Here is a 54,746-nt window from a genome sequence, read left to right as displayed (position 1 = left end):
GGAGCGCTGTACCGTATGTTACGTATTTTGCCTCATTGCGTCCCTACGGATGATTTCATACAGTTTGGCCGGCTTTGTCAAACGCGATTTCGATAATGCGGTAACGGCCCGGCCAGGGTGGGGAAAAACATGGTTTCCAGCATTGCCGAACTGATCTCCGACCGCATCGGCACCATGCCGGCCGGCGAGCGGCGCGCAGCGCAAACGCTGATCGCCAGCTATCCGCTGATCGGGCTGAAGACGGTCGCCGAATTCTCGGCTGCCGCCGGCGTATCGTCGCCGACGATCCTGCGTTTCGTCGCCCGGCTCGGCTTCCAGAACTATCCGGAATTCCAGTCGGCGCTGCAAGACGAACTGGCGGCGCAATTGCAGTCGCCGGCCTCGCGCACGCTCAATCCGCCATCGCCGGGCAGCAGCGCCGTGTCGCCGATGCTGGAAGCGACGCTCGACAATATGCGCGAGACCTTCCGGCACCTTTCGGATAAGCAGCTTGCCGACATCGTCGCCAAGCTGGCCGACCGGCGCGGCAAGACATTCCTGATCGGTGGCCGCTTCACCGACCCGCTGGCGCGCTACATGGCCGCCCACCTCGCCATCATCCAGCCCAACGTTTTTCACCTCGGCGGGCAGGAAAGCGTCTGGCGCGACCGGCTGATCGACATGGGTAAACGCGACGTGCTGGTGATCTTCGACATCAGGCGCTACCAGGACAGCCTTGTCCGCTTCGCCGAGACGGCCAACCAGCGTGGCGTGCAGATCGTGCTGTTTACCGACCAGTGGCTGTCGCCGATCGCCCGCTTCGCCCGCCACGTCATCGCCGGGCGCACCGCCGTGCCTTCGGCCTGGGACTCATCCGCCGCACTTTTCGTCGTCGTCGAAACGCTGATCGGCGCCGTCACAAGGCAGCTCGAGGCCGACGGCACCAAACGCATCCGCGAGTTGGAAAGCCTACGGTAGAGCGGCCCTTCGGGCGAACGGTCTTCGTTGGGGTCTAGTCAACCAAAAGGCTGACCATCTGCAGGATCAGGATCAGCAAAAAGACGCCAAAGACAGACGCAAAGACCGCTGCCAACAGGACGATGCGTTGTTTCGTACCCACAGCTCCCTCGGGAAGGCATAGCTCCCCCACGATCACGAACGTCAGTCCTGCCTATCGCTCGGCTACCGTCCCAAGTCCTCAAGATCTGCCTGCGGCTTGGGCGGAGGAGTAATGACGAGTTGCTTCACGCGCGAAATGAACCGCTGGCCAAGGTGCTCGCTTAGGGGGACGGCTGCATCATTCATCCGACCCATGTCACGGCCGAATGACCACCTTGCTGCTGGGGCTTAACCATTTCAGCCGCAAGGCGTGCCATCGCCCCACTCCAGCTACTTTACCCGTGGCAAGGGTGATCGAAGTTCGGCTAGCCTTGGCGACGCGAAGCCGCTCATTGACCCACCATCAAACAGCGGTGAACTGCGCGGAGGAATTCGATGAGCTATCTGGACGAGCTGTTCTCAGTCGCCGGCAAGACGGCGCTGGTCACCGGCGCCGCGACCGGCATCGGCCGCATGGCGGCGACCGCTCTGGTCAGGGCCGGCGCCTCGGTGATGATTGCCTCGCGCAAGGGCGAGGATTGCGCCAAGGTAGCGGACGAGCTGAACGGGCTTGGGGCATCCGGCCGGGCCGAGGGTTTCGCCGGCGACGTCTCCAGCGAGGCCGGCATTGCAGCGCTTGTCGCCGAGGTCAGGGCGCGGACCGAACGGCTGCATATCCTGGTCAACAATGCCGGCATCTCCTGGGGCGCGCCGCTGGAAAGCTTTCCCTATCATGCCTGGGCCAAGGTGTTCGGCGTCAACGTCACTGCGGTCTTCTATGTGACGCGCGAATTGCTGCCTCTGCTCGAGGCTGCTGCCAGCGAGGCCGACCCGGCCCGGGTGATCAATCTCGGATCGGTGATGGGCACGCAGCCTTTGGCCGAAGACGCTTACTCCTACTCGGCCTCGAAGGCTGCGGTTCACCACCTGACACGCATCCTGGCGATCGAGTTGGCCGCCCGACGCATCACCGTCAACGCCTTTGCGCCCGGCCCTTTCCAGAGCCGGATGACGGCCTTCGCCACCGGCACCGAAGACCAGGCAAGACATGTCGGCAACCACGTTCCGATCGGCCGCATCGGCGCGCCGGATGACATTGCCGGCGCAACGCTCTATTTGTGCAGCCGTGCCGGCAGCTATGTCACCGGCGCCATCCTGCCGATCGATGGCGGGCAGTCGGTGCAACACGGGCTGACATTGTTCAAGGAATGAGACGCACGCCATCCGGCGAGTGAAATGCCGGGGGTGAAGATGGAGGACATCAGCGTGGAACCGATCAGTCTCGATGTGCTTCTGGCCAACGTCGGCAAGGAAGTCGGCGTGTCGCCATGGCGGGTGGTCACGCAGCGCATGATCGACCAGTTCGCCGATGCCACCGACGACCATCAGTTCATCCATTGCGATCCGGAGCGCGCCAGGCGCGAGACGCCGTTCGGCGGCACCATCGCGCACGGCTTCCTGTCGCTTTCGCTGTTGTCGGCAATGACCTTCGAAACCATGCCGCCGCTGGAAAACAGCAAGATGGGCGTCAATCACGGCTTCGATTCGCTGCGCTTCCTGGCGCCGGTGAAAACCGGCTCGCGCATCCGCACCCGCTTCGTGCTGGCCGATGTCAAGGTCAGGCCGTCGGGCTGGGTGCAGACTGCGCACGACGTGACGATCGAGATCGAGGGCTCGAAAAAACCGGCGCTGACCGCGCGCTGGCTGACGCTGACGCTGATCGAACGCCAGCCGGAAGCGGTTTGACTGGCATCCGGGCCTGGGAACCTAAATCTATTTGGCTTCGGCCGCGACGTACTTCATGTGGCGGCTCACCTGCAGCGCAATGTAGACGACCAATGAGCAACCGATTGGGAACACGATCTCGTTGAGGCCGGTTGCGATAGCCTGTGGCAGTGCCAGGGCAGCGTCGTTCGCCGCGGCCGTCTCAATCGTCAGCACCGTGATGCCGCCACCGAATACCGCGCCTATCAGGGCGCCTGCCAGCGCGAAATGAAGCGGTCGGGGTTCTTCCTTCGATGCCAGCGACGCCAGTATCCAGCCGAGCAGCCCGTATTCGATCGCCCGCAGGACGCCCAGCGTCGTGAGCGACAGGATGGCCGGCTTTGCCGCCGCGTCGAGCGCGCTGACCATGACCTTTTGCGTCCCCTTGGCGATGCCCATGGCCAGCGGTGCCGAGATCGCGGCGATCAGGCCGCCGAGCGAGGCTCGCACTTTGGCGAGCGCCGTGCCGAGGCTGACGCCGGCGCAGACGAAGAACGACCAGGTCACGCCTTGCGCCAGTTCGATCAGGATCAGCGTCGTCGCCGGGTAGGAACCTGCCGCAAATCTGACGGTCAGAATGAGAGCCTCCATGGCGAAGCCGAGCGCGATCGCCAGCCATGCGACCATGACGACGCGCCTGAGCGCCATCCTGGCGCGATGGGAAAGCGGGTTCACGTCCGGCACGCCGGACGAAAGCTCAGTCAGGGCCATGTTGGCCTCCCAGATCACAATTCTTGCAGAGCCGCGAATTAGCGTTTGTCTGTAACAGTCCGATGTTGCCGGCTTTATTGCCGGGTTACATCGTTTTGTGACGTCAAGCTTCTGCTTCGTGCCACCCTTGCCCGACGTCGTACAGCGTATATATGCTGCATCCAGCCATCAGTTATTAAAGGCAGTCGAACAATTGCAGCTAAGCGTCCAGGAGCGCCGCGAAAAACAAAAGGCCGAACTGCGTTCCGAACTTGTCGACGCCGCGCACAAGCTTGTCCAGGAAGAAGGCTATGACGGCCTCACCATCCGCAAGCTCGCCAAGCGCGTCGGCTATGCGCCGATGTCGGTCTATTCCTATTTCGCCGACAAGCAGGACATCCTGTTCGCGTTGGCCGAAAACGCCTTCGAGACCCTGGCCAGGCACATCGAAAATCATACGGCCGACGACCCGATCGAGGCGCTCAAGGCGGTGCTGGTCGAATATGCCGCCTTCGGGCTCGAGAATCCCAACGAATACCGCACCGTCTTCATGACCGAAAAAGTCAGGCCGCCGGCCGGCAAGACGTTCGCCGAAATGCAGAGCGGCAACCCGGCGATGAAAGTGCTGATCGAGAGGGTCGAGGCCTGCGTTGCCGCCGGCAGGCTCAAGGGCGATCCGCGCGCCATCGCCACCATGCTGTGGGCGGTCGGCCACGGCGCCATCTCGCTGCTGATCACCTTCCCGTTCTACCCGTTCGGCGACCAGACGACGTTCATCACACGGATCGGCGACATCATGCTCGAAGCCATCGCCGCGCACGAGATTGCGCCCCTCGGCCCGCCGGTCAACTTGCTGAGGAGCGGCGCTCCTCCCGATCTGTAAAATCTTTCTCCGAACGATCCGCGCTCCGGTGCCGAGCGTCCGGCAATTCCTGCGCCTAATTTCTCCGTACGTGTACGATTTTTGCTTGAACTCCCTCAGCTTGGGCGTATCTGTACGCAATACCGTACATGTACGAATTCACTAGCTGGAACCGGAGACCGATCATGAGAAGGCAATTCTCACGCTCGCCGCCCTGCTGGCGCTCTCTGGCGCCGCAATTGCCGGCAGCAATCAGACAGGCAAGCAAGAAGCGGCCTGCATCGACACCAAGACCGATGTGAAGCTCGATTGCGCGCCGACCGGATCGCTTGAAAATGCCGATACCGAGACCCACAAGGCCGGCAGCAAGGGCCCGAGGCTCGGCATCGGCATCGACCCGTGGATCGTGCCCAGCAGCTTCTGAGCCGACCGGCGATAATATGCGGCGATGAACCGAAAGGGCGGCAGCAATTTCCGGCCGCCTATCTTGCCGGCCTCAGCCCTGCTTTATCGCGCCGTGCAGATCACTTCTTACGCTTCTGTCCCGCCACCCTCTTCGCCTTGCCGGGTCTTGCCGGCGCGCCGGGAATGGCCGTTCCGGTGATCGACACCGGATCGCTGGCCGGAAACGTATCCTCGAGGCCTTCCTCGAGTTCCTCTTCGACATCCGCCTCAGTGCGCTGCTCGTGTTCGAAAGAGCGCACGGCCGGCGTCTTGGCCGGCAACTTCGGCGCGGAGTTCGACGGCATTTGCATTCTCCCTCGGCTCGCTGTCGCAGAACGGCTGGGCGCGGCGAACATTGCTATGCTGCCGCGTCGCGCGCTGCCTCCGACAGAAAAGTAAAGACATAGTCGGAGAAGGAACGCCAGCATTCGACGCGGAACGCGTCGGCCGCCGTGCGCAACAGCACGATTTCGACCTTGCCGAGAATGGTGCGCGATGCCGCCCCGATCGGAAAGGCGTCGAGCGACAAATCCTGCGGGCAGCCGGCATTGATCGTCGTCGCGGCAGCCGGTCCGGTGACCGATACGGCGACGTTGCGGTGCGAGATGCCGACCGCCGAATGCAGCGCGGAAATCTTGGCGCAATCGGCGAGTGGATCTTTGCCGCTTTCATCGATGACCAGCCATTCGTCCGGCCCGAGCCACAAGGCGGTCCGTCCAGCCTTTGCCGCCGAGGTTTTCGGCCTTAGCGGCAGGGCGATGCCAAGTGCTTTCGAAAGTGCCGCGATCGAGGCGTCCGGCGCGCGCAGCGATATGCGTTCGGCCGGCGGCAGCACGACAAGTGTGACGCCGGTGGCGGAAAGCGACTGGCCGGCGACAGCCGGACGGCGTTCGACCGACGGCCCGGCGACGGCGGTTTTCACAGCGGCCTTAGCCATTGAGGCGCTCCCCCTTCTCGTCGAAGAACACCATACCGGTGACCTCCACCTCAATCACCCCGTTCGGCATCGGTACATAGAGCGTCTCGCCCATGCGATCGCGGCCGCCGGCGACCAGCCCCAGTGCGATCGAGCGGCCGCAATTTTGCGACCAATAGCTCGACGTGACATGGCCGATCATCTTCATCGGGATTGCCTGCTTCGGGTCCGCGACGATCTGCGCTCCCTCCTCCAGCACCACCTTGGGATCCCTGGTCTTCAGGCCGACAAGCTGCTTGCGGCCCTTGGCGACCAGATCCGGCCGCGCCATGCCGCGAATGCCGACGAAGTCGGCCTTCTTCTTGCCGACCGCCCAGTCGAGCCCGGCGTCGTTCGGCGTCACTGTGCCGTCGGTATCCTGGCCGACGATGATGTAGCCCTTTTCGGCGCGCAGCACATGCATCGACTCGGTGCCGTAGGCACAGGCGCCATGCTTCTGGCCCTCGGCCCATAGCGCTTCCCAGACCGCCTCGCCGTAATCGGCCGGCACATTGACCTCGAAGCCGCGCTCGCCGCTGAACGACATGCGAAACAGCCTGGTCGGTACGCCGCAGATCCGGCCTTCGCGCACCGACATATGCGGCAGCGCCTCATCCGACATGTCGATGCCCTCGACCAGCGGTGCGATGATGTCGCGAGACTTCGGCCCCTGCACGGCAATGACCGCCCACTGCTCGGTGATCGAGGTCAGCCAGACGTTGAGATGCGGGAACTCGGTTTGGAGATAGTCCTCCATATGGTTCATGACGCGCGGCGCGCCGCCGGTCGTCGTCGTCACGTGGAAACGGTCCGCAGCGAGTCTTCCCACCACGCCATCGTCATAGATGAAACCGTCCTCGCGCAGCATGATGCCGTAGCGGCAGCGGCCGGGCTCGAGCTTCTCCCATGGATTGGTGTAGAGCAGTTCCATGAATTTGGCCGCATCCGGCCCGACCACCTCGATCTTGCCCAGCGTTGACGCGTCGAACAGGCCGGCCGTCTTGCGCACCGTGACGCATTCGCGGTCGACGGCCGCATGTATGTCCTCGCCCGGCTTCGGGAAATACCAGGCGCGCTTCCACTGGCCGACATCCTCGAACATCGCGCCTTGACGCTCGGCCCAGGGATGGATCGCCGTCTTGCGGGTCGGGTCGAACAGGGGACCCCGCGCGAGCCCGACGATCGAGCCGAACGTCACCGGCGTATAGGGCGCACGGAACGTCGTCAGCCCTACCTGCGGGATCGGCTTGCCCAACGTCTCGGCGGCAATCGCCAGGCCGTGCATGTTGGAGGTCTTGCCCTGGTCGGTCGCCATGCCGTTGGTGGTGAAGCGCTTGACGTGCTCGATCGAGCGCATGCCCTCATGCACCGCCTGGCGGATGTCCTTGGCGGTGACGTCGTTCTGGAAGTCGACGAACGCCTTTACCGTCGCATCCGCCCCGGCGCCGGGCGCCGCACCCAGCATGCCGCGCGACCAGCTCTCGCTGGCATCGACTTTCGGCTTGGTTCCCTTGGCTGGCTTGCTGCCGGCGTCCTTGGCGCCCGCTGCATAAGCCTCGTCGATCGTCGCCGACAGCCCGTCGGTGCCGTTGCAGGCGCCGACCGATACGCAGTCCTGCGCATAAATTCCGGGCACGAAGCGCTTGGTCTCGTCGTTGAAGGCGACCTTGCCGCGCGATTGCGAGAACAGATGCACCGATGGCGTCCAGCCGGCCGACATCAGAATCGCGTCAACCGGGATGGTGCGTTCGCCGCCGCCATTCTTCGGCTGCACAGTCATCGACGACACCCGCAGCTTGCCGCCGGCGCGGATCACCGCGCGACCGAAATTAACCTCGATGCCAAGCGCCCTCGCCTCGTCGATCGCCGGCCCGGTCGGATTGTCGCGCAGATCGACGATCGCCGCCACGTTGATGCCGGCCTTCTTCAGGTCGATCGCCGCCGCATAGGCGGAATCGTTCGCCGTATAGACGCCGATATTCCTGCCGACTGCGACGCCGTAATGGTTGAGATAGGTGCGCGCCGCCGACGCCAGCATGACGCCGGGACGGTCGTTGTCGGCAAACACCATGTGGCGCTCGATGGCGCCGGTCGCCAACACCACGCGTTTGGCGCGAACCTGCCACTGCCGCTCGCGCGGCAGGTCGCGGCCGGGGCTCTGCAGATGGTCGCTGACGCGCTCAACCAGTCCGACGAAATTCTGCGCGTAATAACCGAAGGCCGTGGTGCGCGGCAGTACGCGGACATTGTCCATCGCGCTCAACTTGGCGAGAGCGGATTGCGCCCAGGAAAAGCCGTCCTGGCCTTCGATCTTCGCCCCGCTCTCGAAGCGAAGGCTGCCGCCGAATTCCGCCTGCTCGTCGGCAAGGATGACGCGCACGCCGGTTTCGGCGGCAGCCAATGCCGCGGCAATACCCGCCGCACCACCGCCAAGCACCAGCACCTCGCAATGGGCGAAGCGCGCCGAATAATGGTCGGGATCCGGCTGGTCGGGGGCGACGCCGAGACCGGCCGCGGCCCGGATCTTAGGCTCGTAGAGGTTCTTCCACGCAGCCTTCGGCCACATGAAGGTCTTGTAGTAGAAGCCGGCCGAAAGCATCGGCGAGGCGATGCTGCTGACCGCACCGATGTCGAAGGCGAGCGACGGCCAGCGGTTCTGCGACTGTGCCGTCAGCCCGTCATAGAGTTCCTGCACCGTGGCGCGGACGTTCGGCGTCTTGCGTGCCGCGTCGCGCTTGATCTCGACCAGCGCGTTCGGCTCTTCGGCGCCGGCCGACAGGAAGCCGCGCGGCCGGTGGTATTTGAACGAGCGGCCGACGAGATGGACGCCATTGGCAAGCAGCGCCGAGGCCAGCGTGTCGCCCTCGATGCCGGTATAGGGGCGGCCGTCGAAGCTGAAGCCAGCTATCTTTGCCTGCTTGAGCCGCCCGGCGCCGGCAATGCGGAACGTCGCGCTCATTTGGCGGCTCCCGGCAGCTTCGCCGGCTTTGGCTCGCCGGCCTTGTAGGTCATCAGGAACCTGTCGCTGACGGTGTCGCGCACGGCGTTGAAGAAGCGCGCGCAGCCATGCATGTGCCGCCACCGCTCATAGATGATCCCCTTGGGATTGGAGCGGATGAAGAAGAACTTTTCGAAGTCGTCGTCGCTCTCGCCGGCGATGTTTGGGGAACGCGCAATATGCGCCTCACCGGCGTTGCGGAATTCGAGCTCGGGACGCTCTTCCTCGCAATAGGGGCAGCGGATGAGAAGCATGGTTGGTCCTACAGTTCGCCGTGGCCGACGCGAGCGCCGGCAGGTTGGTCGCAAAGCCTCTGACCCATCGTGACGAAAGGCGCGACGAGCCGGATGCGCTCCTCGATGCTTGCCGCAGGGCGAAACAGAGCGCGATTGGCCATGTTGCCGATGGTCAGTTGGATTGGATCGGTGGTGACGATGACGCCGCGCGGTTGGAAAGGCTCGTCCGGATCCAGATCGGAAGGACGGGCCTCGAAGAAGAAGACGATCTTTCGCCCGCCGCTCCAGACGCAGGTCAGCATGCCGTCATCGATGGAAAACGGCCAGTCGGCCTCGTTCCCGGCGCGACTGATCGGCTGCGTGCGCACCTCGTCCGGTGACGGAAAATGAAACAGGCCTTGCTCGCCGGCGAGCATCAGCGGCATGGCGACGGCCATCTCGGTCATCATCAGTGCGCCACCGCCGCCGCCGCCGCCTCGTCGATGAGGCGGCCGGTGCGGAAGCGCTCGATGATGAAGGGTGCGTTGATCGGGTGCGGATCGTCCCTGGCGATCGTATGGGCAAAGACGTGGCCCGAACCCGGCGTCGCCTTGAAGCCGCCCGTGCCCCAGCCGCAATTGACGTAGAGGCCGGGCACCGGCGTCTTGGCCAGGATCGGCGAACGGTCCGGCGTCACGTCGACAATGCCGCCCCATGAGCGCAGCATCTTCATGCGGGTGAAGATCGGGAACATCTCGCAGATCGCGTCGAGCGTGTGCTGCAGGATGTGCAGCCCGCCGGTCTGCGAATAGGAGACATATTGGTCGGTGCCGGCGCCGATGACCAGCTCGCCCTTGTCGGATTGCGAGATATAGGCATGCACCGTGTTCGACATCACCACGCAAGGCACCACCGGCTTGACCGGCTCCGACACCAGCGCCTGCAGCGGATAGCTTTCCAGCGGCATGCGCACGCCGGCCATGTTCATGATCACCGAGGAGTGGCCGGCGGCGACCACGCCGACCTTCCTGGCGCCAATGAAGCCGCGCGTCGTCTCGACACCGGTAACCGCGCCGTTCGGCGCCCGTTTGACGCCGGTGACCTCGCAATTCTGGATGATGTGGACGCCGCGCGCCGAGGCGCCGCGCGCATAGCCCCAGGCGACAGCATCGTGCCGCGCCGTGCCGCCACGGCGCTGCAGCGCGGCACCCATCACGGGATAACGGGCATCGCGCGAAATGTTGAGCGGCGGGCAGAATTCCTTGGCCTGTTCCGGCGTCAGCCATTCATTGTCGATGCCGTTCAGCCGGTTAGCATGGACGTGGCGCTTCAGCACCTGAATGTCGTGGATGTTGTGGGCGAGCATCATGACGCCGCGCGGCGAATACATGACGTTGTAGTTGAGCTCCTGGCTGAGCCCGTCCCACAGCTTCAGCGCATGGTCGTAGATGCCGGCGCTCTCGTCATAGAGATAGTTCGAGCGGATGATGGTGGTATTGCGGCCGGTATTGCCGCCGCCGAGCCAGCCTTTTTCCAATACCGCGACGTTGGTGATGCCATGCACGGTGGCGAGGTAATAGGCTGTGGCCAGGCCGTGGCCGCCGGCGCCGACGATGACGACGTCATACTCCTTCTTCGGCTCCGGCGAGGACCACTGTTCCTCCCAGCCCTTGTGGCCGCGCATGGCCTCGCGGGCGATAGCGAATACCGAGTATTTCTTCAACGTTGCAGGCCTCGCAAATGGCGGCCGGGCAGATCAGCCAACCCCGGCGCGCGAGCTGTATCACTAGCGAAACCGCACTGCCAGCCTTGCACTGTTTGCGACGGCGCTTGCCGTTTTGCGCCGTGACGAAAAAGAGGTATGCGACGTGACGGGCGATCAAACCAAATCCGAAGCACCTCGCGGGTATCGGGTGGCCCGCGCCGCCTCGATCTGCGACCAAGCATCCCGATTGCCGGCAAGGGCTGGCGCGAAGAAAAGGATGCAGAAAATGTTCGCACTTACCGACAAAGTCGCCATCGTCACCGGCGCCAGCTCCGGCATCGGCCGCGCCACGGCCAAGGTGTTTGCGGAGGAAGGCGCCAAGGTGGTCGTCGCAGCCCGCCGCCAGGCGGAGCTCGATGCGCTGGTTGCCGAAATCGAAGACCCCGACGGCACCGCCGTCGCTCTTGCCGGCGATGTCCGCGACGAAGCCTACGCAAAAGCCCTCGTCGACCTGGCGGTCGGGAAATTCGGCGGGCTCGACATCGCCTTCAACAATGCCGGCTCGGTCGGTAGGATGGGGCCGGTTTCGGAGCTGTCGCTGGAGGGCTGGCGCGAGACGCTCGATACCAATCTGACCAGCGCCTTTCTCGGCGCGAAATACCAGGTGCCGGCGATGATCGATCGCGGCGGCGGCTCGCTGATCTTCACCTCCACCTTCGTCGGCCACACCGTCGGCATGCCGGGCATGACCAGCTATGCCGCAAGCAAGGCCGGACTGATCGGGTTGACGCAGGTGCTGGCCGCCGAATATGGCGCCAAGGGCATTCGAGTCAACGCGTTGCTGCCGGGCGGCACCGACACGCCTTCGGCGACGTTCAAGACACCTGAATCGCGAGCCTTCGTCGAAAACCTGCATGCCTTGAAGCGCGTCGCCGAGCCTGAGGAGATCGCCCGCTCGGCGCTCTACCTGGCGTCCGACGCATCGAGCTTCACCACCGGCGCGGCGCTGTTCGCCGACGGCGGCGTCTCGATCACCCGGACGTGAGGGTTCGGAGGGCGCAACGCATGCCCGCCAGCCGAAATGTCGCGAACCGGCCCTTGATTTTTTCGGCGATTTGACGATTCCGTCTTCTCCTCGAAAACGGGTTGGAAACATGTTGCTGATCAGGACCTATATCGCTGCAAGCGCAATCGAAGGCGTCGGCGTGTTCGCCGCCGAGCCGGTCCGGAAAGGCGCGCAGATCTGGCGTCTCGATCCGGACTTCGACCGGCTGATCCCGATGGAAAAATACGAGACGGCGCCGCCGCACCTCAAGGAATTGCTCGACAGATATGCCTATCCCAGCCAGGACCGGCCGGGCTTCATGGTCTATGAGGTCGACAATGGCCGCTTCATGAACCATGCCGATAAGCCGAACACCGATTTTTCGCAATATGGCGGGGCCACGGCGATCCGCGATATCGCCGCCGGCGAGGAGATAACCTGCGACTACGGCGAGTTCTTCGAGGGTTTCGAGCAGCTCCACCTGGCCACGGCCCTGGCCACGGCATAGCGGCGTCTATCTGGCCCAAGGCGAATTTGGTTCTTGCTTTGTGCCGGCAGCTATGCTACTAAACTGCGTATGGTGCTGATTCACACCAGAGACCCGCCGCCGAGGCGGGTTTTTCGTTTCGTGATCGGCACCGCCTCTCAATCGGCTGTGGACAGCGCCCCTTGATTCTGCTATCAGCCGCCCCAATTCGTGGTGTAACGCGCCGCGGAGGCTTGTGGCTATGGCCGCTTGCCTGTTGATTTCAAACCGAAAGACAGGATTGCACGTGCAGGTACTCGTCCGCGACAACAATGTTGATCAGGCGCTTCGCGCGCTCAAGAAAAAGATGCAGCGCGAAGGCATCTTCCGCGAAATGAAGATGCGCGGACATTACGAGAAGCCTTCCGAGAAGCGCGCCCGTGAAAAGGCGGAAGCCGTGCGCCGCGCCCGCAAGCTGGCCCGCAAGCGCGCCCAGCGCGAAGGCCTGCTGCCGATGACGCCACGTCCGGTCGCAGCCGGTGCTGCCGGTGCCGGTGCTCCGCGTCCGCCGCGGTTCTGACGTCAATTTTTCGTCCTTTTCCAAGGATATCCAAGGTGGCGCGATGCGGAATCGCCGCCACCTTTTTGTTGTGATTTCGACCCGGTCCGAGAGGACCGGTTGGGAGAGATGCCGGTTCGGAGGGGGAACGGACCAGACGGCGCAGTAAGGACAGGGCAGACATGGACGCAATCACCGTAAAGCGCAGAACCGCGTGGCGCGGCCTCGCCCTGACGGCAGCCCTGCTCTCCGGGTTGGCGCTTGCCGGCTGCCAGAGCGTTCCGACCGGCGAGTTCAACAACATCGACAAGGCGCAAGCCTCGACCGAGAACATCTCCTCGCTGTCGGCGGTGATCCAGCGCAACCCCCAGGATCCGGAAGCCTACAATGTGCGCGGCTCGGCCTATGGCCGCGGCGGCCAGTACCAGGCGGCGCTGAAGGACTTCAACACCGCCATCCAGCTCAATCCGAATTTCTACCAGGCCTATTCCAACCGGGCGCTCATCCAGCGCTTCCTCGGTGATCAGGCAAGCGCGCTTGCCGACTACAACCGCTCGATCCAGATCAATTCCAACTACGACGCCGCCTATATCGGCCGCGGCAATCTCTACCGCAAGGCAGGCCGGGTCCAGGAGGCGTTCAACGATTTCCAGAAAGCGATCCAGCTCGACACGACCGACGCGCGCGCCTATCACAATCGCGGCCTGATCTACCAGAGCCAGGGCCAGCACGCCTTTGCCATCGAGGATTTCTCGACCGCCATTTCGCTGGCGCCGGATGCTTCCGAGCCTTACAACGGACGCGGCCTCTCCTACCTTGCCATGAACGACGAGGACAATGCCTTCGCCGACTTCAACATGGCCATCAAGCTCGACGGCAAGAACGCCGAGGCCTGGTCCAACCAGGCGCTGATCTACGAGCGGCGCGGCGACAAGGTCAGGGCCGCGAAGTCCTACCGCGAGGCAGTGCACCTCAATCCGAACTACCAACCGGCCAAGGACGGTCTGGCCCGCACCAGCGCCGGCTGACCGGGCCGGTTTATCGGGCCTCCGTTTCCGCACTCCGACAACCCTGCGTTTAGCCTTGCCTTGCTGGCGCCAAGTTTTCGGCGGAACGCTCGGCGTGGTCAGCCGTTGTTCAAAGCCATTTGGAAAGGACCCTCCCATGATCAAGCAACTTGCCTGTGCCGCCGCACTCGCCACGACCGTCGTTGCCGCTCCCGCCAGCGCCGGCAAGCTCCAGCTCGGCGTGCTCGACTGCACCATCGACGGTGGCACGGCCTATCTGGTCACCTCCAACAAGGGTGTTTCCTGTGTCTTTCGTCCGCATCGTGGCGGCCCACCCGAAGTCTATACCGGGGTAATTTCCAAGCTCGGCGTCGACGTCGGCCGGACGCATCAGGGCCAACTGGCATGGGCGGTTCTGGCGGCAACCCGCAACCACGATGAAGGCGATCTTGCCGGCAGCTACTATGGCGTGAATGCCGAGGCGAGCGTGGTCACCGGTGGCGGCGCCAACCTTTTGGTCGGCGGCCTCGGCAGCGCCTTTTCGCTGCAGCCGCTCAGTGTCCAGGCGCAGACCGGCGTCAATCTGGCGGTCGCCGTCACTTCGCTGGACTTGATCCATTCGTTCAAATAGCGGCGTAGCATGGCTCCCCGAGCAGCCGGGCAGCGTAGGTGTCGGCCTGCGAATAGCTGCCGAAAGCTCATGGATTCCGGCAGGCCCGCTCCGCAGAGGCCGCCCTGATGTTCAAAGTTGCAGCGCTCGAAGATCACGGCATGGATCCTAGGATCCATGCCGTTACCGTGACCGAAGATTGCGGCGATCCAATATTGCTTACATCTTCGGCCTGACTAAGATCTCGACATCTCGTGACTGTCTCGCGCCGCATGATCTTTGGCATCCGCCGCGCTAACGGCGATCAAAAAACCGCTTGAGCTCAACCGCAGTTGAGGTTTTACAAACCGCACGCGAACAAGGCGTGCATCGCGCCTGAAGTGCCAAAGATGCTCTGGCTCGGCAGGGAATTCGGGGGTGGACTTGACCAAAACAAGCACAAACAGGGTCGACTGGCGTGCGCTGTGGGCGAGCGGCGATCTGGCGCGCTTCTGCTTCATCAGCCTCGGCATCCTGTTGCACGCCACCAACGAAACGATGGTGGCAACGGTCATGCCGGCCATGGTCGGCGAGCTCGCCGGCGTGCAGCTGGTCGGCTGGTCGCTGGCGATCTACGAGCTCGGCGCCATCGTCGCAGGTGCTGCCGCCGGACGGCTGGTGAGCTATGTCGCGCTGCGCACCAACATGACGACCGCCGCCCTGCTCTATGCCGCCGGCGCGCTGGTCTGCGCCACCGCGCCTTCGATGCCGCTGTTCCTCTCCGGCCGCCTGATCGAAGGGCTTGGCGGTGGCGCGCTGGTGTCGCTGGCCTTCGTCTCGGTCGAGCGGCTGTTTGCCCGCGCGATCTGGCCGCAGCTTTTCGGCGTTATGTCGGCGATCTGGGGCGTCGCCGCCTTCAGCGGGCCGGTGCTCGGCGCGGTCATGACCGAATTGCTGTCCTGGCGCTGGGCCTTCGGCGTCTTCACCCTCGGCGGCACGGCTATGGCGCTGGCAAGCTTCCTCGTGCTCGATACACCTAAAGCAACAAGGCCGCAGGCGACCGGCGGGTCGGCGCCGCCCTTCCCGTTTGCGGCACTTGGCTGTCTTGCCGTCAGCGTCGTGCTGATCGCCACCGCCGGCGTCGACATCGCCCTGCTGCGCTCGTCGCTGCTGCTCACCCTCGGCATGATCGGCCTGGCGCTGTTCGTCTATATCGACGCGCTGAAGCCGCGCTCGCGGCTGTTCCCGTCGCGGCTGTTTTCATGGCGCTCGCCGGTCGGCGCGGGCATGACCATGGTCGCGGCGTTTTCGGTGGCGACCTGCTCGTTTGCGGTCTACGGGCCACTGCTCCTGACCAGCCTGCACGACATTCCGATCCTCACCACCGGCTACATCATCGCCGCCGAATCGATCGCCTGGTCGATCCTGTCGATCCTCGTCGCCAATGCCCCGCCGGAGCGCGAGCGGCTGATCATCGTCGGCGGGGCGCTGATGATCGCCACGGGCGTCGCGGGTTTCGCCTATACGGTGCCGGCGGGCTCGATCCCGTTGATCCTGCTTTGTGCCTTGCTGCAAGGCGGCGGTTTCGGCATCGCCTGGCCGTTTGTCACGCGTGTCATCGTGGCATCGGCCAAGGAAGGCGAGCAGACGATCGCCTCGGCCGCCGTGCCGACCATGCAGCGCATCGGCTATGCCGTGGGTGCGGCACTGACCGGCATCGTCGCCAACGCCAGCGGCTTTTCCGAAGGCCTGAACCGCGAGGCCGCGGCAAATGTCGCCGCCTGGCTGTTCCTCGCCTTCATCCCGCTCGGCATCCTGGGATGCCTTGCCGCCTTGCGGATTTCGGGCGCGAGCGACGACGCGCGGCTGGCGAAGCTGCCAATCTCCCCCACGAGAGGTGAGATCGGCTAAACACCCGAGGGGAGATCGCTAAACCACGACCGTCTTCAGCCGGCCGGCGATCAGTGCCGCGAGCCGCGTCGCCACCTCTTCCTTGCTCATCTCCGGCCATTCCTCGACGCCGGCCTTCGAGACGATCCGCACCTTGTTGCGGTCGCCGCCCATCACGCCCGGGGAACCATCTTCATGCGAGACATCATTGGCGACGATAAGATCGGCACCCTTTTTCGCAAGCTTGGCCTCGGCATTCCTGACCAGGTCCTGCGTCTCCGCGGCGAAACCGACCACCAGCATCGGCCGCTTTTTGTGATGCCCGACGCCGGCAAGAATATCGGGATTTTCCACCATCTGCAGCGCCGGCGGCCCCTCGCCCGCCACCTTCTTGATCTTTTCCCCGGCCGAACTTTGAGTGCGCCAGTCGGCGACAGCCGCGACGAACACTGCCGCGTCGGCCGGCAGCAGCTGTTCGACCGCATCCTTCATCTCGACGGCCGTTTCGACATGCATCGTGGCGACGCCGGCCGGATCCGCAATGCCGACCGGACCGGAGACGAGACGCACGTCGGCGCCGAGCCTGGCCAGCGCCGCCGCGATGGCATGGCCCTGCTTGCCCGACGAACGGTTGGCGATGTGGCGCACCGGGTCGATCGGTTCATGCGTCGGCCCGGAAGTGACAATGATCTTCCTGCCCGCCAGCGGCTTTGGCCGACTGTCGAGCAGCGCCTCGATCGCGGCGACGATCTCCAGCGGCTCGGCCATGCGGCCCTCGCCCGCCTCGTTGCTTTCGGCCATCTCGCCCTTCGCCGGGCCGACGAATGCGACGCCGTCCTTACCCAGCATCGAGCGGTTGCGCCGGACCGCCGAGTGCGTCCACATTTTCGGGTTCATAGCCGGAGCCATCAAAACCTGCTTGTCGGTGGCGATGAGCACCGTCGAGGCAAGGTCGTTGGCGTGGCCGTTGGCGAGCTTTGCCATCAGGTCGGCGGTGGCCGGCGCCACGACCACAAGGTCGGCCTCGCGCGACAGCCTGATGTGGCCGATGTCGTGCTCGTCCTGCCGGTCGAACAGCTCGGTGAAGACATGATCGGCGGACAGTGCTCCGGCCGACAGCATGGTGACGAATTCCTGCGCCGCGGCGGTCATCACCACGCGCACCGAAGCACCGCGCTCGCGCAGCCGGCGGATCAGGTCGAGCGCCTTGTAGGCGGCGATACCGCCGCCGATGATCAGCAGGATGCGCTTGCCGGAGAGGGTCATGCCCGAGGCCAGTTCTTGTCCAATGTCATGCCGGCTTCAGCGCCGATTCGATGTCGGTATGGATGAAATCGTCACCCTTGAAAAGTAGCGGCAGGTTTCGGGTCTTGGCCAGGGCATAGGCGAAACAGTCGCCCATGTTGAGGTCAGCACGATGGCGGGATCCGCGACCGTACCGAGAGTAGGCAAGTCGTGCGACCTCGAGCTGCGCCAGATCAAAAGGAACGACCGTCAGTTCGAGGCGGTCGATGAGCACCTGAAGTTCGGCGGGGTTGATGCCACCGCTGGACCGGTTCGCCACACAATGTGCCTCCAGAAGTGTTGCAGTGCTTATCAGTACAGCAGATGAGGTGCCGAAAACATCGACGAATGCAGCCGCATCCGGCTCTGCGGCGATGATTGCGATTAACGCAGACGTATCAACTGCAACGGTCACAGAAGTCCCTCATCCCACATGTGATCAGTAAGCGCCTTGAGGTTAATGGGGTGTTCTGATTTCCGTCCGAGCGCCAAGATCTCGTCACGTGACGCTTTCAGCCGCCACTCCCCGTTCTGGAGCTTGCTCTCGGGGATCGTCACTTTGCGCAAGGCATCCCGCGCTTCCTGCTCCATCGAAACGCCGCGCGCGGCAGCGCGTTCGCGCAGCACCTGCTTCACTTCGTCATCAAGATTACGGATTGTGATAGTGCTCATAGCGTAGCTCCTCGCCGTTAACATAAGCGACAAGCAGCGTGCTTGCAATGACAGCACTGCTGTCATTGCAATCAGAGCAGCTTCCAGGCGATGTACACCAGCGTCAATGCGATTACCCACAGCGCGAGCCGGCCGGAGCGGGTGTAGCGCGCCTCGGCCTTGCCGATCGCGTGCGCGGTCCTTTCGTCGAAGCGCAGGCCGTGTTCGGCCATCAGGTCGATCTCGCGCGACAGCCGCTCGGTGCGGGCGGCGAGGTCCGGCGCCTGGCGGGCCAGCGCCAGCAGCGCGTTGGCGCCGTCGCGCGCATCGGCCAGCAAAGCGCGCGGGCCGAGATTGCGGGCAATCCAGCCGCTGACCACAGGTTCCGACGTCTTCCACATGTTGAAGGCCGGGTCGAGGGTGCGGGCGACGCCCTCGACAACGACCATGGTCTTCTGCAGCAGCACCAGCTCGGATCGCGTCGCCATGTCGAAGAGCTCGGTCACCTCGAACAGCAGCGTCAGCAGCTTGGCCATCGAGATGGTCTCGGCCGGCTGGCCGTGGATCGGTTCGCCGATCGCCCGGATCGCCTGGGCGAAAGCTGCGACATTGTGCTGGCGCGGCACGTAGCCAGCCTCGAAATGCACCTCGGCGACGCGCTGGTAATCGCGCGTGATGAAGCCGTAGAGGATTTCGGCGAGGAAGCGGCGCTCCTTCCTGCCGAGCCGGCCGGCAATGCCGAGATCGACGGCGACGATGGTGCCATCGGCCTCGACGAAGAGGTTGCCCGGATGCATGTCGGCATGGAAGAAACCGTCACGCAGCGTATGGCGCAGGAACGACTGGACCAGGTTGGCGGCAATCGCCTTCAGGTCGTGGCCGGCGGCGGCGAGGCCGGCAATATCGTTCAACTTGATGCCGTCGACCCATTCCATGGTCAGCACGTCGCGGCCGGTGCGCTCCCAGTCGACCGACGGCACGCGAAAGCCGGGATCGTCCTTGGTGTTCTCGCCGAGTTCCGAAAAAGCCGCCGCCTCCAGCCTCAAATCCATTTCGATCTTGGTGGTCTGGGCCAGCGTCTCCGTCACCTCGACCGGCCGCAGCCGGCGCGACGACGGGATATATTTTTCCTGCAGCCGGGCGGCGAGGAAATAGCTCTCGAGATCGCGAAAGAAGCGGCGGCGCACGCCCGGCCGGATGACCTTCACCGCCACCCGGGTAACGACGCCGTCCTGCAGGGTTTCGGCGGTATGGACCTGGGCGATCGAGGCGGCGGCGACGGCCTCGCCAAAACTGGCATAGAGCTCGCCGACCTTGCGTCCGAGCGAGGCCTCTATTGCCGCTATGGCTTCGGCTTTCGGAAATGTCTGCATCTTGTCCTGCAGCATGGCGAGATCGAGCGCTATGTCGTTGCCGACGACGTCCGGCCGCGTCGCCAGGAACTGGCCGAGCTTGACGTAGGATGGGCCGAGCCGCACGACCGCCTTGGCCAGCCGGTCGCCGCGCTCGTAGGCAAGCGCGCGGCGACGGGTGAACAGCCGGGCCATGCGCCAGCCGAATTTCGGCAGGCCGAAGAGTTCGTCGCCGGGCAACGCCGCGATGACACCCTCGCGGACCAGCACCCAGCCGGCCCGCACGAGCCTGAAACCAGCGCCTATGCTGCTCATGGCTGGCTTTGCCTTGCCGGTTTCCTGAACTGGCGAAAGGCACGTCGGGCTATGAAAATGCGGGCCAGCCTCAAAGCTTCCAGCCCGAATGAAGCGCGGCGATGCCGCCGGAATAGTTGCGGAATGAGGCGCGCTCGAAGCCCGCGCGCGAGATCATCGCCGCGAAATTCTGCTGATTGGGAAATTTGCGGATCGATTCGACCAGATAGGAGTAGGGCTCGCCGTCGCCGGTCACCGCCTTGCCGATCCGCGGGATGGCGTTGAACGACCATGCCTCATAGACCTTGTCGAGCAGCGGCATCTCGACCTCGGAAAATTCAAGGCAGAGAAAGCGCCCGCCAGGCTTCAGCACGCGATAGGCTTCGGCAAGCGCCACATCGATACGCGGCACGTTGCGGATGCCGAAAGCAATGGTGTAGGCATCGAAAGTAGCGTCGGCAAAAGGCAGTTCCTCGGCATTGGCCTCGACGAAATCGGTATTTGCCGACAGGCCCTTTTTCTCGGCTCGGTCGCGGCCGACGGCGAGCATCGAGCCGTTGATGTCGAGAACCGTTGCATGGGCATGCCTGCCGCTCGCCCCGACGATGCGGAAGGCGACGTCGCCGGTGCCGCCGGCAACGTCGAGAACGCGCCAGCCCGGCCGCTTCGGTGGATTGAGCCAGGCGACCATGGCGTCCTTCCACAACCGATGCAACCCGGCCGACATCAGGTCGTTCATCAGGTCGTAGCGGTTCGCCACCTTGTGGAAAACATCATTGACCAGGGGCTGCTTGTCGCCTGGCCCTACCCGCTTGAAACCATAGGAGGTTTCCATGCCGCCCGCAGCCGTGGTTCTTTCAACCGACATCGTTTTGATCCGCCATAAAATCGGCGGGACCATAGCCGATCGATGGTGCGGGCGCTATTGTTTAAGGCGCGGTGTTCGGCCGCGCTTCGAAGCAGGTTCCGGAAAAGCGTCGCACGGTTTTCCGACAAGAACCTGCGTCATAAGAAAAAGCCTGACGGGATAATTGAATGCCTTTGAAAGCAGAACTGCACTGCCACATCGAAGGGGCAGCGGCGCCTGAACTCGTCCTCCGCCAGGCCGAGAAATACGGCAGGGATGCCTCGCCCTACATCCGGGACGGCTCCTTCGCCTGGCACGATTTCACCTCCTTCCTCGCCGCCTACGACTTCTCCTCCGACCTGTTCCGCACCGAAGAAGATTATGCGCGGCTGGCCGATCACTACCTGACCAGCCTCGCCCGCGACGGCGCCATCTATTCCGAGGTTTTCACCTCGCCCGACCATGCCGGCAAGGCCGGGCTGTCGCCGAAGGCCTATACCGATGCGCTCGGCGAAGGCATGGCCCGCGCCAAGGCGAAGACCGGCATCGAAGGCCGCATGATCGTCACCGGCGTGCGCAATTTCGGTGTCGAATCGATCGAGCGGGCGGCGCGTTTCGCCGCCCGCAGCGGGCATCCGCTGGTCACCGGCTTCGGCGTCGCCGGCGACGAGCGGATTGGCGATTTGGAAGATTATGTCAGGGCCTTCGAGATCGCCCGCGAGGCCGGCCTCGGCATCACCGTGCACGCAGGCGAATTGATGGGCTGGGAGAGCGTCGAGGCGGCACTCGACCATATCCGCCCCTCTCGCATCGGCCACGGCGTGCGCGCCATCGAGAACCCCGATCTCGTGCGGCGCATCGCCGACGAAGGCGTCGTGCTCGAATGCTGCCCCGGCTCCAACATCGCCCTGAAAATCTTCGACAGCTTCGCCAACCATCCCTTTCCTGCTTTGAGGGCGGCGGGCTGCAAGGTGACGCTCAACTCCGACGACCCACCCTATTTCTGGACCTCGCTGAAGCGCGAATACGACATCGCCGCCGAACATTTTGCGATGGATGACAAGGCGCTCACCGCCGTCACCAGGACGGCCATCGAGGCAGCTTTCGTCGACAGGAAGACCAGGGCGGCGCTGCTGGGCAGGCTCGGCGCCAAGGGCAGGTGAATGGTGAATTGCGAGCCTGGCGCTTCGGTCCGTCAACCGCGAGTTTTTCCGCGCAACCAAGGACTCGCAAACCAGTTCACTATTCACTATTCACCATACACCATTCACTATTCACCTGCGCAGTTCGGAGAACACCATGAAGGGCGTCACCGTCGTCGACCATCCGCTTGTCCAGCACAAGCTGACCATCATGCGCAAGAAGGAAACCTCGACGGCCGGGTTCCGGCGGCTGCTGCGCGAGATCTCGCTACTGCTCGGCTATGAGGTCACCCGCAACCTCGAACTGACCACGACGACGATCGAGACGCCGATCGAGACGATGGAGGCGCCGACGCTGGAGGGCAAGAAACTCGTCTTCGCCTCTGTGCTGCGCGCCGGCAACGGCTTGCTCGAAGGCCTGCTCGATCTGGTGCCGGCGGCGCGTGTCGCCCATATCGGCCTCTACCGCGACCATGAGACGCTGGAAGCGGTCGAATATTTCTTCAAGGCGCCGGGCGACCTCGCCGACCGGCTGGTGATCGTCGTCGATCCGATGCTGGCGACCGCCAATTCGGCGATCGCGGCGATCGACAAGCTGAAAGGCCGCGGCGCCACCAACATCCGCTTCCTCTGCCTGTTGGCGGCACCAGAGGGCCTCGAGCGTTTTACCCAGGCGCATCCCGATGTTCCGGTCTTCACCGCTTCCATCGACCGCCAACTCAACGAGAAGGGCTACATCATGCCCGGCCTCGGCGATGCCGGCGACCGTATGTACGGCACCAAATAGGTCCGTTTACCGATTGTTTACGCAAACGGCTGGTTTCCGCATTCGTTAAAGCGGCAAACACCTTGTCGGACTAAGGATCGGCAACCACAAAGGCCGGTCCATGCTGCGCAAGCTTCTCATCCTTGGCGTGTTTGCCGGAACGTCGGCATCGCTGCCGATCGTCTATCAGTCGAATCCACAGACGATCGAGCGGCTGTTGAAATCCGCCATCGGAGCCAAGCCGGCCGACACCCAAACCGACCTGAACCTCGCCGCCGTCCCGGACAGGCCGGCGACGCCGCAGCCGCTCGGCCGCAAGGTCGTCGTCACCGCGGACGCGCGCGGGCATTTCATGTCGGTCTTCAAGTTGAACGGCCGCCAGATCGAAGGCATGATCGATACCGGTGCGACGCTCGTCGCCATCAACAGCTCGACTGCGCGCAGGATCGGCATCTCGCTCAATTCGACCGACTTCAGCCATCAGGTCAACACCGCCAACGGTGCGATCAAGGCCGCCGTGGTGACGATCGACCGCCTGCAGATCGGCCGGATCACCGTCGAGGGCGTCGAGGCCGTCGTACTCGACGACAGGGCGCTGCACACCAACCTGATCGGCATGAGCTTTCTGCAGCGGCTCGAAAAATATCAGGTCGAAGACGGCACGCTGCTGCTGGTTCAGTGACTATCAGCGCGGCAGGATCCGCCGGATGACGGTTTTCTCCGCGGCCGGTTTGGAAGTCCCGATCGTATAGGCCGAAAGCACGGCGGCCGCGGCCGCCTCGGCATCCCCGGCATTGCGGGCATGGACCAGCGCCAGCGCCTCGCCGGTCCGCACTTCAGCGCCGACCGGCAGCAGCCTGGTGACGCCGACGGCGTGATCGATCCTGTCGTCCGGCCGCGTCCGCCCGCCGCCAAGCCCGACCACGGCAAGCCCGATCTCGCGGGTTGCTATGCCGGTGACAAAGCCGTTCGCGCTCGCCTTGACGGCGAATTCCGTTGCCGCTTTCGGCAGATATTTTTCCGGATTCTCGATGAAATCGGCGGGACCGCCAAGTGCCGCCACCATGCGCGCGAAGATGGCAGCGGCGCGACCGCCGGCCAGCGTCTCGGCGGCGCGACGCAGGCCGTCCTGGTTGGACGGCACCAGGCCTGCCGATTGCAGCATCTCGGCGGCCAGCGCCAGCGTCACTTCCTCCAGCCGCCGGTCGCGGAAGCGGCCGGTGAGGAAGTCGACGGCGTTGCGCACCTCGACCGCATTGCCGGCAGCGGACGCCAGCGGCTCGTTCATGCCGGTGACCAGCGCCGAGGCCCTAAGGCCGGCGCCATTGGCGACGTCGACCAGGCTGTTGGCCAGCACCGTTGCATCGCGCGATTTCTCCATGAAAGCGCCGTTGCCGACCTTGACGTCGAGCACCAGCGAATTGATGCCGGCCGCCAGCTTCTTCGACAGGATCGAAGCGGTGATCAGCGGCACCGATTCCACCGTTCCCGTCACATCGCGGATGGCGTAGAGCCTGGCGTCGGCGGGTGCGAGGTCGGCGGTCTGGCCGATGATGGCGCAGCCGGTTTCGAGCACGGTCTTGCGGAAGCGTGCAACATCCGGCTGGCTGATGTAGCCGGGGATGGCATCCATCTTGTCCAGCGTGCCGCCGGTATGGCCGAGGCCCCTGCCGGAAATCATCGGCACATAGGCGCCGCAGGCAGCGACGATCGGTGCCAGCATCAAGGAGACATTGTCGCCGACGCCGCCCGTCGAATGCTTGTCGGTGACCGGGCCGGGCAGATCCGACCAGTCGAGCACATCGCCGGAATCGCGCATCGCCATAGTCAGCGCCACCACCTCGTCGCGGCTCATACCGTTGAAGAACACCGCCATGGCGAAGGCGCCGACCTGCGCGTCGGTAACGGTGCGGGCGGTCAGGCCCTCGATGAAAGCCGATATCTCCTCAGCCGAGAGTTTTTGACCGTCGCGCTTGCGGCGGATGATTTCCTGGGGAAGCATCAGGCGTCTACCCTGTGCTCCGGAAGCCCGTCCTGAAAAACACGCTGCAGAATGGTCGCCAGCCGCGCGCCGCCGACCGGCGCCATGTCCTTGGTCTCCTGGTGCGACAGCTCGGCTCCGGTCATGCCGGCGGCAAGGTTGGTGACGACCGAACAGGCTGCGACGCGCAGCCCGAGGAAGCGGGCGAGAATGACCTCCGGCACCGTCGACATGCCGACCGCGTTGGCGCCCATGATGCGAGCCATGCGGATCTCGGCCGGCGTCTCGAAGCATGGGCCGGAGAACCACATGTAGACGCCCTTGTGCAGCCTGGTACCGGTGGCCTTCGCGGCTTGCTCGATGGCGGAGCGGAGACCGGCGTCGTATGCTTCGGTCAGGCCGACGAAGCGGCGGTCGCTCGGCTCGCCGATCAGCGGGTTGGAGCCTGAGAAATTGATGTGGTCGGTGATCAGCATCACCGAGCCCGGGCCCATCCCGGGATCGACCGAACCGGCGGCGTTGGTGAGGATCAGCCTGGAGATGCCGAGGCCGGCGAGCACCTCGAGTGCAGGCCGCATCGCCGCCGCGTTGCCGTGCTCGTAATAGTGTGCGCGACCGGACAGCATCAGCACCGGCGTGCCGGCAAAGAGCCCCGCCACCACCTCGCCGGCATGGCCGCTGACGCCGCTTCTGGGGAAGCCCTGCAAGTCGGCATAGGAAATGCGCACCGCATCCTCGACCTTGTCGACAAGCCCGCCAAGCCCCGATCCCAGCACCAGCGCAGTGGTCGGCGCCAGCCCGTCCAGCCTTTCGACGAGGTGATCGAGTGCTTCCTTCATTTCAACACATCGCCCTGGAAGCCGTATGGCAGCAACTCGCCCATGGTCACGGTCTCGACCACGCCGCTATCATCGCAGAGATAGAACTTCGTTTCCGGCCGGCAGAATTCAGCCAGCCGCTGCCGGCAGCCGCCGCAGGGCGAGCATTTTGCCACGCGTTCGGCGATCACGGCGATTTCCGTAATCTTGCCGCCGCCACCCATGATGTAGTGGCCGAGCGCGGTGGTTTCGGCGCACCAGCCCTCCGGATAGGACGCGATCTCGACATTGGCGCCGGTGAAGACACGGCCGTCCTCGGTGCGCAACGCCGCGCCGACCGGAAATTTCGAATAGGGCGCATAGGCCTTGGCCATGGCGGCTTTCGCCGCTTCGAACAGATCACGAGCCATGATAAATCAGCGTTCCTTGACATAAGGCACGCCGCCGGCACGCGGCGGGATTGCCTTGCCGATGAAGCCTGCAAGCAGGATGACGGTCAGCACATAGGGCAGCGCCTGCATGAATTGCACCGGCACCTTGCCGATCAGCGGCAGCGGCGTGCCTTGCAGGCGGATCGACGCCGCGTCGAGGAAGCCGAACAGCAGGCAGGCGAACATGGCGTTGACCGGTTTCCATTTGGCGAAGATCAGCGCGGCCAGCGCGATGTAGCCCTTGCCGGCGGTCATGTCCTTCACGAAGCCGCCATTCTGCACCATCGACAGGTAGGCACCTGCAATGCCGGTGAGCACGCCGGTGCAGATCAGCGCCCGATAGCGCAGCCAGGCGACCGATATGCCGGCGGTATCGACCGCGGCCGGGTTCTCGCCGACGGCGCGCAGGCGCAAGCCGAAGCGGGTGCGGAACAGCACCCACCAGGTGAACGGCACGGCCAGGAAGGCGAGATAGACCAGCACTGAGTGGCCGGAGATGAGTTCCGAATAGATCGGCCCGAGGATCGGCACGCTCCTGAGCGCATCCGCGCCCGGCCAGATGATTGTCTCGAAGCGCTCGCCGGCGGCCAGCGCCGGCGTGCGCCCGCCTTGCTGGAACCAGGCCTGGCCGAGCATGATCGTCGATCCGGCGGCGATGAAATTGATCGCGACGCCGGAAACGATCTGGTTGCCGCGATGGGTGATCGAGGCAAAGCCATGGATCAGCGCGAAGGCGACCGAGATGAGTATGGCCATGCCGAGGCCGACATAAGCCGAGTGGAAGACCGAGGCGGCGGCGGCACCGGCGAAGGCGCCAACCAGCATCTTGCCTTCGAGCCCGATGTCGAAGACGCCGGCCCGCTCTGAATAGAGGCCGGCGAGGCAGGCGAGCAGCAAGGGGACCGACAGACGGATGGTCGAGTCCAGGACCTGTACGATGGCGTTGAAGAAATCCATCTCAGGCGCCCTTCCCCTTGACCGCTTCCATGCCGACCGATCTCGGGCTGAGCGAGGCGAACAGCGCCTGGACATAGGGCCGGAACATATGCTCGAGCGCGCCGGCGAACAGGATGACCAGGCCCTGGATGATGACGATCATGTCGCGGCTGATCGCCGGCATCTCGAAGGCGAGCTCGGCGCCGCCCTGGTAGAGCATGCCGAACAGGATTGCGGCAAGCACGATGCCGACCGGGTGCAGTCGCCCCATCAGCGCCACCGCGATGCCGACGAAACCGGCGCCCGAAACGAATTCGAGCGCGACATTGTGCTGGTCGCCCATCGTCGGGTTGAGCGCCATCATGCCGGCCAGCGCGCCCGAGATCATCATCGCAATGATGATGATGCGGATTTCCGAAATCCCGGCATAGCGCGCCGCTTTCGGGCTGTGGCCGTAGGTACGCATCTCGTAGCCGAGCTTGGTGCGCCAGATCAGGACCCACACCAGAAAGGCCATGGCCAGCGCCAGCAGCGAGCTGACGTTGAACGGCGCCGAACGGATTTTGGCGCCGAACAATTCGATGATCCAGTTGAGCTTCGGCAATTGTGCGCCTTCGAGGAAGGTGCGCGTCTGCGGCGCCATCGAGCCGGGCGGCTTCAGCATGCCCACCAGCGCATAGACCATGACGCTGGCGGCGATGAAATTGAACNGCCATCGAGCCGGGCGGCTTCAGCATGCCCACCAGCGCATAGACCATGACGCTGGCGGCGATGAAATTGAACATGATGGTGGTGATGACGATGTGCGAGCCGCGCTTGGCCTGCAGATAGGCCGGGATCAGCGCCCACAGCGCGCCCATCGCCGCGGCGGCGATAATGGCGATCGGGAAGGTCAGCCACCAAGGCAGCACGCTGTCGAAGGCCAGGCAAACGATGCCGATGCCGAGACCGGCGAGATAGCCCTGGCCCTCGCCACCGATGTTGAACAGGCCGCAATGCGCCGCAACCGCCACCGACAGCCCGCTGAAGATGAAGGTGGTGGCATAGAAAAGCGTGAACGCGATGCCTTGGCCGCGACCGAAGGCACCCTCGACCAGGATGACCGCAGCACGCAGCGGGTTCTCGCCGACCAATATGACGACGAAACCGGCAACGACGAAGGCGACGAACAGATTGATCAGCGGGATCAGCACATAATCGGCCCAGGCCGGCAGCTTGGCATAGGGAGTGCTCATTCCGCGGCCTCCCGGTGCTCGACGCCGGCCATCAGCAGGCCGAGTTCGCCCTCGGTCGCGTCGGGGCCGCGCTCGCCGACGATGCGGCCGGCAAACATCACCAGAATGCGGTCGGAAAGCGAGCGGATTTCGTCGAGCTCGACCGAAACCACCAGCACCGCCTTGCCCTGGTCGCGCATCGCGATTAGGCGCTTGTGGATGAATTCGATGGCGCCGACATCGACGCCGCGCGTCGGCTGGCCGACGATCAGCACGCCGGGATCCTGCTCCATTTCCCGCGCCAGCACGATCTTCTGCTGGTTGCCGCCGGAGAAATTGGCGGTCTTGAGGCGGCAGTCCGCCGGTCGGATGTCGTATTTGACGATCTTGTCCCTGGCATCGTTACGGATGGCGTCGATGTCGAGAAACGGCCCCTTCAGATAGCGCTCGTCGTCCTGGTAGCCGAGGATCGAATTCTCGTTCTCCTCGAAGGCCAGCACCAGGCCGACATGATGGCGGTCCTCCGGCACATGGGCAAGGCCGCGCTCGCGCAGTTCACCGGGATCGGCGGCGCCGGTGAGGTCGATCGGCTTGCCGTCCAACGTGACCGAACCCGAAACGGCGCGCCTGATGCCGGAAATCGCCTCGAGCAGTTCGGATTGTCCGTTGCCGGCGACGCCGGCAATGCCGACGATCTCGCCGGCATGGATATCGAAGGAGACGTCGTCGACCATGGTGACGCCGCGGGAATCCTTGACCGTCAGGTTCTTGACCGCGAGCTTGACGCCGCCGGCCTTCGCCTCGCCTTTCTCGACGCGCAGCAGCACGCGCCGGCCGACCATCAGCTCGGCCAGCTCCTCGACCGTGGTCTTCCTGGTTTCGCGTGTCGCCACCATGGTGCCCTGGCGCATCACCGAGACCGTGTCGGTGATCGCCATGATCTCGCGCAGCTTGTGGGTGATCAGCACGATCGTCTTGCCCTGCTCCTTCAACTGCCTGAGGATGCGGAACAGATGGTCGGCTTCGGCCGGCGTCAGCACGCCGGTCGGCTCGTCGAGGATCAGGATCTCGGCGCCGCGATAGAGCGCCTTGAGGATTTCGACGCGCTGCTGCAGGCCGACCGGCAACTCCTCGATGATCGCGTCCGGATCGACTTCGAGCCCGTATTCGCGCTCGAGCCGCTCCAGCTCGGAACGCGCCTTGGCGATGCTTTTCTTCAGCAGCGCATCGCTTTCGGCGCCGAGAATGACATTTTCCAGCACCGAGAAATTGTCGACCAGCATGAAGTGCTGATGCACCATGCCGATGCCGAGCGCGATCGCATCGTTCGGTGTCTTGATCGATGCCGGCTGGCCGCCGACACGGATTTCGCCGCTGTCGGCCTGGTAGAAGCCGTAAAGGATCGACATCAGCGTCGACTTGCCGGCGCCGTTTTCGCCGACGATGCCATGGATGGTGCCGCGCGTAATTTCCAGATTGATGTCGCGGTTGGCGCGCACGGCGCCAAAGCTCTTGTCGATGCCGATCAGCTCGATTGCGGCTTGCGCCATGCAGCCTGTTCCCACTGTTATTTTTTTACCGCTTGGTCAAACGCCTAGCATGACGCCCAGTCTGTGCCAATTGGGTCTGTGCCAATTGGCCGGAGCACGGTTCACTCTCGACAAATCCCGTCATGCTTGTCAATTTCCAACGTGGCCGCACCCTGCACAATCGCCTGATCGAGGATTTCAAATGACCATGCCCGACGACCGGCTGACGACGCTGGAAATCCGCGCCGCCGAGCAGGAGAAGACCATCGAGGAACTGTCCGGCCAGATCGCCGAGCAGTGGAAGGTGATCGAGCGCATGCAGCGCAAGCTCGACGCGCTGGCCGAGCGCTTCCTGGCGCTGGAGGAACAGGCCGCACCCGACGTGCCGGTGACTAAGCCGCCGCACTGGTGAGCGGCCTGACAATGCAAAACCGCCGGGCTTTCACCCGGCGGCTCGTCAGCTCAGCAATGTCTGTCGATCAATACGGGCAGGCATTGTCCGACATGTAGTCGTGCACCTTGATGGTGCCGGCGATGATGTCGGCCTTGGCCTTTTCGACCGCTGCCTTCATCGCATCGTCGACAAGCGCCTTGTTGTTGTCGTCCATGGCGTAGTCGACGCCGCCTTCCTTGAGGCCGAGATCGTTGATGCCGGCCGTGAACTTGCCGTCCTTGGCATCCATGAAGGTGTTGTAGACGGCAACGTCGACACGCTTGACCATGGAGGTCAGCACCTTGCCGGGCTGCAAGCCGTTCTGGTTGGAATCGACACCGATGCCGAGCTTGCCCGCGTCGGCCGCCGCCTGCAGCACACCGACACCGGTGCCGCCAGCCGCAGCATAGATCACGTCGGCGCCCTGGTCGATCTGCGTCTTGGCGATCTCGCCGCCCTTGGCGGGATCGTTCCAGGCTGCGGGCGTATCGCCGGTCATGTTCTGGATGACGTCGGTGGCGCCGGCCGCTTTGGCGCCGCCGACAAAGCCGCAGCCGAATCTGCGGATCAGCGGAATATCCATGCCGCCGATAAAGCCGACCTTCTTCGACTTCGAAGCCATCGCCGCCATCACGCCGACGAGATAGGAGCCTTCCTGCTCTTTGTAGACGAGGGAGCGGACATTGGGCTTGTCGACGACCATGTCGATGATGGCGAATTTGGTCTCGGGGAATTCCGTGGCAATCTTGTCAAGCGCATCCGACCAGGAGAAGCCCGCCATGACGATCGGATTGCGGCCGTCCTCGGCGAAACGGCGCAGCGCCTGCTCGCGCTGGGTGGCGTTGCTGACCTCGAATTCCACATAGGGGATGCCGGTCTCGGTCTTGAACTTTTCGGCGCCGTGGAAGGACGCCTCGTTGAACGACTTGTCGAACTTGCCGCCGAGATCATAGAGAAGCGCGGGTTGAATGTCCGCGGCGAAGGCCGGAAGAACCATTGCAGCTGCGGCCATGAGGCCGAGTACGATACGTTTCATGTGATCCACACCCCTGTCGGTTATTTGTCCATTATGCACCGCATGCCGGCCCGGTTCTCCGGCAGGCATTCGGCGTCAGGCAGGAGTGTCTTCCTCCCGCTTCGGGCCAATCTGGCACGGCCCGAAACAAAATTCACGTGGAATTTTGACCCTTTGGAAAAGCGTGGCGCCGCATCGCGGCGCCACAGCATATTCCTTGCGTCAGGGGCGCAAAATCAGGCGGAGACGGCGGCCGGAATGGCGCAGGAGACGCCGGTTCCGTGCAGGCCGCAATAGCCGTAGGGGTTCTTCGCCAGATATTGCTGGTGGTCTTCCTCGGCGAAGTAGAATTCCGGCGCCGGCGCGATCTCGGTGGTGATCTTGCCGCGTCCGGCACCGCGCAGCGAAGCCTCGTAAGCATCGCGCGAAGCGAGCGCCGCCTGGTGTTGCGCGTCGTTGAACGTGTAGATCGCCGAACGGTAGGTGGTGCCGACATCATTGCCCTGGCGCATGCCTTGCGTCGGGTCGTGGCTTTCCCAGAACAGCTTCAAAAGCTCGGCATAGGACACGATCTTCGGATCGTAGACGACGAGCACGACTTCGGCATGGCCGGTGAGCCCGGTGCAGGTTTCCTGATAGGTCGGGTTGGGCGTGACGCCGCCAGCATAGCCGGCCGCCGTGACCCAGACGCCATCGACCTGCCAGAACAGGCGCTCGGCACCCCAGAAACAGCCCAGCCCGAACATCGCCGTCTCAAGCCCTTCGGGATAGGGACCCTTGAGCGGCCTGTTCGAGACGAAATGCTTCGATGCCGTCGGGATCGGCCGGTCGCGGCCGGGCAACGCCTCGGAGGGCTTCGGCAGGTTGAGCTTCTTGTTCAGCATATCGCTGAGAAACATGTGCGATTTCCTTTTCTTCTTGCTTGAGCCTTCCCCGATCCGGGGAACGCTGGATCCGGGAACGCAGGAATTTTAGGTCGCGGCGAACCGCCCGCTGGGGCGCTGCCGCCTGTAGCCGATGGCATAAAGAACGAAGGCCAGCACCGCGAACACGGCAAAGCCGGGCTGGCTGAGCACCCAGGCGATGGCGCCGTCCCACAGCAGCGGATTGAGCTTGTCGCGGACGAAGCTTTCAAAGGCGCTGCGCGTGTCCGGCGAGACGGCGAGCCAGCTGGTGTTGAGCGGGGTCATCACCAGCGCCGAAGCCGCCACCGACCGGGTCGCGTCGAGCACGGCCATGATGACCGAAACCGAAAGCGCGACCATTGCAGCGAGACGAAAGACGAAGCGGAACATCCAGACCCTTCCTCCCCAGGAGTTTATCGGAATGTCGTGTCGGACTGTTAAATAGGATTTACCTGCTTCGTCTGCAATCGCGACACGCGAAGTTGAACTTACGCCGGCGGCTTGCACCTGGGCCGGCTGACGAGCCAGACGGCGAAGACGCCGCGGCCGACTGGTTTGTAGGCGCCCAACGAGCACACTGATGCCATGGGCTGAGCATCCCTATCCGGCAAAGCGAATAGAGTGTCTTGGCATTCGGCACCGGATCGACTAGATGAGCCCCGCGCCTGTTGCTTTGACGGCTCGGGTGCGGGGAAAGGGTATCCGCTGGTTGACGGCGCCCACGGCCGGAATTCCGGGCCGGAATCCCAAAGGAGATGCATCTCCCCAACCCGCACGGCGAAACCGGCCGCGTCGAAGATGCTAAAAGGACGGAGAGGTGGCCGAGTGGTTGAAGGCGCACGCCTGGAAAGTGTGTTTACGGGAGACCGTAACGCGGGTTCGAATCCCGCTCTCTCCGCCAGCTAATCCCGAGAAACCCTTTATTTTCCGGGCGTTTGGTAAGGTTCGGTTAGTAGCCTACTAACCAGCCTACTAATCACTAGGGTCAAAACTCCGCCAATGGCCGAGATGGGTGGAAGACCGACGTTCGCTGACAGAAAGACATCACCGTCGCAGCGTCGTCTACAAACGGGGAGGTGTCTCAATGTCAGTGGAAATCCGGGCTGCCTCGGAGGCAGACTTTGACGCGCTCGTTCGGCTCAATCAGGTGGTTCAGAGTCTCCATGCTGAATTGCATCCAGACGTTTTCAAACAGGCAGATCGGAAGAGCACACGTCTGAACTCCNAGCGAGGCTGGCTGATCCGAAGAGCTCGATCGCGATTGCTGAGATTGATCGTGCTCCAGTCGGCTACGTCTGGTTTGAAATTCAGTCGCTGCCAGAAACGCCGTTCACTTTCCCTCGGCCCCTGATCTATGTGCACCACATCTCGGTTATGCCGGAAGCTCGTCGTCGTGGAGTTGCCGCAGCTTTGATGTGCCATGTTGAACAGCGAGCTGCTTGCGAAGGTATCGACGAAATTGCTATGGGCATCTGGGCAGCCAATCTCGACGCGCGGCATTTCTTTGGGTCGCAAGGATGCGTTCCGTACAACATTGCACTTTGCAAGAAGCTTGTGAGAGTCAGCTAAGGGTCAGCAAGCGGACGTTTGAATTACGGTGACAGTGCACTTTGAATTACGGCGACAGAATTACGGCGACAGTGCACTATTTGTCATGTTTGCTCGGCTGTCGCTGTGCGTAAATTGAACGCATGGCTCGACTTGCATTACCGCGCCGCCGATGTCGCGCAACCGATGGGCAGCGAAGCACTTCTCGACCGTGATTGCCGAGCAAACCGGAAAGAGCAGTGAAATTGGGAAACGCGACAGGCGGGAAAAAGAAAATGGTGCACTGTCACCGTAATTCGTAATTTGCAGAGGGCGCGAAGGATCGCTACTGAGCGGCTCCATCTGCGCCGCACCCCTTACCCCAGATCAGCCCACAAGCCGAACGACCCGCGCTCCACCAGAGCGCGGGCTTCGACAGGTTCGTTAGTGTCGCTACGCGTCTAGCGCGGAACGGCTTGTATTCCCGAGACCGAGCGCTCTGTTTCGCCGGAGAAAACCACGAAGGCAAAGATCAGCACGGCGACAGCGACAATCATTGAGCCGGTGGCGACGATCGGCTCGAGCGCAGGATTTCCCTGCAGCATCAGGTAAAGCGCCGGCAACATCACGACCAGGCCGAGATTGTAGACGCCATAGTGGATCATCGCCGTCCTGCGGGCAGCCTTCGCCGGGTTCAGCGCATAATAGCCGCCGAATATTGCACTGGTGACCCATCCCAGCAGGTTGATGTGCGCGTGAGCCGGAAACGCGCCGTGATCGCCTGAAATTGCCATCTGCAGGCCAGCTGCAATTCCCAGAATAAGAAAGACGATGGCTGTCTTGAAAAAGAGCTCCGAAACCTTAGGCATGTCATTCTCCCAAACCCGTTTTGCCGCCGCATCATGCTTTGTTTCCGGCGACCTTGCCAAGGGGGGACCATCGGGCCTGCCGAACCATTTGTTGGCGGCCTGACGGCCCGTTGGCGGCCGGCCACCGAGACTGGCCGGTTGCGAGTCCAGCCGGTAAAAAATATGCGCTCACGCTAATTTGATTGCAATATCACCCGCCAGGCTTCCACGTCGTTCTCACAAGGGAAGTGACCTGCACGATGGTGGTGCCATACGCGCCAAAGGTCAGCCTGTCAGTGTTGCAGCAAGGCCTCGCCAAACTTCTCCCACAGCTGTGTGCAATCTGTTGCTCTGAGGCTGGGGGTTCCGAGTGGGCCATATCGGATGACGGCGGCGTGAACATCATAGCCAACGATAGGTGCATTGGCGACAAAGTGGATAGCCTCGCCCAATCGGCGAGAGCCAATTGGCGCATCGGTTTTGTTGGTGATGTCGAAGACACCACAAATATCCACTTCCTGATTTCTGGCTGCCAACGCAGCTTCCATTACCTGTTCGTGCATCATCGAAATCTCTCCTAACGGTCTAAGTCTAAGAACCGCGGCTTTTGCCGGTCCGGCAGCTGACAACCGCCAAGTCGAAGTGCCTTTTGCAGCATCTCGATTGGCTCTTGCTGCGAGCCACTCCGCCCGCTCCCGCGGCAAGCCGATAAGGCAACTGCCCGCGAAATCCGCAGGCACGTCCACGGTCGCATCAAACACGGCCCACGTGCCAGTCGGCTCCTGAACGGGCAAAAACCTCATAACAGCGCCTGCTAATATACCATACCGACTGTGAGGACGGAGCTTTGTTCCTGCATCGATCAAACGAATGAGAGATGTTGTCGAAATGTCAGGCGACGCTCGCCGAAAACAATCGTCGGCGACATCGCCAGGATCGAAGGCTGAGCAGCGATCCGGCCGCATTCGGGACAAGCACAAGATGCGGGAGACAAGCGCGGTCAGAATGTTCAGCCAGAATCGCGTTTTCGTTGCGGATGGATGGTCTCGCCGCGCTTCAGCATCTCCACGAACGCCGCGATCTTCTTCTTGCGTCCGGCTTCGGTCTTCATGTTGTGGGTGCGGAAGGCGAGCGCGAAGCGGTTTTGCTCGCTGAGCTTCGCCAGCATCTCTTTCGCCTTGGGCTCGGCGTCTATTGCCGCCTGGAGGTCGTCGGGGATCTTCATCTCCTTGCCGCTCCTATAGGCGCGCGCCCAGCGGCCGTCGGCCTTGGCTGCCTCGGCCTGCCTCAGCCCATGCTCGGTCATCCGGCCCTCCTCGATCAGCCGGGCGACATTGTCGACGTTGATCTGGCTCCAGGTGCTCTTCTTGCCGCGCGGGGTATAACGCTGCAAATAGCTTTTGCCGTCCAGGGCCTTGCGCACCGCATCGATCCAGCCCCAGCATAACGCCACGTCGATGGCTTGCTTCGGCGTGATCGACGGCAGCCCCGAATCGCGCTTATGGATCTTGATCCAGACTTCGTCCTCGCTGTCGTGATGCTCGCCAAGCCAGGCATGGAAGCTTTCGGCATCCCTGAACTCGCGCACCTTGGCCGGGTCGACCTTGACGGGCGCCATCAGCCGGTCCGCCCGTGACACAGGCGCGTAACGACGCCGAACCGCTTGCCGGCCGCGCGCGCGCTCATCTCAGCTCCAAGTCCGCAATCCGCAGGCCGGATGATTCCCGCTGGCACGCGTTCAGCCTGCGCGATTGGGCGTGCCGAGGACATGGGATTTCGGCGGCAGCATGACGTCGTCGAATGTCTGCGTGAACATCGCCGCCGCAAAGAAAGCGACGGCGCGCAGGGTTTCGGTGCCGGTGTTGACGAGGTCGTGCCGGACCGGCGTCGGAAGTACCAGGACGCTGCCGGGCCTGACCGGGTGGATGCTGCCGCCCTCGATGTGCAGCTCGCCGGTGCCGGCGATGATGTATTGCGTCTCCTCGGTGGCGTCGGTGTGCCAGCCGAGCCGCTTGCCGGGCTCGATCTCGTAGACAATGACTGAGGACTGGGTGGTGCCGTGCCCGCCGTAAACCGCGAAAGCGCCGGCCCATTTGACCGACGGATCGTCCTCTGCCCAAACCAGCGAACGTTCGAGCCTGTCGGATGCGACGACTGCTGTCATGGCTTCGTTCCTCTCAGCGAATGGCGAACACGAATCTAGATGATTTTTCTGGTCTGCGTCAGCAAAACTGGCTGCCAACCGTTTCCCTCGCCCATTGCGCGTAACTATTTGTCGTGCCGCGATCTGACCATTCTACTCTGGGGTCGGATCACTGAGCCGATTTCACCATGCAACCAAGCCTTTACCTTTCAGCCAGTTTGGAGTTGCCCCTGCGTTGCGTTCGTGGTCCGGTACAACCAGGGCGCTCAATGCGAATTCGGCAACGGTCGCCTCACCGACCGTCAAGGCAACACACCGTGAAGGCAACCCAGGAGATAGCAATGGGCATTTTCGACAGTATCAAAGGTGCGATTTTCGGAAACGCGGTTGCGGCCGAAGCGCCGCCGGCGCAACCGTCTCCCGCGCCTGCTTCGAGCACGGCCACCCAGCCGACGGCGCCTACCCGACCCGACCCGGCTGCAACCCCGGCTCCGGCAACGCCATCCGCGCCGTCCTCTGCTCCTGACATCGCTGCCATTCTCGACAAGGCGGTGGCCGCGAAAGGGCAAAAGCTCAACTGGAAGAATTCGATCGTCGACCTGATGAAGGCTCTGAATATCGATAGCAGCCTCGGCGCCCGCAAGGAGCTTGCTCACGAGCTGAACTACACCGGCGACATGAACGACACCGTAACGATGAATCTGTGGCTGCATGATGCACTGATGAAAAAGCTGGTCGAGAATGGCGGCAAGCTTCCGAGCGATATGGCCGCCTAGAGTCATAAGACAAGCAATTCCAGGAAAACGTGTGAACGGTTTTCCATCCGGAATTGCGTCAAACAAAAAAGACAGACCGGTTCGGCGTTCCGTGAAACGAAGAACCGTCCTGGTCCTGCCCGCACCGTGGTTCTTGCTGCGCTGACTTCGACCGCAACCGAGCAGACCCGACTGCCAAGCAATCAAACTGCCAAGTAAATAAATTGAGACCCATCCCGGCCGCCGGGATGGGTCTGTGGCGAAGTCGCATGGCACAAAAGTGCTGCCGCCTCGCGCCTGGATTGCCTCACGCAAAACCGACGATTTCGGTCGCTGCCCCGCGTGCTGGTAGGACCACCATTTCGCTGGCGAAACCCGACGTTCGGCGTATCATTCTCGCGGGAGAGGGTTCATGGTGGGAGGAAGCCAATGAACGTGGTGCAGAGGGTGACTGTCGCCGACTTGACGGCCCAAGAGCTTGTTTCATCTGCGCTTTCAAGATTCGGCGCCGGCGACACCATATCGACGAGGGCGATGCTGGACATCGTTCGCCGGACGGCCCCGGCCTGCGGTGACAGTGACGACGATCTGGTCGAGATTATCGTCATGACGGCCGTTGGTAGGACCATGGGGGTCGTGTTCGACCATCGCTACCCTTAGCAATCCGCAACGAATACCAGGCTGCGCCCAGGAGCAGTGGCGGGCGGTTGGCAGCGCGCGGCGGAAATTTACTGGTGCGGCCAAGGAAGCGAGCCTTTTTGTGCGCGAAGGCCAGCCTGGCGCCGTGCCCCTGCTTTGAGCAAAAACCGCCGCTCATGTCGGGTCATGCCCGAGGGTAGGCAACTGGGCGACACGCTCGAAGGAACTCGCTGAAATCTTGCCCGTTATGCTCTCGTTGAGATGAGGAGAGCTGCCATGGCCGACGACAAAACCAGGACCGACAGTCGCGACCGCTCACGAGTGGCGGGCGGCGAAGACTATGAGGTACGTCATTTCGCCGAGGAAGCGGGCATTACCCCTGATCAGGCACGCACGCTGATCAAGCGCCACGGCACCGACCGCAAGGTGCTGAACGAAATCGCCGAGAGCATAAGAGCGTCGTAATGGCTAACAAGAAAACCGCAATGGCCGACCGCAAGACGCGCGATCCGGACGAAAAGAAGGCTCTGCACCTGGCCGAAACCACCGACGTTTCGCCGAAGCAGGCGAAGGATCTGATGCGCAAGCACGGCAAGGACAGCCCGAAGGTCGAGAAGGAAGCCAAGAACTTCAAGGCCGAGGGCTGAACGGCCGGAGGTCTGCCCGTCACCCGCAACTTAATAGTCGCTGCTCAACGTGCCCAGCCGGTTAGACGCGCGGCACAGGGGTCGCAATCCCGTAGCTTATCGGTTTTCTAACAAATTCGGGCTATCCCTTCCGCTATCGCGGCTCAGGGATGCCATATGCGCGGGATGTCTGGTGAGGCGAGGCCGTCGATAGACGACATACGGCATGTGAGGCTGGTGTTTTGCCTGCTGGCGGCCGTCGTGATGGCGACGGCGCTCCTCGCCTTTGCCACCTCCCTCCTGCAGGATCCCGATAGCTGGTGGCACATCAAGGTCGGCATGGATATGCTGGCAAGCCGCACATTCCCCTCCGTCGACATTTACTCCTACACTTTTGCCGGCCAGCCATGGATCGCCAAGGAATGGCTTAGCCAGGTTCTCCTTGCCCTTGCCTTCGAAGCCGGCGGCTGGAACGGCGTGGTACTGCTGGCGACTGCGGTAATCGCGCTGACGGCCTTCTTGACGTCGTGGTATCTCAGCGCGTCGTTGAAGCCGACGCTGGCGATAGCACTGACACTGGTGCTCGCGCTCTTGATCGGGCCAATCTATGTCGCCCGACCCCACATCTTTACCTTGCCCATTATCGTCGTCTGGACCGCCGGTCTTTTCCAAGCCGCACGCAACGAGAAAGCGCCGCCTCTATGGCTGCTGGCGCTGCTTTGCCTGTGGGCCAATCTCCATGCCACCTTCACCTTCGGTTTCATTATCGCCGCCTTCGCCGGCCTCGATCTCGTCATGCGCACGCGCTTGTCGAACCCCCGGCTGCTGGCCAAGTGGATCGCTTTCGGGCTGCTTTGCCCGCTGGACAGCCTGCTCAATCCCTATGGCGTCAAGGCCATACTCGCCACATTCACCGTGGCCTATGGCAATGAGGCGGTGCCTTACATTGCGGAGTGGCAACCCTTCGACGCCTCGCGGCATACCCTCCAGGAGGTGGCCCTGCTGGTGGCGTTTTTCGGGCTGCTCGTGTCGAGATTGCGTATTGGCTGGGCCAAGGCGCTGTTCCTTGTCTTCACCTTGCACGTCTATCTCACCCACACACGGTTCATGTACCTGTTCTTTCTTCTTGTCCCGGTCGTCCTTGCCGTCGAGGTTGCGCAACAATATCCAGCGCTTTCAGCCCCTACATGGGCCGCGGAAAAGCGCGACGGACTTGAACAATTTTTCGCGCGGCAATTTTCCAGAATTTGCGCTGGACTTGCCGTTTTGCTGGTTTTGGCGGCCGCGGTCTTCCTGGCCTATCCGGTCGTGCCGAGCCAGAAGACTTCGGCGAGGGATGCGCTGGCCTTCGCCCAAGCCCATAATCTGTCAGGCAATCTGCTGAATTCCTACAATTTCGGCGGCACGCTGATTTTCCATGGCATCAAGACGTTTATCGACGGCCGGGCGGATCAGCTCTTCCTGAACGGCTTTACGGAAACGGATGAGCAGACTGGGCACAGCCGGGGCAAGCCGATCCTGAAAGCCCAGCTCGAGAAATATGCGATAGGCTGGGCATTGTTGACCGCCGACGACAGCCGCATTCCGTTCTTCGACGAACTGGGCTGGAAGCGGGCCTATGCGGACGATTACGCTCTGATCTATACCCGCGCAGACTGATCCCCGGCAGCTTCGCGCGCCGGTGCGCACCTCCCCCTGAAGCTGTGGCCAGCGCCGAGGCGGCGAAATCCTTATGGGATTTTGATTTCTTTGCTCCGCGTCCCGTCTCGAACCTTTATGGCACTTTGATCCATATTCGGCAGAGCGATGTATCCGGCCGCCGATGTGAAGCGGTGAGCGGGCTTGGACAGTTTTGTCAAAGTTGAAAAGAACAAACTCAATATAGGAAATTGCACGATGGACATCATTGTTGTCGGGATAGGAATCTCGTTCTTTGCTCTATGCTTCGGTTACATCAAAGCCTGCGACGGGCTGTAAGTTTAGGGGATCGAAACATGCTCTTCGACTATATCCTCGGCGGCGCCGTGACCCTGTTCCTTCTCGCTTACCTGACATACGCCCTCGTTCGCCCGGAACGCTTCTGATCTCCGCTGGCAAGGAGCCAACCCCATGACAATCAACGGATGGCTGCAGATCCTCGTCTATTGCGGGATCGTCGTTTTGCTGGCCAAGCCGCTCGGCGGCTACATGCATCGCGTTTTCAGCGGCGAGCGCACATTCCTGTCGCCAATTCTGGCCCCGCTCGAGCGCGGGCTCTACCGTATGTCCGGGACCAGCGAGCGCGAGGAGCAGCACTGGACCTCCTATGCGGCGGCCCTGCTGTTCGTTAACCTGGCCGGCTTCCTGGTGCTCTATTTCCTGCAGCGGCTGCAAGGCGGCCTGCCCTACAATCCGGCCGGCATGACCGCCGTCGAACCTGGGCTTGCCTTCAACACCGCCGCCAGCTTCATGACCAACACCAACTGGCAGAACTACGGCGGCGAAAGCACGATGTCCTATCTCGTGCAGATGGCCGGCTTGACCGTGCAGAACTTTCTGTCGGCCGCGACCGGCATCGCCATCGCGGTCGCACTGATCCGCGGTTTTGCTAGAGCCTCAGGCAAATCGATCGGCAATTTCTGGGTCGATATGACCCGCTGCACGCTCTATCTGCTTGTGCCGTTCTGCATCGTGTTGACGCTTGTCTATGTCTATCTCGGTATGCCGCAGACGGTTGGTGCTTACGTCAACGCGACGACGCTGGAAGGCGCGCAACAGACGATCGCGGTCGGGCCGGTCGCTTCGCAGGTTGCCATCAAGATGCTCGGCACCAATGGCGGCGGCTTCTTCAACGCCAATGCAGCGCATCCCTTCGAAAATCCCGACGCGATCTCGAACCTGATCCAGATGGTGACGATCTTCGCCTTCGGCGCGGCGCTAACCAATGTCTTCGGTCGCATGGTCGGCAACCAGCGCCAGGGCTGGGCAATTCTGTCGGCGATGGGCGTGCTGTTCATCGCCGGCGTTGCCGTCTGCTACTGGGCCGAGGCCGCCGGCAATCCGCTCGTCCATGCGCTGGGCATCGACGGCGGCAACATGGAGGGCAAGGAAAGCCGCTTCGGCATCGCTCTGTCGGCACTGTTTGCCGTCATCACCACCGCCGCGTCCTGCGGCGCGGTCAACGCCATGCATGACAGCTTCACCGCACTCGGCGGCATGATCCCCATCATCAACATGCAGCTCGGCGAGGTCATTGTCGGCGGCGTCGGGGCCGGCTTCTACGGTATCCTGATGTTCATCGTGATCGCCGTCTTCGTTGCCGGGCTGATGGTCGGACGCACGCCCGAATATCTCGGCAAGAAGATCGAGGCCAAGGAGGTCAAGATGGCAATGCTGGCCGTCCTCTGCCTGCCGCTGGCGATGCTGGTCTTCACCGCCATCGCGGTGGTGCTGCCGACCGGCGTTGCTTCCATCGCCAACGCCGGCCCGCACGGCTTCTCCGAGGTCCTCTATGCCTACACCTCGGCCGCGGCGAACAATGGCTCCGCCTTTGGCGGTCTCAGCGGCAACACGCCCTGGTACAACATAACGCTCGGCATCGGCATGCTGATGGGCCGCTTCCTGGTCATTATTCCGGCGCTGGCGATTGCTGGATCGCTGGTGGCGAAGAAGACCGTCCCTGCCTCCGCCGGCACCTTCCCGACCGACGGTCCGCTGTTCGTCGGGCTGTTGGTCGGTGTCATCCTGATCGTTGGTGGCCTGACCTTCTTCCCGGCCCTGGCGGTCGGACCGATCGTCGAGCACCTGGCGATGATTCACCGTCAGACATTCTGAAACGGCCATGCCCTGGTTCAAGATCATATCTCGAAAGGCCCGGCATCGTCCCGAGCCGGAGGGGGAGAAAACACCTCCTCCTTTCCCGACCCTGTCCACATTCCTCGCTATTGCGGCAGCCTTGATCATTATCTGGCTGCTGGCTTACGGGCCGCCGCACCTTCGTTCGGCACACGATCGACCGGTCACCAACATCGACACTGGAGCCACCAAATGAGCCAGTCGAAATCCGTGAGCATCATGGATCCCCGCATTCTGTTGCCCGCCATCGGCGGATCCTTCAGAAAACTGAACCCGCGCACCTTGATGCGAAACCCGGTGATGTTCGTCGTCGCCGTCGTCTCGGCGCTCACCACCGTGCTGTTCGTCAAAGATCTCGTTACCAGCGGCGGCGATCTTGGCTTCACGCTGCAGATCATCATCTGGCTGTGGTTCACAGTGCTTTTCGCCAACTTCGCCGAAGCGGTGGCCGAAGGCCGCGGCAAGGCGCAAGCAGACTCGCTGCGTCGGGCGCGAACCGAGACGCAAGCCAAGCTGTTGAACGGCGGCGATCGGAGCAAGTTCAAGCTGGTGCCCGGCACCAGCCTGAAGGTCGGCGATATCGTGCTTGTCGAAGCCGGCGACATCATCCCCTCGGATGGCGAGGTGGTCGAAGGCGTGGCTTCGGTCAACGAGGCGGCGATCACTGGCGAATCCGCACCTGTCATCCGCGAATCCGGAGGCGATCGTTCGGCGGTGACCGGCGGCACGCAAGTCTTGTCCGACTGGATCCGGGTGCGCATCACCGCGGCTTCCGGCCATACGTTCCTCGACCGCATGATCTCGCTGGTCGAAGGCGCCGAGCGCCAGAAGACACCCAACGAGATCGCGCTCAACATCCTGCTCGTCGGCATGACGCTGATCTTCGTGCTGGCGACAGCGACGATCCCGAGTTTTGCCTCCTATTCGGGCGGCTATATCTCGGTGACGGTGCTGGTCGCCCTGTTCGTCACGCTGATCCCGACCACGATCGGCGCCCTGCTGTCGGCCATCGGCATCGCCGGCATGGACCGCCTGGTGCGTTTCAACGTGCTCGCCATGTCGGGCCGCGCCGTCGAGGCGGCCGGCGATGTCGACACGCTGCTGCTCGACAAGACCGGCACGATCACGCTGGGCAACCGCCAGGCAACGGCATTCCGTCCGGTCAGGGGCGTCACCGAACAGGAACTGGCCGACGCCGCCCAACTTGCCTCGCTTGCCGACGAAACGCCGGAAGGCCGCTCGATCGTCGTGCTGGCGAAGGAGAAATACGCCATCCGCGCCCGCGACATGGCAAGCCTGCACGCGAGTTTCGTGCCCTTCACCGCGCAAACCCGCATGAGCGGCGTCGACCTGGAAGGCTCCTCGGTCCGCAAGGGCGCAGTCGATGCGGTGCTTGCCCGCGTCAACCTCTCGACCATTGCCACAGGCAGTACGCGCCCCGGCAGCGACACCGTCCGCGACCTTCAAACCATCGCCGACGAGATCGCCAAATCCGGCGGCACCCCGCTGGCGGTCGAGCGCGATGGGCGCCTGCTCGGCGTCGTCCACCTGAAGGACATCGTCAAGGGCGGCATCGCAGAACGCTTTGCCGAATTGCGCCGCATGGGCATCCGCACGGTGATGATCACCGGCGACAATCCGATGACCGCGGCGGCGATCGCGGCGGAAGCCGGCGTCGACGACTTCCTTGCCCAGGCGACGCCCGAGGACAAGCTGAAGCTGATTCGCGACGAACAGGCCAAGGGCAAGCTGGTCGCGATGTGCGGTGATGGCACCAACGACGCGCCGGCGCTTGCGCAGGCCGATGTCGGCGTCGCCATGAACACCGGCACGGTCGCGGCACGCGAGGCCGGCAACATGGTCGATCTCGACAGCGATCCGACCAAGCTGATCGAGATCGTCGAAATCGGCAAGGCGCTGCTGATGACGCGTGGTTCGCTGACGACCTTCTCCATCGCCAACGACGTCGCAAAGTATTTTGCCATCATCCCGGCAATATTCGCCGTCTTCTACATCGCCCCGGGCCAAACCGCCGGGCCGCTGCAAGCGCTCAACGTCATGCATCTGGCAACGCCGCAGAGCGCTATCCTCTCGGCCATCATCTTCAACGCGCTGATCATCATCGCGCTGATCCCGCTGTCGCTGAGGGGCGTCAAATACCGCGCTGTCGGCGCCGGTGCGCTGCTCAGCCGCAATCTCATAGTCTACGGCCTTGGCGGCGTCGTCGTGCCCTTCGTCGGCATCAAGGTGATCGACATGGCCATCACTGCTCTCGGTCTCGCATAAGGAACCACGTCGATGCTCAATCAAATCAGGCCCGCTATCGTCATGATCGTCTTCTTCTCCGTTCTGACGGGTTTGGTCTATCCGATCGGCATGACCGGCATTGCCCAGGCGCTGTTTCCGGGCCAGGCCAATGGCAGCCTGATCGAGAGGAACGGCAAGGTCATCGGTTCCGAGCTGATCGGCCAGACTTTCACCAGCGACCGCTACTTCCATGGCCGTCCGTCAGCTGCCGGCGACGGTTACAATGCCGCCGCCTCGGGCGGCTCAAATCTCGGCCCGACTAACCCGAAGCTGATCGACCGTATCAAGAGCGACGCCGAAAAGTTGAGGGCCGAAAACCCGAACCAGCCGGTGCCGATGGATCTGGTCACCACGTCCGGCAGCGGCCTCGATCCGCATATCAGCCCCGATGCGGCCTATTTTCAGGTCACCAGGGTGGCCAGGGCCAGGAACGTCGATGAATCCAGGATCAAATCGCTTGTCGACAGCCATGTCGAGGATCGCGAATTGGGCTTTATAGGCGAGCCGGTGGTCAATGTGCTGGCCCTCAACCTTGCGCTGGACGATGCCACGAAACAATGATGGCGGGCGCCGGGATCGACACCGAAGCCGGCGCCGTTCATGATTGATCCTAATGCCAGACGACAGCCGCACCGCCGAAACCAGGCCCTCTCCCGACGCGCTGCTTGAGCATGCCGAGCGGGAGGAGCGAGGTCGCCTGAGGATATTTCTCGGCGCCGCTCCCGGTGTCGGCAAGACCTACGAGATGCTGATGTCAGGCCGCGCCAGGCTGGCCGACGGGATCGACGTGGTGATCGGCATCGTCGAGACGCATGGTCGCAAGGAGACGCAGACGCTGGTCGAAGGCTACGAGGTCATTCCTCGCCTTGAGATCGACTACAAGGGGCGCATTCTCGAGGAGATGGATCTCGACGCCATCCTCGCCCGGCGCCCGGCGCTGGTTCTGGTCGACGAACTCGCCCACACCAACGTCGCCGGCAGCCGCCACCCCAAGCGCTACCTCGACGTCCAGGAAATCCTGACGCACGGGATCGATGTCTACACGACACTGAACATCCAGCACGTCGAAAGCCTGAACGACGTCGTGGCCCAGATCACACGCGTCAGGGTGCGTGAAACCGTCCCCGACTCCATCATCGATCAAGCCGACGATGTCGAGATCATCGACCTCACCCCCGACGACCTGATCAAGCGGCTGGAGGAAGGCAAGGTCTACTTCCCCAACACCGCCCAGCGCGCCATCGAGAACTATTTCTCGCCGGGCAATCTGACGGCGCTCAGGGAGTTGGCGCTTCGCCGCACCGCCCAGCGGGTCGATGAGCAGTTGCTCAACCATATGCAGGCACACGCCATCCCGGGACCGTGGGCGGCCAGCGAGCGTGTCCTGGTCTGGGTCGATGAGGATCCGCGCAGCGCGTCGCTTGTACGCTATGCCCGCCGCCAGGCAGAGCGGCTTCGCGCCTCGTGGCTGGCGCTCTATGTCGAGACGCCACGCTCGACCGGGCTGTCCGAGCAGGATCGCGACAGGCTGGCATCAACGCTTCGCCTTGCTGAACAATTGGGCGGTGTTGCCGTGACCATACCTGGCCACGACGTTGCCGTAGACATCCTGCGCTATGCGGCGGCCAATAACGTTACCCACATCATCACTGGCAAGCCACGCAAGTCGCGCTGGCGGCAGTTATTTGACGGCTCCGTCACTTATGACCTGATACGCGATGCCGGCAAGATCAGCGTTCACGTCGTCTCCGGTGACGCCCAGGCGCAAGTCCCGCCGTCGCGGGGGCTGACTCCCGCTCAACCACCGCGCCTCGACATCAGGCCCTATCTGACTGTCGTCTTCTATGTCGTGGCAGGGCTGTTGTTCGGCGAATTGCTGTCGCGCGTGCTGGATGTGCGCAACATCGCTCTTGTCTTTCTCATGGCTGTGCTGGCGTCAGCGGTCACGGCCGGGCTTTGGCCGGCGATATTCGCTTCCGTTCTCAGCGCCGTGGTCTTCAATTTCTTCTTCCTCGATCCGCTCTACACGCTGAATATCAGCGATCCTGAAAGCGCCGTCGCACTCGGCTTCTTCTTCTGCGTGGCGATCATCGCCAGCAATTTGACGGCTCGGGTGCAGCGCCAGGTCGTGGCAGCACAATCCCGCGCCCGCACTACCGAGGATCTCTATTTGTTCTCCAAGAAACTGGCCGGAACGGGCACGCTCGACGACGTTCTCTGGGCGACTGCCTTCCAGATCGCCTCGATGCTGAAGCTTCGCGTGGTGCTGCTTCTGCCGGAGAACGGCACGATTGTGGTCAAGGCCGGCTACCCGCCCGACGACACGCTGGCCGAGGCAGACATTGCCGCAGCGCTCTGGGCCTGGGAACACAACCGCGCCGCCGGGCGCGGCGCCGACACGCTGCCGGGCGCAAAACGCCTCTATCTGCCCTTGCGGACCGGACGCACGGCGGTGGGCGTCGTTGGCCTCGACAACGACAAGCAAGGCCCGCTGCTGACACCCGACCAGCAGCGTCTGCTCGATGCGCTCGCCGACCAGGCGGCGGTCGCCATCGAGCGCATCCAGCTCGTCGCCGATGTTGACCGGGCCAAGCTTGCGGCCGAGGCAGACCGTCTGCGCTCGGCCTTGCTCACCTCCATTTCCCACGATTTGAAAACGCCGCTTGCCGCCATCATGGGCGCGGCCGGAACACTCAGGGACTTCGAAGCCGCGCTTCCCGAGCAGGACCGGGCGGGACTGCTGTCGACCGTGCTTGATGAATCGGAAAGGCTGAACCGCTTCATCGCCAATCTGCTCGACATGACCAAGATAGAGTCCGGCACGATGGAGCCAAATTATGCGTTCCACTATGTCGGCGACATTGTCGGCTCAGCCCTGCATCGGGCCCGCAAAATCGTCGGCGAGCACAAGACCGAGATCGATATTCCATCGGATCTGCCGATGTTGCGTGTCGATCCCGTTCTGTTCGAGCAGGTGCTGTTCAATCTCCTCGACAATGCCGCAAAATACGCGCCGCCAGGTTCGACGATCCGCCTGCAGGCCTGGGCCGACAATGGCAGCGTCATCCTGCAGATCATGGATGAGGGACCAGGCATTCCGCCAGCGGACCTGGAGCGCGTTTTCGACACTTTCTACCGTGTGCGCAAGGGTGACCAGGTGCGTGCCGGCACCGGGCTCGGATTGTCGATTTGCCGCGGCTTCATCGAAGCGATGGGCGGGACGCTCTCGGCGGCGAACAGGACCGACCGCTCGGGCGCGGTTTTCACCATAAGAATGCCGGTGCCGGCAGAACTCCCCGATGTCGGTGAACCCGATGCTGACGATCGAAACATGGACCACCTGTCATGACGAATTTGGACGTCAGGATATTGGTGGTCGACGACGAGCCGCCGATCCGGAAACTGCTTCGCGTCGGGCTCGGCAGCCAAGGCTATGCGATCAGCGAGGCGCCGAACGCCAGCGCGGCGATTGAACTCATGGAGACGGAAAAGCCGGACCTGGTCCTCCTCGATCTCGGCCTGCCCGGCATGAGCGGGCATGAGCTGCTGCGCAAATGGCGGGATGATGGCCTGGACATTCCCGTGGTTATTCTTTCGAGCCGCACTGATGAGGCCGGCATCGTCTCGGCCCTCGAACTCGGCGCCGACGATTATGTCACCAAGCCGTTCGGTATGAACGAGCTTGTGGCACGCATCCGCGTGGCGCTGCGCCACAAGTTCCAGCAGCAGGGTGAGAAACCGGTGTTCCACACCGGCGACCTCTCCGTCGATCTGGTGAAGCGCATCGTCAAGGTCGAGGACAAGGAGATAAAGCTCTCGCCGAAGGAATACGACATCCTCCGCATCCTCGTACAGCACGCCGGCAAGGTTCTCACCCACCAATTCCTGCTGAAGCAGGTCTGGGGCGATTCCACCGACGTTCAATATCTCAGGGTCTATGTCCGGCAACTCAGGCAAAAGATCGAAAAGATGCCCGACCAGCCCCGTTATATCACCACCGAGACCGGCGTCGGATATCGGCTGCGCGAAGTCGAGTGAAATGGGAGAGCCAGCCTCGCGTACCGCAATGCCTCCTCAAAGCCGGCAGGACGACGTAGCAATTCGCCGCGAATCAGCGGCGGCCATGGCATCGCCGGGCAAAACCCCTATATTAATCTGAGGTCGGTTTTGTGCGGGAATTAATGAATGTCACAGCTTCGTCTATTGACGTTTTTAGGGTCGGCAATGCTGGCAACGGTGATGCTGTCGGGCGTAAATCCTGCCGCATCGGCACAGATCGTCAGCCCCGCCGACCGCAACGCATTGATCCAGCAAAACCAGTTGCAGATGCTGGAGAACAGGCTGCAGCGGCAGCAATATCAGCAGCAGCAACAGCAATACCGTGCGCAGGACCGCCAAATCCCGGCGCCCCAACCGCAGGTGGTGCCGCAGATGAAGCCGACTTGTCAGTTGCTGCCGTCAGGGAGCGGCTTTGTCAGCACTTGCCGCTAACGTTTTCATTTATTTAGCCGACTTATTATGCTTGGATGCCGCCGCACCTGAGATAACATCGAAGGCGGTTTGGATTTAGCAATGCTGCCCTTCGTGCTTTGGGCACCGCTTCGACTGGATTTTTGAATGGCAGCCAGCAGAAAGAAGGTCGTCCGTAAGGCAAGGAAGGGCGCCCGGATTCGCCAGGTCGCGGCGATCCCCTTTCGGCTGAGCGAGCATGGCGAAGTCGAGGTTATGCTCGTCACATCGCGAACGACGAGGCGCTTCATCGTGCCGAAAGGCTGGCCGATGAAGGGCAAGGGCGGTCGCAAGGCGGCCACCATCGAAGCACAGGAAGAAGCCGGCGTCCTCGGCAGGATATTGAAACAGCCGGCCGGCACCTATTGCTACTGGAAGCGGCTGGCGAACCGCTTCGTCCGCGTCGACGTCGTCGTCTATTTGCTGGAGGTAACCGAGGAACTTGCCGACTGGCAAGAAGCCAACAGGCGGCAGCGGGCATGGCTGGCACCGGCCGACGCGGCGCTGCTGATCGACGAGCCGGATCTTTCGACGCTGGTGAGGAACATCAGGAGTCCCGAGCTGGAGCATACCCCCAAAAAGCAGAATCCGGCTTTCGGAAAAGATCACGCTCAATAAAACATGGGGGTCTATCCCGACTCTATCGGGAATTGGCTCCAGCGCCCTCCGCTGTCGCTTGAACCGACATCTCACTGACTGCCTTCGTCTTCCTCGGGCAAAGGCCGCGCCGGCGTGCCGGTATAGGCCCACAGCCATTCGCGCGGCAGCGGCCCTTTGTTGCGGTCGCTTTCCTGCGACTGTTCCCATGCATGGGCCAGGATGCCGACCGAGCGCGACAGTACGAAAAGGCCTCGCGTCAGCGGCGGCGGGAAGCCGAGCTCTCCGTAGATGACGGCCGTGGCGCCGTCGATATTGAGCGGGATTTTTTTGCCCTTGCGCCGCGCAACCTCGGCCTCGATCGCCTCGGCGATGTCGGCGAAGCGCCCGCTGACAACGCCGAGCGCGGCAAAGTCGCGGGTCAGCTCGATGAGGCGGGGTGCCCGCGGGTCGACCGGATGGAAACGATGGCCGAGCCCCGGCACATAACCGTCTTCCCCAGCAAGGAAACGATCAACCCGCGCCGACACGGCGTCCGCGAGCGGCACGCCGGCGTCCAGTTCGGCGGCGATGTCTCCGTAGAAGGAAAGCGCCTGTTCGCCGGCGCCGCCATGCACGTCGCCAAGCACGTTGATGGCCGACGCCATGGCGCTGTTGATGCCGACGCCGCAAGTGATCGCCATACGGGCGATGGCGATCGACGGCGCCTGCGGTCCGTGGTCGACGGCGGCACCCAGCGCGATGCCAAGCAGCGTCGCCTGCTCCTCGCTTGGCAGTTCGCCGCGCATCATCAGCCAGATCATTGCGGGAAAGCTGACGCGGCCGATCAGATCCTGGATCTCATAGCCGCGCAGCCGGATGACGCCGGGCCGCATCTCGATGATGCCGGTCTGCCACCATTCCTCGCCGCGCGCGCGGCCAGTCTTGTTTTCCGTGTCGCTCATGCCTTCTTTTCCGTGCCGCTCATACCTTCGCTCTTTTCTTGGCGCGTGGCGGCAAACCGGCAAAAACCTCGTCCATATGCTCGCCGAGCCCCGGCGGCGGCCTGCTCGGCAAAGGTGCCTCGCCATCGACCATGAAGCCGCCGCGCACCACGATCAGCGGCCGGTCCATCCCGGACACAGCCTGGAAGCGCGCCGTCATGCCGCGCTGGATCACCTGTTGCTCTTGCAGTACCTGCGGGATTGTCAGCACCCGGCCTGCCGGCACGCCGGCGCGATTGAACGTCTCCTCCCAGGCGGCGGCAGAGCCGCTCGCCAAGGCATCCTCGATCAGCGCTTTCAATGCAATGCGGTTCTGCTTGCGCGTTTCGCGCTCGGCAAAGCGGACATCCGACGCCAGCTCCGGCCGATCGATCAACCGGCACAGTGTGACGAACTGCTCCTGCTTGTTGGCTGCGATGTTGAGCAAGCCGTCGCCGGTGCGAAACGCGCCAGACGGTGCGGCCGTCATGTTTTCATTGCCCATCGGCTGCGGCTCGACGTCCGCCGTCAGATAGTTCGACACCGGCCAGCCGAGCGCAGAAAGCGTGCATTCGAGCATAGAGACGTCGAGGAACGCACCCTCGCCTGTCGTCTTCTGCTTGACCAGCGCGGCGGTAATGGCGAACGCCCCGACCAGCCCGCCAAGCGTATCGGCGACGGGATAGCCGACACGCAGCGGCGCCGTTTCCGGTGTACCGGTGATGCTCATGATGCCGGAAAGACCCTGGATGATCTGGTCATAGGCTGGATTGTCGCGCATCGGCCCGGTCTGGCCGAAGCCCGATATCGCACAATAGACAAGGCTTGGCCGGACCTCCTTCAGCCTGGCATGGCCAAGCCCCAGCCGGTCCATGACGCCGGGGCGGAAATTCTCGACCAGCGCGTCGGCCGAAGCGACCAGATCGAGGAAGCGTTCGCGGTCGGCCTCCTGCTTGAGATCGAGCGCCACCGAGCGTTTGCCGGCATTCTGCGCCAGGAACGAAGCGCCCATGCCCACCCGGTTGAGCTCCGGCGAGGCGCCAAGCTGGCGCGCCAGATCACCGCCTTGCGGCGTCTCGACCTTGATGACGTCGGCCCCGAGCAATGCCAGCTGGTAGGCGCAATAGGGGCCGGCCAGCACATTGGTCAGGTCAAGGATGCGGATGCCGGAAAGCAGGTCTGTCATGACGTCACGAACAGCTCAGGCATCGCCCGGCACGTGCTCCGGTCCGCGCATGCGCCTGTGCTCGATGTAGGCCCAGATATGCGGTCCAACCAACCCGATGAAGGCCAGCGTCAGCAGCGTCAGCGACAGCGGATGCTTGTAGAACACCGTCCAATCGCCGTTCGAGATGGTCATCGCGCGGCGGAACTGCGTTTCGGCAAGCGGCCCGAGAATCATGCCGATGATGACTGGCGCGGTCGGGAAATCGAAACGCCGCATCAGGAAGCCGGCGGCACCGAGCAGATAGAGGATGATGAGGTCGATCGGCGATTGCGAAATGCCGTAGGTGCCGACCGTGGCGAACACCAGAATGCCGGCATAGAGCTGCGGCGCCGGAATCTTCAGTAATCGCACCCAGAGCCCGATCAGCGGCAGGTTGAGGACGACGAGGATGACATTGGCGATGAACAGGCTGGCGATCAGCCCCCACACCAGGTCGGCCTGCGTCGTCAGCAGCAGCGGCCCCGGATTGATGCCGTAGCTCTGAAATGCCGACAGCATGATCGCGGCCGTCGCCGAGGTCGGCAGGCCGAGCGTCAGCATCGGCACCAGCACGCCGGCGGCGGATGCATTATTGGCCGCTTCCGGCCCGGCAACGCCCTCGATGGCACCGACCGTGCCGAACTCCTCCTTGTGTCTGGAGAGTTTCTTCTCGATGGCATAGGAGAGGAAGGTCGGGATTTCGGCGCCGCCGGCCGGCATGGCGCCGATCGGGAAGCCGATCAGGGAGCCGCGCAGCCATGGCCTCCACGAGCGCGACCATTCAGCCGCGGTCATGTAGAGCGACCCTTTCAACGGCACGATGTCGTCCTTGCCGGCATAGCGGCGCGAGGCCATGTAAAGCGTCTCGCCAACGGCGAACAGGCCAACGGCGACGACGATGACGTCGACGCCGTCCAACAATTCGCTCATGCCGAAGGTGAAGCGCGGCTGCCCCGTCTGCAGATCGACGCCTATCATGCCGACGACGAAGCCGACGAACAGGCTGGTCAGGCCGCGCACCGACGACGAGCCGAGCACCGCCGAAACCGTGATGAAGGCCAGCACCATTAGCGAGAAATATTCGGCCGGACCGAAAGCCAGCGCGAATTTGACGACGATCGGCGCCAGGAAGGCAACGCCGATCGTGCCCAGCGTGCCGGCGACGAAGGAGCCGATCGCCGAGGTTGCCAAGGCCGCACCGCCACGGCCGGAGCGGGCCATCCGGTTGCCTTCCAGCGCGGTGACGATAGTGGCGCTTTCGCCAGGCGTGTTGAGCAGGATCGATGTCGTCGAGCCGCCATACATGGCGCCGTAATAGATGCCGGCAAACAGGATGAACGACGCCTCCGGCGCCACCTGGTAGGTGATCGGCAACAGCAACGCGATGGTCAATGCCGGTCCGAGGCCGGGCAGCACGCCGATCGCAGTCCCCAGCGTGGTGCCGACCAGGCACCATATGAGATTGATCGGCGAGAAGGCGACCGAAAATCCGTGCGCGAGATGGCCGANATGGCCGAGCGTTTCCATGGCGTCAGCCCCTCAGCACGGCAACGACCGAATCGACGATCGCGTTCAGCTGGTTTTCGATGAAGCCGGCGCCGATATTGACGCCGAGTGCCCTGGCAAAGCCGAAATAGGCGGCCAGCGCCAGGATCAGACCGAGCAGCACGTCACGCAGCGGACGCCGGCTGCCGAAACCGTGGCAGATGAGAACGAACATGATGACAGATGCGGCGGTAAAGCCGAGCGGCTGGATCAGCACGAGGTTGGCGATCAGTCCGAGGACGACGATGCCCATCGCCTTCCAGTCGGTCGGCGTCTCCTTTTCGTCCTCCGGCTGCCATCCGCCCCGCAAGGCGGCAATGATGAGCAGCAGCGACAGGATCACCATCCCCGTCATGGTGATGTAGGGAAAGACGGTCGGACCGACCTTGGAATAGAGCGGCGACACCGGGATTGCCAGCGTCTGCCAGGCAACCGCACCCGCACAGGCGAGGAGCCCAACGCCGATCAGCAGTTCGGGCACTGCAAGGCGCGGCGGCGCCTGCTGGTCGCTGGTGCTCATCATCGTCCTCCCAATGTCGGTCCCTTGGGGCCGGTTCTCCTTGGACCGGTCTCACTCGGCCGATCTCGGCGTAGTTTCACCTCCGGCGCCGCGTATGTCCATGCGGCTGGCGAAAGTCGGCAAGGGTTGGCGCAGGCCGCGCCTTGCCGAGAGCATCACGCCAGGCCGAGGTCCTTGAGGATCGTCCCGATGCGGGCCGTGTCTTCGGCGACGAATTTCGCATAGTCGTCACCGGTGAGCAGGATCTGCGTCCAGTTGCGGTTCTTGCATTCGGTGGCCCAGGCGTCGCTCTTGGCCATCGTCTCGATCAGCTTGATCATTGCTGCCTTGTCGGCGTCCGAGACGCCGGGCGGCGCGAAGACGCCGCGCCAGTTGAACAGCTCGACGTCGATGCCGGCTTCCTTCATGGTCGGAGCATCGATGCCCTCCTGGCGTTTGTGGGCAGATATCGCCAGCAGCCGCAGCGCGCCCGCCTTGACCTGTTCGGCGAACTCGCCATAGCCCGAGATGCCGGCCGCGACCTGGTTGCCGAGCAGCGCCGACAGCGCCTCGCCGCCGCCGGCGAACGGCACATAGGACAGGTTGGTTGCAGGAACACCGACGGTCTTGGCGATGAGGCCGAACAAGATGTGGTCCGAGCCGCCGGCCGAACCGCCGGCGACTGGAACCTGCGTCGGGTCGGCCTTGAGGGCGGCAACGAAGTCGGCCGCAGTCTTGAACGGCGAGGCGGCCGGCACCACAAGCGCCTCGAACTCGCCGGTAAGGCGGGCGATCGGGGTGACCTCGGTAAGGTTGTTGGCCGCCTTGTTGGCGATGATGGCGCCGACCATGACCATGCCAGCCACCATCAGCGCATTGCCCTT

Annotated in this window: 58 protein-coding genes, 1 tRNA gene and 1 pseudogene (1 of these 60 cut by a window edge); 30 read left to right on the top strand and 30 right to left on the bottom strand. The window is 63.1% G+C overall.

Going from position 1 to position 54,746, the window contains the following annotated elements; genetic code table 11:
* The first annotated feature begins 129 nt into the window (after positions 1-129).
* The 3 genes from X760_RS53750 to X760_RS53740 all read left to right on the top strand — a co-directional run bounded on the left by X760_RS53750 (position 130) and on the right by X760_RS53740 (position 2,823).
* Positions 130-957 carry a MurR/RpiR family transcriptional regulator gene (locus tag X760_RS53750; RefSeq protein WP_023719035.1) on the top strand — a complete coding sequence of 276 codons (828 nt, stop codon included), beginning with the start codon at positions 130-132 and terminating at the stop codon, positions 955-957.
* Positions 958-1,473: 516 nt separating this feature from the next.
* Complete coding sequence (locus X760_RS53745; RefSeq protein ID WP_023719033.1) at positions 1,474-2,289, top strand: SDR family oxidoreductase; 816 nt, start codon at positions 1,474-1,476, stop codon at positions 2,287-2,289.
* Positions 2,290-2,328: 39 nt separating this feature from the next.
* Complete coding sequence (locus X760_RS53740) at positions 2,329-2,823, top strand: MaoC family dehydratase (RefSeq protein WP_031194015.1); 495 nt, start codon at positions 2,329-2,331, stop codon at positions 2,821-2,823.
* A 27-nt stretch (positions 2,824-2,850) separates the two neighbouring features.
* On the opposite strand, the gene X760_RS53735 is transcribed toward X760_RS53740, so the two are convergent.
* A complete protein-coding gene (locus tag X760_RS53735; RefSeq protein WP_156948069.1) occupies positions 2,851-3,552 on the bottom strand; it encodes a hypothetical protein in 702 nt (233 codons plus the stop codon).
* A 193-nt stretch (positions 3,553-3,745) separates the two neighbouring features.
* Between X760_RS53735 and X760_RS53730 the strand changes: the two genes are divergently transcribed.
* Together X760_RS53730 and X760_RS78840 are read left to right on the top strand one after the other, a co-directional pair.
* Positions 3,746-4,414, top strand: a complete 669-nt coding sequence (locus X760_RS53730) for a TetR/AcrR family transcriptional regulator (protein WP_023719030.1) — start codon at positions 3,746-3,748, stop codon at positions 4,412-4,414.
* Positions 4,415-4,691: 277 nt separating this feature from the next.
* Positions 4,692-4,817, top strand: coding sequence for a hypothetical protein (locus X760_RS78840; protein WP_023719029.1), 126 nt, complete (start codon positions 4,692-4,694; stop codon positions 4,815-4,817).
* 100 nt (positions 4,818-4,917) lie between these two features.
* Here X760_RS78840 and X760_RS53725 read toward each other — a convergent pair whose 3' ends face one another.
* From X760_RS53725 to X760_RS53700, 6 genes are read right to left on the bottom strand one after another with little or no spacing between them, the layout of a single operon-like run.
* On the bottom strand, positions 4,918-5,142 hold the full coding sequence (locus X760_RS53725; RefSeq protein ID WP_023719028.1) for a hypothetical protein: 225 nt from the start codon (positions 5,140-5,142) through the stop codon (positions 4,918-4,920).
* Between the two features lie 53 nt (positions 5,143-5,195).
* A complete protein-coding gene (locus tag X760_RS53720; protein WP_023719027.1) occupies positions 5,196-5,774 on the bottom strand; it encodes a sarcosine oxidase subunit gamma in 579 nt (192 codons plus the stop codon).
* Positions 5,767-8,751 carry a sarcosine oxidase subunit alpha gene (locus X760_RS53715; protein ID WP_023719026.1) on the bottom strand — a complete coding sequence of 995 codons (2,985 nt, stop codon included), beginning with the start codon at positions 8,749-8,751 and terminating at the stop codon, positions 5,767-5,769. The genes X760_RS53720 and X760_RS53715 overlap by 8 nt, the downstream gene beginning before the upstream one ends.
* On the bottom strand, positions 8,748-9,044 hold the full coding sequence (locus X760_RS53710; protein ID WP_023719025.1) for a sarcosine oxidase subunit delta: 297 nt from the start codon (positions 9,042-9,044) through the stop codon (positions 8,748-8,750). The genes X760_RS53715 and X760_RS53710 overlap by 4 nt, the downstream gene beginning before the upstream one ends.
* An 8-nt stretch (positions 9,045-9,052) precedes the next feature.
* Positions 9,053-9,475, bottom strand: coding sequence for a hypothetical protein (locus X760_RS53705; protein WP_023719024.1), 423 nt, complete (start codon positions 9,473-9,475; stop codon positions 9,053-9,055).
* Positions 9,475-10,728 carry a sarcosine oxidase subunit beta gene (locus X760_RS53700; RefSeq protein ID WP_023719023.1) on the bottom strand — a complete coding sequence of 418 codons (1,254 nt, stop codon included), beginning with the start codon at positions 10,726-10,728 and terminating at the stop codon, positions 9,475-9,477. The genes X760_RS53705 and X760_RS53700 overlap by 1 nt, the downstream gene beginning before the upstream one ends.
* Positions 10,729-10,996: 268 nt before the next feature.
* On the opposite strand from X760_RS53700, the gene X760_RS53695 reads away from it, so the two are divergent.
* The 6 genes from X760_RS53695 (at position 10,997) to X760_RS53670 (ending at position 16,287) form a co-directional block, all read left to right on the top strand.
* Entirely contained in the window at positions 10,997-11,755 is a 759-nt protein-coding gene (locus X760_RS53695; RefSeq protein WP_023719022.1) for an SDR family oxidoreductase, read from the top strand.
* Between the two features lie 109 nt (positions 11,756-11,864).
* Positions 11,865-12,263, top strand: a complete 399-nt coding sequence (locus X760_RS53690) for an SET domain-containing protein-lysine N-methyltransferase (RefSeq protein WP_023719021.1) — start codon at positions 11,865-11,867, stop codon at positions 12,261-12,263.
* A 265-nt stretch (positions 12,264-12,528) separates the two neighbouring features.
* Positions 12,529-12,801: a 30S ribosomal protein S21 gene (gene rpsU / locus X760_RS53685; RefSeq protein ID WP_023675331.1), complete on the top strand. Its 273-nt coding sequence runs from the start codon at positions 12,529-12,531 to the stop codon at positions 12,799-12,801.
* Positions 12,802-12,962: 161 nt separating this feature from the next.
* Entirely contained in the window at positions 12,963-13,808 is an 846-nt protein-coding gene (locus X760_RS53680; protein WP_023719020.1) for a tetratricopeptide repeat protein, read from the top strand.
* A 136-nt stretch (positions 13,809-13,944) separates the two neighbouring features.
* On the top strand, positions 13,945-14,418 hold the full coding sequence (locus X760_RS53675) for a DUF992 domain-containing protein (protein ID WP_023719019.1): 474 nt from the start codon (positions 13,945-13,947) through the stop codon (positions 14,416-14,418).
* Positions 14,419-14,820: 402 nt separating this feature from the next.
* Positions 14,821-16,287 (top strand): MFS transporter, encoded by a 1,467-nt coding sequence (locus X760_RS53670; RefSeq protein WP_023719018.1) that lies wholly within the window; start codon positions 14,821-14,823, stop codon positions 16,285-16,287.
* A gap of 18 nt (positions 16,288-16,305) precedes the next feature.
* Here X760_RS53670 and coaBC read toward each other — a convergent pair whose 3' ends face one another.
* The 5 genes from coaBC to ubiE form a co-directional block, all read right to left on the bottom strand.
* Entirely contained in the window at positions 16,306-17,532 is a 1,227-nt protein-coding gene (gene coaBC, locus X760_RS53665) for a bifunctional phosphopantothenoylcysteine decarboxylase/phosphopantothenate--cysteine ligase CoaBC (protein WP_023719017.1), read from the bottom strand.
* A 25-nt stretch (positions 17,533-17,557) separates the two neighbouring features.
* Positions 17,558-17,965, bottom strand: coding sequence for a type II toxin-antitoxin system VapC family toxin (locus X760_RS53660; protein ID WP_023719016.1), 408 nt, complete (start codon positions 17,963-17,965; stop codon positions 17,558-17,560).
* Complete coding sequence (locus X760_RS53655; protein ID WP_023719015.1) at positions 17,962-18,222, bottom strand: plasmid stabilization protein; 261 nt, start codon at positions 18,220-18,222, stop codon at positions 17,962-17,964. The genes X760_RS53660 and X760_RS53655 overlap by 4 nt, the downstream gene beginning before the upstream one ends.
* Before the next feature lie 71 nt (positions 18,223-18,293).
* The gene (gene ubiB, locus X760_RS53650) at positions 18,294-19,868 is read right to left on the bottom strand and encodes a 2-polyprenylphenol 6-hydroxylase (RefSeq protein ID WP_023719014.1); all 1,575 of its coding nucleotides are present in this window, start codon (positions 19,866-19,868) and stop codon (positions 18,294-18,296) included.
* A 70-nt stretch (positions 19,869-19,938) separates the two neighbouring features.
* A complete protein-coding gene (gene ubiE / locus X760_RS53645) occupies positions 19,939-20,715 on the bottom strand; it encodes a bifunctional demethylmenaquinone methyltransferase/2-methoxy-6-polyprenyl-1,4-benzoquinol methylase UbiE (protein ID WP_023719013.1) in 777 nt (258 codons plus the stop codon).
* A gap of 167 nt (positions 20,716-20,882) precedes the next feature.
* Here ubiE and X760_RS53640 point away from each other — a divergent pair, with 167 nt between their 5' ends.
* The 3 genes from X760_RS53640 (at position 20,883) to X760_RS53630 (ending at position 23,284) form a co-directional block, all read left to right on the top strand.
* Positions 20,883-21,857 (top strand): adenosine deaminase, encoded by a 975-nt coding sequence (locus tag X760_RS53640; RefSeq protein WP_023719012.1) that lies wholly within the window; start codon positions 20,883-20,885, stop codon positions 21,855-21,857.
* Positions 21,858-21,993: 136 nt separating this feature from the next.
* On the top strand, positions 21,994-22,623 hold the full coding sequence (upp, locus tag X760_RS53635) for a uracil phosphoribosyltransferase (protein WP_023675320.1): 630 nt from the start codon (positions 21,994-21,996) through the stop codon (positions 22,621-22,623).
* A 100-nt stretch (positions 22,624-22,723) separates the two neighbouring features.
* The gene (locus X760_RS53630) at positions 22,724-23,284 is read left to right on the top strand and encodes a TIGR02281 family clan AA aspartic protease (RefSeq protein WP_023719011.1); all 561 of its coding nucleotides are present in this window, start codon (positions 22,724-22,726) and stop codon (positions 23,282-23,284) included.
* Between the two features lie 3 nt (positions 23,285-23,287).
* Here X760_RS53630 and deoA read toward each other — a convergent pair whose 3' ends face one another.
* The 6 genes and pseudogenes from deoA to X760_RS53600 form a co-directional block, all read right to left on the bottom strand.
* Entirely contained in the window at positions 23,288-24,604 is a 1,317-nt protein-coding gene (deoA, locus tag X760_RS53625) for a thymidine phosphorylase (protein ID WP_023719010.1), read from the bottom strand.
* A complete protein-coding gene (locus tag X760_RS53620; RefSeq protein ID WP_023719009.1) occupies positions 24,604-25,422 on the bottom strand; it encodes a purine-nucleoside phosphorylase in 819 nt (272 codons plus the stop codon). The genes deoA and X760_RS53620 overlap by 1 nt, the downstream gene beginning before the upstream one ends.
* Positions 25,419-25,811, bottom strand: a complete 393-nt coding sequence (gene cdd, locus X760_RS53615) for a cytidine deaminase (protein WP_023719008.1) — start codon at positions 25,809-25,811, stop codon at positions 25,419-25,421. The genes X760_RS53620 and cdd overlap by 4 nt, the downstream gene beginning before the upstream one ends.
* 6 nt (positions 25,812-25,817) lie before the next feature.
* Positions 25,818-26,789 carry an ABC transporter permease gene (locus tag X760_RS53610; RefSeq protein ID WP_023719007.1) on the bottom strand — a complete coding sequence of 324 codons (972 nt, stop codon included), beginning with the start codon at positions 26,787-26,789 and terminating at the stop codon, positions 25,818-25,820.
* Between the two features lies 1 nt (position 26,790).
* Positions 26,791-28,003, bottom strand: a pseudogene (locus X760_RS53605) (ABC transporter permease).
* Positions 28,000-29,532, bottom strand: a complete 1,533-nt coding sequence (locus X760_RS53600) for an ABC transporter ATP-binding protein (protein WP_023719006.1) — start codon at positions 29,530-29,532, stop codon at positions 28,000-28,002. Before X760_RS53600 ends, X760_RS53605 begins: the two are co-directional and overlap by 4 nt.
* Before the next feature lie 181 nt (positions 29,533-29,713).
* On the opposite strand from X760_RS53600, the gene X760_RS53595 reads away from it, so the two are divergent.
* Positions 29,714-29,923 (top strand): SlyX family protein, encoded by a 210-nt coding sequence (locus tag X760_RS53595; protein WP_031194007.1) that lies wholly within the window; start codon positions 29,714-29,716, stop codon positions 29,921-29,923.
* Positions 29,924-29,990: 67 nt separating this feature from the next.
* On the opposite strand, the gene X760_RS53590 is transcribed toward X760_RS53595, so the two are convergent.
* From X760_RS53590 to X760_RS53580, 3 genes are all read right to left on the bottom strand, one after another.
* Positions 29,991-30,980: a BMP family ABC transporter substrate-binding protein gene (locus X760_RS53590; RefSeq protein WP_023719004.1), complete on the bottom strand. Its 990-nt coding sequence runs from the start codon at positions 30,978-30,980 to the stop codon at positions 29,991-29,993.
* Between the two features lie 215 nt (positions 30,981-31,195).
* Positions 31,196-31,858 carry a peptide-methionine (S)-S-oxide reductase MsrA gene (gene msrA, locus X760_RS53585; protein WP_023719003.1) on the bottom strand — a complete coding sequence of 221 codons (663 nt, stop codon included), beginning with the start codon at positions 31,856-31,858 and terminating at the stop codon, positions 31,196-31,198.
* A gap of 72 nt (positions 31,859-31,930) precedes the next feature.
* Positions 31,931-32,254 (bottom strand): hypothetical protein, encoded by a 324-nt coding sequence (locus X760_RS53580; RefSeq protein ID WP_023719002.1) that lies wholly within the window; start codon positions 32,252-32,254, stop codon positions 31,931-31,933.
* Positions 32,255-32,675: 421 nt separating this feature from the next.
* On the opposite strand from X760_RS53580, the gene X760_RS53575 reads away from it, so the two are divergent.
* A tRNA-Ser gene (locus X760_RS53575) sits at positions 32,676-32,765 on the top strand.
* 1,087 nt (positions 32,766-33,852) lie between these two features.
* Here X760_RS53575 and X760_RS53570 read toward each other — a convergent pair.
* From X760_RS53570 to X760_RS0137860, 4 genes are all read right to left on the bottom strand, one after another.
* Positions 33,853-34,260 carry a hypothetical protein gene (locus X760_RS53570; RefSeq protein ID WP_023719001.1) on the bottom strand — a complete coding sequence of 136 codons (408 nt, stop codon included), beginning with the start codon at positions 34,258-34,260 and terminating at the stop codon, positions 33,853-33,855.
* A gap of 272 nt (positions 34,261-34,532) precedes the next feature.
* The gene (locus tag X760_RS0137865) at positions 34,533-34,805 is read right to left on the bottom strand and encodes a hypothetical protein (RefSeq protein ID WP_031194005.1); all 273 of its coding nucleotides are present in this window, start codon (positions 34,803-34,805) and stop codon (positions 34,533-34,535) included.
* A gap of 443 nt (positions 34,806-35,248) precedes the next feature.
* Positions 35,249-35,857 (bottom strand): YdeI/OmpD-associated family protein, encoded by a 609-nt coding sequence (locus tag X760_RS53565; RefSeq protein ID WP_023718999.1) that lies wholly within the window; start codon positions 35,855-35,857, stop codon positions 35,249-35,251.
* 120 nt (positions 35,858-35,977) lie between these two features.
* Positions 35,978-36,403: a cupin domain-containing protein gene (locus X760_RS0137860; protein ID WP_031194003.1), complete on the bottom strand. Its 426-nt coding sequence runs from the start codon at positions 36,401-36,403 to the stop codon at positions 35,978-35,980.
* A 320-nt stretch (positions 36,404-36,723) separates the two neighbouring features.
* Between X760_RS0137860 and X760_RS53560 the strand changes: the two genes are divergently transcribed.
* The 14 genes from X760_RS53560 to X760_RS53500 all read left to right on the top strand — a co-directional run bounded on the left by X760_RS53560 (position 36,724) and on the right by X760_RS53500 (position 49,670).
* Positions 36,724-37,158: a DUF3597 domain-containing protein gene (locus X760_RS53560; protein ID WP_023718997.1), complete on the top strand. Its 435-nt coding sequence runs from the start codon at positions 36,724-36,726 to the stop codon at positions 37,156-37,158.
* Positions 37,159-37,566: 408 nt separating this feature from the next.
* Positions 37,567-37,797, top strand: a complete 231-nt coding sequence (locus X760_RS53555) for a hypothetical protein (protein ID WP_023718996.1) — start codon at positions 37,567-37,569, stop codon at positions 37,795-37,797.
* Positions 37,798-38,052: 255 nt separating this feature from the next.
* A complete protein-coding gene (locus X760_RS53550) occupies positions 38,053-38,241 on the top strand; it encodes a DUF3606 domain-containing protein (protein ID WP_023718995.1) in 189 nt (62 codons plus the stop codon).
* Complete coding sequence (locus X760_RS53545; RefSeq protein ID WP_036244723.1) at positions 38,241-38,423, top strand: hypothetical protein; 183 nt, start codon at positions 38,241-38,243, stop codon at positions 38,421-38,423. Before X760_RS53550 ends, X760_RS53545 begins: the two co-directional genes overlap by 1 nt.
* Positions 38,424-38,579: 156 nt before the next feature.
* Positions 38,580-40,061, top strand: a complete 1,482-nt coding sequence (locus X760_RS53540; protein WP_023718993.1) for a hypothetical protein — start codon at positions 38,580-38,582, stop codon at positions 40,059-40,061.
* Between the two features lie 335 nt (positions 40,062-40,396).
* Positions 40,397-40,486 (top strand): K(+)-transporting ATPase subunit F, encoded by a 90-nt coding sequence (locus X760_RS53535; RefSeq protein ID WP_023675300.1) that lies wholly within the window; start codon positions 40,397-40,399, stop codon positions 40,484-40,486.
* A 25-nt stretch (positions 40,487-40,511) separates the two neighbouring features.
* The gene (gene kdpA, locus X760_RS53530) at positions 40,512-42,215 is read left to right on the top strand and encodes a potassium-transporting ATPase subunit KdpA (protein WP_023718991.1); all 1,704 of its coding nucleotides are present in this window, start codon (positions 40,512-40,514) and stop codon (positions 42,213-42,215) included.
* A gap of 7 nt (positions 42,216-42,222) precedes the next feature.
* Positions 42,223-42,432, top strand: coding sequence for a hypothetical protein (locus X760_RS0137855; protein WP_031194001.1), 210 nt, complete (start codon positions 42,223-42,225; stop codon positions 42,430-42,432).
* Positions 42,429-44,522 (top strand): potassium-transporting ATPase subunit KdpB, encoded by a 2,094-nt coding sequence (gene kdpB / locus X760_RS53525; RefSeq protein WP_023718990.1) that lies wholly within the window; start codon positions 42,429-42,431, stop codon positions 44,520-44,522. Before X760_RS0137855 ends, kdpB begins: the two co-directional genes overlap by 4 nt.
* 12 nt (positions 44,523-44,534) lie before the next feature.
* Positions 44,535-45,104 (top strand): potassium-transporting ATPase subunit KdpC, encoded by a 570-nt coding sequence (gene kdpC, locus X760_RS53520; RefSeq protein ID WP_023718989.1) that lies wholly within the window; start codon positions 44,535-44,537, stop codon positions 45,102-45,104.
* Positions 45,105-45,156: 52 nt separating this feature from the next.
* Positions 45,157-47,892, top strand: coding sequence for a sensor histidine kinase KdpD (locus X760_RS53515; protein WP_023718988.1), 2,736 nt, complete (start codon positions 45,157-45,159; stop codon positions 47,890-47,892).
* Entirely contained in the window at positions 47,889-48,581 is a 693-nt protein-coding gene (locus X760_RS53510) for a response regulator transcription factor (protein WP_023718987.1), read from the top strand. The genes X760_RS53515 and X760_RS53510 overlap by 4 nt, the downstream gene beginning before the upstream one ends.
* A gap of 147 nt (positions 48,582-48,728) precedes the next feature.
* Positions 48,729-49,034: a hypothetical protein gene (locus X760_RS53505; protein ID WP_023718986.1), complete on the top strand. Its 306-nt coding sequence runs from the start codon at positions 48,729-48,731 to the stop codon at positions 49,032-49,034.
* Between the two features lie 126 nt (positions 49,035-49,160).
* On the top strand, positions 49,161-49,670 hold the full coding sequence (locus X760_RS53500) for an NUDIX hydrolase (protein ID WP_023718985.1): 510 nt from the start codon (positions 49,161-49,163) through the stop codon (positions 49,668-49,670).
* Between the two features lie 71 nt (positions 49,671-49,741).
* On the opposite strand, the gene X760_RS53495 is transcribed toward X760_RS53500, so the two are convergent.
* The 5 genes from X760_RS53495 to X760_RS53475 all read right to left on the bottom strand — a co-directional run.
* Positions 49,742-50,593 (bottom strand): citryl-CoA lyase, encoded by an 852-nt coding sequence (locus X760_RS53495; protein WP_023718984.1) that lies wholly within the window; start codon positions 50,591-50,593, stop codon positions 49,742-49,744.
* Between the two features lie 19 nt (positions 50,594-50,612).
* A complete protein-coding gene (locus X760_RS53490; RefSeq protein ID WP_023718983.1) occupies positions 50,613-51,797 on the bottom strand; it encodes a CoA transferase in 1,185 nt (394 codons plus the stop codon).
* 15 nt (positions 51,798-51,812) lie between these two features.
* The gene (locus tag X760_RS53485) at positions 51,813-53,345 is read right to left on the bottom strand and encodes a tripartite tricarboxylate transporter permease (protein WP_023718982.1); all 1,533 of its coding nucleotides are present in this window, start codon (positions 53,343-53,345) and stop codon (positions 51,813-51,815) included.
* Between the two features lie 4 nt (positions 53,346-53,349).
* On the bottom strand, positions 53,350-53,883 hold the full coding sequence (locus X760_RS53480; RefSeq protein ID WP_023718981.1) for a tripartite tricarboxylate transporter TctB family protein: 534 nt from the start codon (positions 53,881-53,883) through the stop codon (positions 53,350-53,352).
* A gap of 155 nt (positions 53,884-54,038) precedes the next feature.
* A protein-coding gene (locus tag X760_RS53475; protein ID WP_023718980.1) for a tripartite tricarboxylate transporter substrate-binding protein crosses the window boundary here: on the bottom strand, positions 54,039-54,746 show its 3' portion. It continues 270 nt past the right edge of the window; the window shows 708 of its 978 coding nt (coding positions 271-978); its start codon lies off the right edge, out of view; it ends in the stop codon at positions 54,039-54,041.

The sequence above is a fragment of the Mesorhizobium sp. LSHC420B00 genome, assembly GCF_000503055.1.
Taxonomy (GTDB): domain Bacteria; phylum Pseudomonadota; class Alphaproteobacteria; order Rhizobiales; family Rhizobiaceae; genus Mesorhizobium.
The sequence above is the reverse complement of the archived record's forward strand: the minus strand, read 5'-3'. Positions and strand labels throughout refer to the sequence as shown.

What these genes read in the sequence shown, in the direction of transcription:
- X760_RS53705 (WP_023719024.1), bottom strand. Translation starts at nt 9,475, where the DNA reads ATGATGACCGAGATGGCCGTCGCCATGCCGCTGATGCTCGCCGGCGAG.
- X760_RS53655 (WP_023719015.1), bottom strand. Translation starts at nt 18,222, where the DNA reads ATGAGCACTATCACAATCCGTAATCTTGATGACGAAGTGAAGCAGGTG.
- X760_RS0137855 (WP_031194001.1), top strand. Translation starts at nt 42,223, where the DNA reads ATGCCCTGGTTCAAGATCATATCTCGAAAGGCCCGGCATCGTCCCGAG.
- X760_RS53495 (WP_023718984.1), bottom strand. Translation starts at nt 50,593, where the DNA reads ATGAGCGACACGGAAAACAAGACTGGCCGCGCGCGCGGCGAGGAATGG.
- X760_RS53595 (WP_031194007.1), top strand. Translation starts at nt 29,714, where the DNA reads ATGACCATGCCCGACGACCGGCTGACGACGCTGGAAATCCGCGCCGCC.
- X760_RS53735 (WP_156948069.1), bottom strand. Translation starts at nt 3,552, where the DNA reads ATGGCCCTGACTGAGCTTTCGTCCGGCGTGCCGGACGTGAACCCGCTT.
- kdpC (WP_023718989.1), top strand. Translation starts at nt 44,535, where the DNA reads ATGCTCAATCAAATCAGGCCCGCTATCGTCATGATCGTCTTCTTCTCC.
- X760_RS0137860 (WP_031194003.1), bottom strand. Translation starts at nt 36,403, where the DNA reads ATGACAGCAGTCGTCGCATCCGACAGGCTCGAACGTTCGCTGGTTTGG.
- X760_RS53610 (WP_023719007.1), bottom strand. Translation starts at nt 26,789, where the DNA reads ATGGATTTCTTCAACGCCATCGTACAGGTCCTGGACTCGACCATCCGT.
- X760_RS53725 (WP_023719028.1), bottom strand. Translation starts at nt 5,142, where the DNA reads ATGCCGTCGAACTCCGCGCCGAAGTTGCCGGCCAAGACGCCGGCCGTG.
- kdpA (WP_023718991.1), top strand. Translation starts at nt 40,512, where the DNA reads ATGACAATCAACGGATGGCTGCAGATCCTCGTCTATTGCGGGATCGTC.
- X760_RS53565 (WP_023718999.1), bottom strand. Translation starts at nt 35,857, where the DNA reads ATGGCGCCCGTCAAGGTCGACCCGGCCAAGGTGCGCGAGTTCAGGGAT.
- X760_RS53510 (WP_023718987.1), top strand. Translation starts at nt 47,889, where the DNA reads ATGACGAATTTGGACGTCAGGATATTGGTGGTCGACGACGAGCCGCCG.
- X760_RS0137865 (WP_031194005.1), bottom strand. Translation starts at nt 34,805, where the DNA reads ATGATGCACGAACAGGTAATGGAAGCTGCGTTGGCAGCCAGAAATCAG.
- X760_RS53505 (WP_023718986.1), top strand. Translation starts at nt 48,729, where the DNA reads ATGTCACAGCTTCGTCTATTGACGTTTTTAGGGTCGGCAATGCTGGCA.
- X760_RS53630 (WP_023719011.1), top strand. Translation starts at nt 22,724, where the DNA reads ATGCTGCGCAAGCTTCTCATCCTTGGCGTGTTTGCCGGAACGTCGGCA.
- X760_RS53535 (WP_023675300.1), top strand. Translation starts at nt 40,397, where the DNA reads ATGCTCTTCGACTATATCCTCGGCGGCGCCGTGACCCTGTTCCTTCTC.
- X760_RS53750 (WP_023719035.1), top strand. Translation starts at nt 130, where the DNA reads ATGGTTTCCAGCATTGCCGAACTGATCTCCGACCGCATCGGCACCATG.
- X760_RS53720 (WP_023719027.1), bottom strand. Translation starts at nt 5,774, where the DNA reads ATGGCTAAGGCCGCTGTGAAAACCGCCGTCGCCGGGCCGTCGGTCGAA.
- X760_RS53675 (WP_023719019.1), top strand. Translation starts at nt 13,945, where the DNA reads ATGATCAAGCAACTTGCCTGTGCCGCCGCACTCGCCACGACCGTCGTT.
- X760_RS53680 (WP_023719020.1), top strand. Translation starts at nt 12,963, where the DNA reads ATGGACGCAATCACCGTAAAGCGCAGAACCGCGTGGCGCGGCCTCGCC.
- kdpB (WP_023718990.1), top strand. Translation starts at nt 42,429, where the DNA reads ATGAGCCAGTCGAAATCCGTGAGCATCATGGATCCCCGCATTCTGTTG.
- X760_RS53580 (WP_023719002.1), bottom strand. Translation starts at nt 32,254, where the DNA reads ATGTTCCGCTTCGTCTTTCGTCTCGCTGCAATGGTCGCGCTTTCGGTT.
- msrA (WP_023719003.1), bottom strand. Translation starts at nt 31,858, where the DNA reads ATGTTTCTCAGCGATATGCTGAACAAGAAGCTCAACCTGCCGAAGCCC.
- X760_RS53600 (WP_023719006.1), bottom strand. Translation starts at nt 29,532, where the DNA reads ATGGCGCAAGCCGCAATCGAGCTGATCGGCATCGACAAGAGCTTTGGC.
- X760_RS53545 (WP_036244723.1), top strand. Translation starts at nt 38,241, where the DNA reads ATGGCTAACAAGAAAACCGCAATGGCCGACCGCAAGACGCGCGATCCG.
- upp (WP_023675320.1), top strand. Translation starts at nt 21,994, where the DNA reads ATGAAGGGCGTCACCGTCGTCGACCATCCGCTTGTCCAGCACAAGCTG.
- coaBC (WP_023719017.1), bottom strand. Translation starts at nt 17,532, where the DNA reads ATGACCCTCTCCGGCAAGCGCATCCTGCTGATCATCGGCGGCGGTATC.
- X760_RS53740 (WP_031194015.1), top strand. Translation starts at nt 2,329, where the DNA reads ATGGAGGACATCAGCGTGGAACCGATCAGTCTCGATGTGCTTCTGGCC.
- X760_RS53480 (WP_023718981.1), bottom strand. Translation starts at nt 53,883, where the DNA reads ATGAGCACCAGCGACCAGCAGGCGCCGCCGCGCCTTGCAGTGCCCGAA.
- X760_RS53715 (WP_023719026.1), bottom strand. Translation starts at nt 8,751, where the DNA reads ATGAGCGCGACGTTCCGCATTGCCGGCGCCGGGCGGCTCAAGCAGGCA.
- X760_RS53560 (WP_023718997.1), top strand. Translation starts at nt 36,724, where the DNA reads ATGGGCATTTTCGACAGTATCAAAGGTGCGATTTTCGGAAACGCGGTT.
- X760_RS53540 (WP_023718993.1), top strand. Translation starts at nt 38,580, where the DNA reads ATGCGCGGGATGTCTGGTGAGGCGAGGCCGTCGATAGACGACATACGG.
- X760_RS53550 (WP_023718995.1), top strand. Translation starts at nt 38,053, where the DNA reads ATGGCCGACGACAAAACCAGGACCGACAGTCGCGACCGCTCACGAGTG.
- X760_RS53695 (WP_023719022.1), top strand. Translation starts at nt 10,997, where the DNA reads ATGTTCGCACTTACCGACAAAGTCGCCATCGTCACCGGCGCCAGCTCC.
- X760_RS53590 (WP_023719004.1), bottom strand. Translation starts at nt 30,980, where the DNA reads ATGAAACGTATCGTACTCGGCCTCATGGCCGCAGCTGCAATGGTTCTT.
- X760_RS53570 (WP_023719001.1), bottom strand. Translation starts at nt 34,260, where the DNA reads ATGCCTAAGGTTTCGGAGCTCTTTTTCAAGACAGCCATCGTCTTTCTT.
- X760_RS53515 (WP_023718988.1), top strand. Translation starts at nt 45,157, where the DNA reads ATGCCAGACGACAGCCGCACCGCCGAAACCAGGCCCTCTCCCGACGCG.
- X760_RS53745 (WP_023719033.1), top strand. Translation starts at nt 1,474, where the DNA reads ATGAGCTATCTGGACGAGCTGTTCTCAGTCGCCGGCAAGACGGCGCTG.
- ubiE (WP_023719013.1), bottom strand. Translation starts at nt 20,715, where the DNA reads ATGTCGGTTGAAAGAACCACGGCTGCGGGCGGCATGGAAACCTCCTAT.
- X760_RS53490 (WP_023718983.1), bottom strand. Translation starts at nt 51,797, where the DNA reads ATGACAGACCTGCTTTCCGGCATCCGCATCCTTGACCTGACCAATGTG.
- X760_RS53620 (WP_023719009.1), bottom strand. Translation starts at nt 25,422, where the DNA reads ATGAAGGAAGCACTCGATCACCTCGTCGAAAGGCTGGACGGGCTGGCG.
- cdd (WP_023719008.1), bottom strand. Translation starts at nt 25,811, where the DNA reads ATGGCTCGTGATCTGTTCGAAGCGGCGAAAGCCGCCATGGCCAAGGCC.
- deoA (WP_023719010.1), bottom strand. Translation starts at nt 24,604, where the DNA reads ATGCTTCCCCAGGAAATCATCCGCCGCAAGCGCGACGGTCAAAAACTC.
- X760_RS53640 (WP_023719012.1), top strand. Translation starts at nt 20,883, where the DNA reads ATGCCTTTGAAAGCAGAACTGCACTGCCACATCGAAGGGGCAGCGGCG.
- X760_RS53690 (WP_023719021.1), top strand. Translation starts at nt 11,865, where the DNA reads ATGTTGCTGATCAGGACCTATATCGCTGCAAGCGCAATCGAAGGCGTC.
- X760_RS53555 (WP_023718996.1), top strand. Translation starts at nt 37,567, where the DNA reads ATGAACGTGGTGCAGAGGGTGACTGTCGCCGACTTGACGGCCCAAGAG.
- X760_RS53500 (WP_023718985.1), top strand. Translation starts at nt 49,161, where the DNA reads ATGGCAGCCAGCAGAAAGAAGGTCGTCCGTAAGGCAAGGAAGGGCGCC.
- X760_RS53710 (WP_023719025.1), bottom strand. Translation starts at nt 9,044, where the DNA reads ATGCTTCTCATCCGCTGCCCCTATTGCGAGGAAGAGCGTCCCGAGCTC.
- ubiB (WP_023719014.1), bottom strand. Translation starts at nt 19,868, where the DNA reads ATGAGCAGCATAGGCGCTGGTTTCAGGCTCGTGCGGGCCGGCTGGGTG.